This window comes from Mucilaginibacter angelicae, from assembly GCF_042434235.1.
In the GTDB taxonomy this organism is placed as follows: Bacteria; Bacteroidota; Bacteroidia; order Sphingobacteriales; family Sphingobacteriaceae; genus Mucilaginibacter; species Mucilaginibacter angelicae.
In genome coordinates this window covers 1-57,671 of sequence record NZ_JBHLTS010000069.1, presented here as the reverse complement: position 1 = coordinate 57,671, position 57,671 = coordinate 1, and the positions used below count along the sequence as shown (strand labels likewise).

At 42.4% G+C, this 57,671-nt stretch carries 47 protein-coding genes and 1 riboswitch (1 of these 48 running past the window's edge); of the genes, 30 read left to right on the top strand and 17 right to left on the bottom strand.

Annotation, left to right across the window (positions count from 1 at the left end):
- Positions 1-384, bottom strand: the beginning of a protein-coding gene (locus tag ACFFGT_RS22180) for a sigma-54-dependent transcriptional regulator (protein ID WP_377024702.1). Its footprint begins 975 nt before the window's first position; the window shows 384 of its 1,359 coding nt (coding positions 1-384); the start codon lies at positions 382-384; its stop codon lies off the left edge, out of view.
- Positions 385-864: 480 nt separating this feature from the next.
- On the opposite strand from ACFFGT_RS22180, the gene ACFFGT_RS22175 reads away from it, so the two are divergent.
- The 8 genes from ACFFGT_RS22175 to ACFFGT_RS22140 all read left to right on the top strand — a co-directional run bounded on the left by ACFFGT_RS22175 (position 865) and on the right by ACFFGT_RS22140 (position 17,832).
- Positions 865-2,121: an efflux RND transporter periplasmic adaptor subunit gene (locus ACFFGT_RS22175; RefSeq protein ID WP_377024701.1), complete on the top strand. Its 1,257-nt coding sequence runs from the start codon at positions 865-867 to the stop codon at positions 2,119-2,121.
- Between the two features lie 131 nt (positions 2,122-2,252).
- Positions 2,253-2,930, top strand: coding sequence for an ABC transporter ATP-binding protein (locus ACFFGT_RS22170; protein ID WP_377024700.1), 678 nt, complete (start codon positions 2,253-2,255; stop codon positions 2,928-2,930).
- 195 nt (positions 2,931-3,125) lie between these two features.
- Positions 3,126-5,495 (top strand): ABC transporter permease, encoded by a 2,370-nt coding sequence (locus ACFFGT_RS22165; protein ID WP_377024699.1) that lies wholly within the window; start codon positions 3,126-3,128, stop codon positions 5,493-5,495.
- Positions 5,496-5,556: 61 nt separating this feature from the next.
- Positions 5,557-7,950, top strand: coding sequence for an ABC transporter permease (locus tag ACFFGT_RS22160; protein WP_377024698.1), 2,394 nt, complete (start codon positions 5,557-5,559; stop codon positions 7,948-7,950).
- A gap of 49 nt (positions 7,951-7,999) precedes the next feature.
- Positions 8,000-10,366, top strand: coding sequence for an ABC transporter permease (locus ACFFGT_RS22155; RefSeq protein WP_377024697.1), 2,367 nt, complete (start codon positions 8,000-8,002; stop codon positions 10,364-10,366).
- An 88-nt stretch (positions 10,367-10,454) separates the two neighbouring features.
- The gene (locus tag ACFFGT_RS22150) at positions 10,455-12,839 is read left to right on the top strand and encodes an ABC transporter permease (protein WP_377024696.1); all 2,385 of its coding nucleotides are present in this window, start codon (positions 10,455-10,457) and stop codon (positions 12,837-12,839) included.
- 124 nt (positions 12,840-12,963) lie between these two features.
- Positions 12,964-15,330 (top strand): ABC transporter permease, encoded by a 2,367-nt coding sequence (locus ACFFGT_RS22145; RefSeq protein ID WP_377024695.1) that lies wholly within the window; start codon positions 12,964-12,966, stop codon positions 15,328-15,330.
- A 117-nt stretch (positions 15,331-15,447) separates the two neighbouring features.
- Positions 15,448-17,832: an ABC transporter permease gene (locus ACFFGT_RS22140; RefSeq protein WP_377024694.1), complete on the top strand. Its 2,385-nt coding sequence runs from the start codon at positions 15,448-15,450 to the stop codon at positions 17,830-17,832.
- A 294-nt stretch (positions 17,833-18,126) separates the two neighbouring features.
- Here the strand turns inward: ACFFGT_RS22140 and ACFFGT_RS22135 are convergent, their stop codons facing one another.
- A complete protein-coding gene (locus ACFFGT_RS22135) occupies positions 18,127-19,164 on the bottom strand; it encodes a LacI family DNA-binding transcriptional regulator (protein ID WP_377024693.1) in 1,038 nt (345 codons plus the stop codon).
- 130 nt (positions 19,165-19,294) lie between these two features.
- Between ACFFGT_RS22135 and ACFFGT_RS22130 the strand changes: the two genes are divergently transcribed.
- From ACFFGT_RS22130 to ACFFGT_RS22100, 7 genes are all read left to right on the top strand, one after another.
- On the top strand, positions 19,295-20,770 hold the full coding sequence (locus ACFFGT_RS22130; RefSeq protein ID WP_377024692.1) for a xylulokinase: 1,476 nt from the start codon (positions 19,295-19,297) through the stop codon (positions 20,768-20,770).
- Between the two features lie 111 nt (positions 20,771-20,881).
- Complete coding sequence (xylA, locus tag ACFFGT_RS22125; protein ID WP_377024691.1) at positions 20,882-22,210, top strand: xylose isomerase; 1,329 nt, start codon at positions 20,882-20,884, stop codon at positions 22,208-22,210.
- Between the two features lie 48 nt (positions 22,211-22,258).
- Positions 22,259-23,965, top strand: a complete 1,707-nt coding sequence (locus ACFFGT_RS22120; RefSeq protein ID WP_377024690.1) for a sodium/sugar symporter — start codon at positions 22,259-22,261, stop codon at positions 23,963-23,965.
- Between the two features lie 208 nt (positions 23,966-24,173).
- Positions 24,174-25,574, top strand: coding sequence for a glucuronate isomerase (uxaC, locus tag ACFFGT_RS22115; protein WP_377024689.1), 1,401 nt, complete (start codon positions 24,174-24,176; stop codon positions 25,572-25,574).
- Entirely contained in the window at positions 25,575-26,606 is a 1,032-nt protein-coding gene (locus ACFFGT_RS22110) for a PfkB family carbohydrate kinase (protein ID WP_377024688.1), read from the top strand.
- Positions 26,603-27,265, top strand: a complete 663-nt coding sequence (locus tag ACFFGT_RS22105) for a bifunctional 4-hydroxy-2-oxoglutarate aldolase/2-dehydro-3-deoxy-phosphogluconate aldolase (RefSeq protein WP_377024687.1) — start codon at positions 26,603-26,605, stop codon at positions 27,263-27,265. Before ACFFGT_RS22110 ends, ACFFGT_RS22105 begins: the two co-directional genes overlap by 4 nt.
- A gap of 19 nt (positions 27,266-27,284) precedes the next feature.
- Positions 27,285-28,595, top strand: a complete 1,311-nt coding sequence (locus ACFFGT_RS22100; RefSeq protein WP_377024686.1) for an MFS transporter — start codon at positions 27,285-27,287, stop codon at positions 28,593-28,595.
- A gap of 56 nt (positions 28,596-28,651) precedes the next feature.
- Here ACFFGT_RS22100 and ACFFGT_RS22095 read toward each other — a convergent pair whose 3' ends face one another.
- A complete protein-coding gene (locus ACFFGT_RS22095; RefSeq protein WP_377024685.1) occupies positions 28,652-28,891 on the bottom strand; it encodes a hypothetical protein in 240 nt (79 codons plus the stop codon).
- Positions 28,892-29,057: 166 nt separating this feature from the next.
- On the opposite strand from ACFFGT_RS22095, the gene ACFFGT_RS22090 reads away from it, so the two are divergent.
- Entirely contained in the window at positions 29,058-29,993 is a 936-nt protein-coding gene (locus tag ACFFGT_RS22090; protein WP_377024684.1) for an MBL fold metallo-hydrolase, read from the top strand.
- A gap of 21 nt (positions 29,994-30,014) precedes the next feature.
- On the opposite strand, the gene ACFFGT_RS22085 is transcribed toward ACFFGT_RS22090, so the two are convergent.
- Positions 30,015-30,692, bottom strand: a complete 678-nt coding sequence (locus tag ACFFGT_RS22085; RefSeq protein WP_377024683.1) for a peroxiredoxin family protein — start codon at positions 30,690-30,692, stop codon at positions 30,015-30,017.
- A gap of 136 nt (positions 30,693-30,828) precedes the next feature.
- On the opposite strand from ACFFGT_RS22085, the gene ACFFGT_RS22080 reads away from it, so the two are divergent.
- The 4 genes from ACFFGT_RS22080 to msrA all read left to right on the top strand — a co-directional run bounded on the left by ACFFGT_RS22080 (position 30,829) and on the right by msrA (position 33,948).
- The gene (locus ACFFGT_RS22080; protein ID WP_377024682.1) at positions 30,829-32,181 is read left to right on the top strand and encodes a sensor histidine kinase; all 1,353 of its coding nucleotides are present in this window, start codon (positions 30,829-30,831) and stop codon (positions 32,179-32,181) included.
- Positions 32,174-32,869 carry a response regulator transcription factor gene (locus ACFFGT_RS22075; protein ID WP_377024681.1) on the top strand — a complete coding sequence of 232 codons (696 nt, stop codon included), beginning with the start codon at positions 32,174-32,176 and terminating at the stop codon, positions 32,867-32,869. Before ACFFGT_RS22080 ends, ACFFGT_RS22075 begins: the two co-directional genes overlap by 8 nt.
- 93 nt (positions 32,870-32,962) lie before the next feature.
- A complete protein-coding gene (locus tag ACFFGT_RS22070; RefSeq protein ID WP_377024680.1) occupies positions 32,963-33,214 on the top strand; it encodes a DUF3820 family protein in 252 nt (83 codons plus the stop codon).
- Between the two features lie 74 nt (positions 33,215-33,288).
- Positions 33,289-33,948: a peptide-methionine (S)-S-oxide reductase MsrA gene (gene msrA / locus ACFFGT_RS22065; protein WP_377024679.1), complete on the top strand. Its 660-nt coding sequence runs from the start codon at positions 33,289-33,291 to the stop codon at positions 33,946-33,948.
- 119 nt (positions 33,949-34,067) lie between these two features.
- Here msrA and corA read toward each other — a convergent pair whose 3' ends face one another.
- Both corA and ACFFGT_RS22055 read right to left on the bottom strand, forming a co-directional pair.
- Positions 34,068-35,180: a magnesium/cobalt transporter CorA gene (corA, locus tag ACFFGT_RS22060; protein ID WP_377024678.1), complete on the bottom strand. Its 1,113-nt coding sequence runs from the start codon at positions 35,178-35,180 to the stop codon at positions 34,068-34,070.
- A 12-nt stretch (positions 35,181-35,192) separates the two neighbouring features.
- A complete protein-coding gene (locus ACFFGT_RS22055; RefSeq protein ID WP_377024677.1) occupies positions 35,193-35,804 on the bottom strand; it encodes a WbqC family protein in 612 nt (203 codons plus the stop codon).
- Positions 35,805-35,839: 35 nt separating this feature from the next.
- On the opposite strand from ACFFGT_RS22055, the gene ACFFGT_RS22050 reads away from it, so the two are divergent.
- Both ACFFGT_RS22050 and ACFFGT_RS22045 read left to right on the top strand, forming a co-directional pair.
- Positions 35,840-36,724: a lysophospholipid acyltransferase family protein gene (locus ACFFGT_RS22050; RefSeq protein ID WP_377024676.1), complete on the top strand. Its 885-nt coding sequence runs from the start codon at positions 35,840-35,842 to the stop codon at positions 36,722-36,724.
- Positions 36,721-37,758 (top strand): glycosyltransferase family 2 protein, encoded by a 1,038-nt coding sequence (locus tag ACFFGT_RS22045; RefSeq protein WP_377024675.1) that lies wholly within the window; start codon positions 36,721-36,723, stop codon positions 37,756-37,758. The genes ACFFGT_RS22050 and ACFFGT_RS22045 overlap by 4 nt, the downstream gene beginning before the upstream one ends.
- Here the strand turns inward: ACFFGT_RS22045 and ACFFGT_RS22040 are convergent.
- Together ACFFGT_RS22040 and aroQ are read right to left on the bottom strand one after the other, a co-directional pair.
- Positions 37,730-40,273, bottom strand: a complete 2,544-nt coding sequence (locus ACFFGT_RS22040; protein WP_377024674.1) for a mechanosensitive ion channel family protein — start codon at positions 40,271-40,273, stop codon at positions 37,730-37,732. The two genes, ACFFGT_RS22045 and ACFFGT_RS22040, sit on opposite strands and share 29 nt — an antisense overlap.
- A gap of 78 nt (positions 40,274-40,351) precedes the next feature.
- Positions 40,352-40,771, bottom strand: a complete 420-nt coding sequence (gene aroQ / locus ACFFGT_RS22035; RefSeq protein ID WP_377024673.1) for a type II 3-dehydroquinate dehydratase — start codon at positions 40,769-40,771, stop codon at positions 40,352-40,354.
- Between the two features lie 40 nt (positions 40,772-40,811).
- Here aroQ and xerD point away from each other — a divergent pair, with 40 nt between their 5' ends.
- Entirely contained in the window at positions 40,812-41,711 is a 900-nt protein-coding gene (xerD, locus tag ACFFGT_RS22030) for a site-specific tyrosine recombinase XerD (RefSeq protein WP_377024672.1), read from the top strand.
- Between the two features lie 4 nt (positions 41,712-41,715).
- Here xerD and ACFFGT_RS22025 read toward each other — a convergent pair whose 3' ends face one another.
- The 5 genes from ACFFGT_RS22025 to ACFFGT_RS22005 form a co-directional block, all read right to left on the bottom strand.
- Positions 41,716-42,138 (bottom strand): acyl-CoA thioesterase, encoded by a 423-nt coding sequence (locus ACFFGT_RS22025; RefSeq protein WP_377024671.1) that lies wholly within the window; start codon positions 42,136-42,138, stop codon positions 41,716-41,718.
- Between the two features lie 70 nt (positions 42,139-42,208).
- A complete protein-coding gene (locus tag ACFFGT_RS22020) occupies positions 42,209-43,888 on the bottom strand; it encodes a hypothetical protein (RefSeq protein WP_377024670.1) in 1,680 nt (559 codons plus the stop codon).
- A gap of 331 nt (positions 43,889-44,219) precedes the next feature.
- The gene (locus ACFFGT_RS22015; RefSeq protein WP_377024669.1) at positions 44,220-44,993 is read right to left on the bottom strand and encodes an HAD-IIA family hydrolase; all 774 of its coding nucleotides are present in this window, start codon (positions 44,991-44,993) and stop codon (positions 44,220-44,222) included.
- Between the two features lie 55 nt (positions 44,994-45,048).
- Complete coding sequence (locus tag ACFFGT_RS22010) at positions 45,049-45,432, bottom strand: SRPBCC domain-containing protein (RefSeq protein ID WP_377024668.1); 384 nt, start codon at positions 45,430-45,432, stop codon at positions 45,049-45,051.
- Positions 45,433-45,455: 23 nt separating this feature from the next.
- Entirely contained in the window at positions 45,456-46,046 is a 591-nt protein-coding gene (locus tag ACFFGT_RS22005; protein ID WP_377024667.1) for an acetate uptake transporter, read from the bottom strand.
- A 193-nt stretch (positions 46,047-46,239) separates the two neighbouring features.
- Between ACFFGT_RS22005 and gpmA the strand changes: the two genes are divergently transcribed.
- Positions 46,240-46,929: a 2,3-diphosphoglycerate-dependent phosphoglycerate mutase gene (gpmA, locus tag ACFFGT_RS22000; protein WP_377024666.1), complete on the top strand. Its 690-nt coding sequence runs from the start codon at positions 46,240-46,242 to the stop codon at positions 46,927-46,929.
- An 87-nt stretch (positions 46,930-47,016) separates the two neighbouring features.
- Positions 47,017-47,499, top strand: a complete 483-nt coding sequence (locus tag ACFFGT_RS21995; protein WP_377024665.1) for a hypothetical protein — start codon at positions 47,017-47,019, stop codon at positions 47,497-47,499.
- A 74-nt stretch (positions 47,500-47,573) separates the two neighbouring features.
- Here ACFFGT_RS21995 and ACFFGT_RS21990 read toward each other — a convergent pair whose 3' ends face one another.
- The 3 genes from ACFFGT_RS21990 to ACFFGT_RS21980 form a co-directional block, all read right to left on the bottom strand.
- The gene (locus ACFFGT_RS21990) at positions 47,574-48,809 is read right to left on the bottom strand and encodes a homoserine dehydrogenase (protein WP_377024664.1); all 1,236 of its coding nucleotides are present in this window, start codon (positions 48,807-48,809) and stop codon (positions 47,574-47,576) included.
- Positions 48,809-49,864, bottom strand: coding sequence for a homoserine O-acetyltransferase family protein (locus ACFFGT_RS21985; protein ID WP_377024663.1), 1,056 nt, complete (start codon positions 49,862-49,864; stop codon positions 48,809-48,811). Before ACFFGT_RS21985 ends, ACFFGT_RS21990 begins: the two co-directional genes overlap by 1 nt.
- 90 nt (positions 49,865-49,954) lie before the next feature.
- A complete protein-coding gene (locus ACFFGT_RS21980; protein ID WP_377024662.1) occupies positions 49,955-51,274 on the bottom strand; it encodes an O-acetylhomoserine aminocarboxypropyltransferase/cysteine synthase family protein in 1,320 nt (439 codons plus the stop codon).
- Between the two features lie 249 nt (positions 51,275-51,523).
- Positions 51,524-51,634, bottom strand: a riboswitch (SAM riboswitch).
- 180 nt (positions 51,635-51,814) lie between these two features.
- Between ACFFGT_RS21980 and ACFFGT_RS21975 the strand changes: the two genes are divergently transcribed.
- Complete coding sequence (locus tag ACFFGT_RS21975; protein WP_377024661.1) at positions 51,815-52,918, top strand: hypothetical protein; 1,104 nt, start codon at positions 51,815-51,817, stop codon at positions 52,916-52,918.
- Here ACFFGT_RS21975 and ACFFGT_RS21970 read toward each other — a convergent pair.
- Complete coding sequence (locus tag ACFFGT_RS21970; RefSeq protein ID WP_377024660.1) at positions 52,915-54,030, bottom strand: trans-sulfuration enzyme family protein; 1,116 nt, start codon at positions 54,028-54,030, stop codon at positions 52,915-52,917. The two genes, ACFFGT_RS21975 and ACFFGT_RS21970, sit on opposite strands and share 4 nt — an antisense overlap.
- A gap of 96 nt (positions 54,031-54,126) precedes the next feature.
- Between ACFFGT_RS21970 and ACFFGT_RS21965 the strand changes: the two genes are divergently transcribed.
- The 4 genes from ACFFGT_RS21965 to ACFFGT_RS21950 all read left to right on the top strand — a co-directional run bounded on the left by ACFFGT_RS21965 (position 54,127) and on the right by ACFFGT_RS21950 (position 57,447).
- Positions 54,127-54,648: a hypothetical protein gene (locus ACFFGT_RS21965; protein WP_377024659.1), complete on the top strand. Its 522-nt coding sequence runs from the start codon at positions 54,127-54,129 to the stop codon at positions 54,646-54,648.
- Positions 54,649-54,740: 92 nt separating this feature from the next.
- Entirely contained in the window at positions 54,741-55,934 is a 1,194-nt protein-coding gene (gene mqnE / locus ACFFGT_RS21960; protein WP_377024732.1) for an aminofutalosine synthase MqnE, read from the top strand.
- 129 nt (positions 55,935-56,063) lie between these two features.
- A complete protein-coding gene (locus ACFFGT_RS21955; RefSeq protein ID WP_377024658.1) occupies positions 56,064-56,696 on the top strand; it encodes a histidine phosphatase family protein in 633 nt (210 codons plus the stop codon).
- Between the two features lie 7 nt (positions 56,697-56,703).
- Positions 56,704-57,447, top strand: coding sequence for a menaquinone biosynthetic enzyme MqnA/MqnD family protein (locus ACFFGT_RS21950; protein WP_377024657.1), 744 nt, complete (start codon positions 56,704-56,706; stop codon positions 57,445-57,447).
- The last annotated feature ends 224 nt before the right edge of the window (positions 57,448-57,671 follow it).

Genomic DNA, 57,671 nt, shown 5'->3' with positions numbered 1-57,671 from the left:
TTTATCAAGCAGGTCTTTTATGGTGTTTATAAGTTTTTCGTTATGCCATGGTTTTACCACAAAGTCGTTAGCGCCTTCTTTAAGCGAACGTACAGCAAGGTCGATATCGCCATAGGCCGTTATCATAATTACGCAAACATCGGGCTTCCATTCTTTTACTTTACGTAACCAATATAATCCTTCATTGCCGGTGTTAATGGCGCTGTTAAAGTTCATATCAAGCAAAATCAGGTCAACCTCATTGCGTTGCAATAGCCAGTTCAGGTTTTCGGGGTTCTTTTCGGTGATGATCTCCCGGGCTTCTGGTTTCAACAAAAGTTTAACCGCGGTAAGTACGTCCGGATCGTCATCAACAATTAAAACGGTGGCTTTTTTAAGTATCATTTATTTTTAGTTAATAGTTCATAGATGATTGTTCATGGCCCTCAAAATGACAGCGCATATTAAATTGAGGATGTCAATTTAACAAAAGTTATAAATTTAAAGTAAATTGTAGTCGCTTTATCGAAGCTGCCGAAATAAACTTTAGCATCCTTGCCATGAACCATGAACTATACGCCATGAACCATCCATTATGAACAATAAATTAAAGACTCACTAATGATACCATCTGTTACAATTTTTATGCTAAATGCTCGCATTTTATATCATATATTATATAAACGCTTCACAATGAAGTGCTAACCTGTATTTGCCCGCAAAGCACTATAAATGCGTAAAAATATACTGTATCAATACCGTACACCTGATGTAACAGAAGCGTACGCTTCAATACTATAATTTGTGTTTAAACTACTGAAAAACAGTATTTTAATTTGTGGCATATCTTTTTGTTATAACATTTCAAAATATTATAAAACTACAGTGGACAGAAAAATTGAGAAAAAGACCTGGAACAGCAAGAAGATACTTACAATTGCAGGTATTACAGGCGTTATTTTACTAATTGGCGGCAGTATTTATCTTACATCGGGTAAAAGTAAGCTTGATGTTGATACTGAACGCTTAACTATAAGTACTATTACTAAAGGCCCTTTCCAGGAGTTTATACCGGTTAACGGTGTGGTTATGCCGCTGACTACTATATTTCTTGATGCATCAGAAGGCGGTGTTGTTGAAGAAAAATATGTTGAAGACGGTGCTACCCTCAAAAAAGGCGATCCCATTCTTAGAATGTCAAATACCGACCTTGAACTTAACCTGGCCAACCAGGAAACGGCTGTTTATGCCGAACAAACACAGATGCAGATCTCGCGCAATAATGCCCAGCAAAATACCATCAGCAAGCTGAACACTATGGCCGACGTGGAGAATGCCTATAAAGAAGCTGAAAGGATCTACAAGCTGGATAAGCATCTTTATGATCAAAAAGCAATCGGTTTACAGGAATATCAATCGGCAAAAAATACTTACGATTACCAGGTTAACAGATATAAATTAGCCAAACAGATCCTTACACAGGATACTTCGCTGGTTAAACAACAGGCATCGCAATCACAAGAGCAATATGCCCATATGAAAACCACGCTTGATCTGATGCGGAAAAAGGTGGCTGGTTTAGTATTAAGGGCCACTACCGCCGGCCAGTTAACCTCGATGGATGCCGAGGTGGGCCAGAGCAAAAATAAAGGTGAACACTTGGGGCAAATTGACGTGCAATCGGGTTTTAAAGTAAGGGTTGATATTGACGAGCATTACCTGTCACGCATTTACACCGGCTTAAAAGGCGATTTTCAGTTTGCCGATCAAACATATAACCTGGTTATTAAAAAGGTATATACCCAAGTTAAAACAACAGGTAGTTTCCAGGTTGATATGCAATTTGTGGGTAAAGTACCTACAGGGATCCGCAAAGGACAAACCCTGCAGGTGAGGCTGGCGCTGAGCGATCAAATGCAGGCAGTGCTTGTACCTAAGGGTGGTTTCTTTCAGCAAACAGGCGGTAACTGGATCTTTAAAGTGAGTGAGGATGGTTCAAAAGCTTACAAGGTAAACATCCAGCTTGGACGCCAGAGCCCTGATTATTACGTGGTGACAGAAGGCTTAAATCCGGGTGATAAGGTTATTACCTCAAGCTATGAAACCTATGGTGATATTCAGGAACTTGTACTGAAAAAATAACTTAACCCGGTTGCAACGCCGGGTACTGTTTAAGCGTCATATATAATATAAACCGAACTAATTAATAAATTAAAATAAACAAAAAATCAAATCAAACCGCTGTAAATGCGGGATGAATAACGGAGGCACCAATGATAAAAATTTCTAGTCTTGAGAAATTCTACCGTACCGAAGAGGTAGAAACCATCGCGTTAAACAAGCTGTCGATGGAAGTAGCAACCGGCGAGTTTGTGGCCATCATGGGCCCCTCTGGTTGTGGTAAATCAACTTTGCTTAACATCCTGGGGATGCTTGATGATCCGGATGCGGGCAGCTATGTTTTCAATGAAGTTGAAGTAGCTCATTTTAACGAGCGTAAACGCGCCGATCTGCGTAAGCACAACATCGGTTTCGTGTTCCAGAGCTTTAACCTTATTGATGAGCTTACCGTGTTTGAAAACGTTGAGCTCCCATTGATCTACACAGGTGTAGCTGCTTCAGAGCGCGTTAAAAGGGTAGAAGAGGTGTTAGACAAAATGCAGATCATGCACCGCCGTAACCACTATCCGCAGCAGTTATCAGGTGGTCAGCAACAGCGTGTGGCTATTGCCCGTGCGGTTGTTAACAAACCAAAGCTGATCCTTGCGGATGAGCCCACCGGTAACCTTGACAGCAGTAACGGTAACGATGTAATGGAACTGCTTACCGATTTGAATGAACAGGGAACTACCATTATCATGGTTACCCACTCTGAGCATGATGCCCGTTACAGTCATCGCATTATACGCCTGCTTGACGGTCAAACCGTTATGGAAAATATCATGGTGTAGTTTGTTGAGTTCATAGTTGATAGTTTATGGTTAATAGTAAGGAAAGACTTTCGACTTAAAACTTTCGACTCCGGACTTAGACCACCGCCCCCGAAATCAGTTTATAGATAAGTTAATAAAGTGCCTCTGCTGCCCTTTCCCGCAAATGTGGGGAAGGGCATGTTAGAGAGTTTTTGTTATTAAACAGCTACCCCTATGTTCAAAAATTACCTGAAAACCGCATGGCGAAACTTAATTAATACTAAGTTTTACAGCGCCTTAAACATTGTTGGCCTTACCATTGGCCTGGCCGTTGGTATGCTTATTTTAATTTGGGTGCAGGACGAATTAAGTTACGACCGCTTCAATACCAAAGCCGACCAGATTTACAAGGTTAACGCCTCCATTGGTACAGGTGCAAGTAAACAGGTTTGGGGTGGTGTATCGGCTCCGGTAGCCGTATTTGCGTTAAAAGAAGTTCCGGGAGTAATTAGTGCCGTTAGAGTGGTAACCAGCTATGATTATTCTGTTTTCAGATATAAAGACAAGTTGCTTAAAGAAGAATACGGCAAGCTATCGTTTGTTGACGATGCTTTTTTTAAGCTATTTGATTATAAATTGCTAAAGGGAAATGCCAAAACACCTTTCCCAAATGATCAATCGGTTATTATAACCGAAAGTACAGCCAAAAAGTATTTTGGCAATGAAAACCCCGTTGGTAAAACCATTATGGGTGATAGTAAAGATCCATATACCGTATCAGGTGTACTGGCCGATTTTCCGGCTAACTCAAGTATTACAGGGGATATGTTATTCTCCATGAATGTAAAACGGAAACAGTATGATGGTAAAGGTTACTGGAGATCAATGGATGAGGATTGGGGTAATTACTACACAACTACCTTTTTACAGGTAAGGCCGGATGCTTCAATAAAAGCCATTGGCGATAAACTTACCCAGATCCATATGAAAAACCAGGCAGGCATTAAACCTACCGATGGTGTTTTCCAGCTTCAGCCTTTAAGCGATATCCATTTATATAATCCTGACGGTACATCGGCCGGGATTCAGATTGTGCGCGTTTTCTCCATTGTTGCGGTACTGATCCTGCTTATTGCCTGTATCAACTACATCAACCTTTCAACCGCCCGTGCAATGCTGCGCTCAAAAGAAGTAAGCGTACGCAAAATTATCGGCGCCGAAAGGAGCCAGCTTTTTATGCAGTTTATTGTTGAAACTGTTTTATGCTTCGCGATGGCTTTAGTGCTCGCCTTCGCGCTTATTTACGCCGTGATGCCTGTGTACAACAGTGTTGCCGGCAAGCAAATGCACTTCGACCTGTTCAATGCCAATGTATGGCAGGTTATCGTTTTAACTATTATTGCAACGCTTGTTGCATCAAGTATATACCCGGCCATGCTGCTTTCATCATTTAAGCCTATCAACGCACTTAAAGGTAAAATATCAGGTGCAGGTAAGGGAACATTAAGGAAAGTGCTGGTAATATGCCAGTTTGCTTTTTCTATCGGATTGATCATCGGTACACTTATCATCAACCGTCAGTTACAATATATTCACTCCGTACAATTAGGATACGATAAAGAGCATGTTTTTGCAGTACCTATGCGCGCCATGCAGGATCATTATGAGGCCATTAAAGCCGATTTGCTAAGCCATACCGAAATAACAGGAATCAGCACCGGAAACAATAGCGTGGTAAGCAGCGGCAGCAGCACAGGTGATACCGACTGGGATGGCAAAGCACCCGATGTAAGCATGATCATCCATCCCTTTGATATCGATAAAGACTTCGTAGGCATGTTTAAGCTGAAATTTGCGGCTGGTACCGGTTTTACAGGTTCTAAATCAGATACTGCTCATTTTATATTGAATGAAACCGCGGTAAAACTGGCAGGGATCAAAGATCCTATAGGCAAGCGGTTTAAATTGCATGACCTTAATGGTACCATTATAGGTGTGATTAAAGATTTTCACTTTGCATCGCTGAAACAAACCATTGAGCCTGCCATATTTGCCTACAGGCCAAGCTCATGGCAAATGTACATTAAAACCACAGGCAAGGATGCCCCCGCTGCCATTAAGCTGGTTGAAAAATACTGGAAACAGTACAACTCAGCTTTCCCTTATGATTATAATTTTTTAGAAGATACTTATAACGACATGTATAAAACAGAACAGCATACTGCTACGCTGTTCAACATATTTGCAGGTATTGCCATATTTATTTCATGCCTGGGTTTATTTGGCCTTGCTACTTATACCGCTCAGGTTAAAAATAAAGAAATAGGGATCCGTAAAGTTTTGGGTGCCAGTGTAGCCAATATCACTGCCATGCTATCGCGCGACTTTTTGATCCTTGTGCTGATAGCTATTGTTATAGCATCGCCCATAGCCTGGTATGCCATGAATAAATGGCTGATGGACTACGCTTACCGTGCCGAACTGCATTGGTGGCTGATAGCTGTAGCCGGTGGAGCGGCTGTGTTAATCGCTTTTGTGACCATAAGCTTTCAGGCTATTAAAGCAGCGCTGGCTAACCCGGTTAAAAGTCTACGATCAGAATAAATGCAGATAGAGTTGTAGCGACAGCAGGAGAAAGTTTATACCAATTAACCAGTAAACCAGGATGTTTAAAATTTATTTTAAAACGGCTTATCGAAATTTACTCAAAAACAAAGCCTATGCTTTTGTAAACATTTTGGGCCTTGCTGTTGGCATTGCGGCCTGTGTGCTTATTGGTTTGTTTGTTAATAACGAAAGAAGCTTTGATAACTTTGTACCCAATGCGGATAAGGTTTATCGCCTTAATGAATATATGCATTACGATGGCACGGCACCATCAACGGCCGCAATTGTTGGTCCGCCGGTTGCGCCATTTCTTAAGGCTAATAATAATGAGATAGATAGCTATACCCGTGTTTTTCCTGCAGTACCACTTGTTTATCCATCGGTAACTATGGAGTACCAGGGTAAAAAGATAAAAGCCGATAAGCTGGCTTGTACCGATACCACCTTTACCAGCATGTTTAACCCGGTTATTATTGAGGGCGAGAGAAATAAGTTTACCCGCGATCAAAATACAATTGTGCTTACCGTCAGTCTCGCACGTAAGCTTTTTGGCAATGAGCCCGCATTGAATAAAACCATTCAATTACACACCGCTGATACTACAGTAACTAATTTTACAGTAAGCAATGTAATTGCCGATATGCCTAAAAACTCCCACTTACAGGTTAATGCACTGGTGCCGTTCCCAAAGGATTTTTTAAATAGCTTTTTGGGTACAAATTATAATGTTTTAATGGGGCCAACTTATTTGAGAATATCCAATAACAAAAATATAGGCTTACTTGAAAACAGGTTGACAAAAACCATTCATGCCAAGAGCAAATTTATTGATTTTACCTTACAACCCTTAAACCGTATCCATACCGGCTCTGTTAATATCAGCTATGATGAGCTTAACTATAAAAAGATAGATGGTAAATACCTGAATATATTTATAGTAATAGCTATTGCTGTTTTTCTAATTGCCTGTGTAAACTTTGTTAATCTTACTACAGCCATTGCGGGCTATCGTGGTAAAGAAGTAGCCATTAAAAAAATTGTAGGTGCAAGGCGTTTTCATGTAGTTTTCCAGGTGCTTATCGAAACCTTCTTTTCGGTACTATTATCGCTGATATCAGCGCTCTTGCTTATTACTATCTTTTTGCCATTATTAAATAAACTACTTGATAGGGAGCTTACTTCAGAAAGTATTTATCACGGCTCTATGGTTGTTGTTTTTGCAGGTATACTGATAGGAACTACATTACTGGCTGGTATTTATCCGGCCTGGTTCATATCAAGAGCTAACACCGGTGAAGCTTTAAAAACAAAGGTGTTATTGGGTGGTTCAAAATCATCGTTGCGTAATATCCTGGTTACCGGTCAGTTTGCCATTGCCGTTGTATTCATGATCAGTTTAATGGTGATACTTAAGCAGCTAAAATATATGCAGCAGCGCGATCTTGGCTATTCTTATAGTCAGGTTATAAAATTGCCAATGGATTTGCAGCTGGCAAAAAAGATGCCGGTACTTAAAGCAGAAATTGCTAAAGTAAAAGGAGTTAAAGACATCACCAATGGTTTTATGGAAATGGGTGGCAATGGCTCATTATTTGGTATCGACTTTATTGCACCAAACGGCGAAGCAAAAAAAATCACCGTAAACATGGAGAATGCTGGTATTAATTATATCAGTTTTTTCGACATGAAGATGATAGCCGGCCGGGCCTTTAGTAAGGATCAGCAAAATGAATATATTATCAATCAAACCCTGGCCAAACAAATAGGCTATGCTGATCCTGTTGGTAAGCCTATCAACATAACATCATTACCACCCGGCAGAATTATTGGCGTTGTAAAAGATTTTAATTACAGTAGTTTACACAAAACCATTGAGCCGCTTATTGTTGGCAGTATGGATTATATACCTTATTGGCAAACCAATTTATATGTTAAGGTTTCGGGTACTGATGTTAGCCAGACATTAAAGGATATACAGAAAGTATTTAATGGTATAAGTGGCGACAATAGGTTTGATTACCAGTTTATTGATGATCATTTTAATGAAGTATATCATTCCGAAAGACAGGCCGGAAGCATGATTGCCATCATTGGCGGCTTAGCTATGCTTATTTCGTGCCTTGGTTTGTTAAGCCTTGCAGCTTTTGTAGTATTGAGGCGCAAAAAGGAGATCGGGATTCGTAAAGTGCTTGGTGCTTCGGTTGCCAATATCACTGCTTTGTTATCAAAAGAGTTTTTAATACTGGTATTCATTGCCTTTGTAATAGCATCTCCGGTAGCCTATTATTTTATGGATAAATGGCTGCAGGGTTTTGCCTATCGGATAAACATACAGTGGTGGGTTATTGCCGGGGCAGGTGGAGCGGCGATAGTGGTTGCTTTTATAACAATCAGTTTCCAGTCGGTTAAAGCGGCTTTGGCTAATCCGGTGAAGAGTTTAAGATCAGAGTGATTGGAGGTTAGGCCGATTGTGTTAGTATTCAGGATTTAAATAAATCGTCATGTTAAAGAGTTATGTAGTTATTGCTTTCAGGAATATCCGCCGTAACTTGAGTTACGCCTTCCTGAATATTTTCGGGCTTACGCTGGGAGTGGCGGCTTGCCTGGTGATTTTTCTGATCGTGAGGAATGAGCTTGGCTATGACAGCTACAACAGCAAGGCCGACCGTACTTACCGGGTAACCCTGCACGCGCTTGATTTTAACTCCAATGTATCCATGGCCGTTATTCCTGCCATGCGGATTGATTTTCCTGAACTGGAACAAACCACCCAGGTTTTTTACCAGGGCGATGCCATGATCAAGATAGGAGAGAACCGCTATAACGAACACAATGTTGCCTTTGGCGATGCCCAGATAGATAAGGTTTTTGATTACCAATGGCTGGCCGGCGACCCTAATACAGCTCTTAAGGAGCCAAACAGTGTTGTACTTACCGAAAGCGTTGCCAAAAAGTACTTTGGTAAGGCTGATGCCATGGGACAGCTCATCAACTTTGAAAATCAGCTGAATGCAAAAGTAACGGGCATCATTAAAGATCAACCTGCAAATACAAGTCTGCCGTTTTCATTCCTGATCTCCTTAAACAGCATCGAAAAAAACTTAAAGGGGGTTATGGGCAACTTTTGGGCTATTATGGGCGGCAGTTATGCATACATAGTTTTGCCAAAAAACTATTCCATTCAAAAGTTAAACAGCAAAATGCCTGCTTTTATCAAAAAGAACTGGGGTGCCGATATTGCCAAAGCTGCGGTCTTACCTTTTCAGCCTTTAAAGGACATTCACTTTGATCAGCGTTATATCAATAACATCATTACGCCAACTTCAAAAGATACTTATTATGCCTTAATTGGAGTGGCTTTGCTTATCATCATTACCGCCTGCATAAATTTCATCAATCTTGCCACTGCCCAGGCCATTAAGCGTGCAAAAGAAGTAGGAATGCGTAAGGTGCTGGGCGCAAGCCGTACACAATTGATCAAACAGTTTTTGGGCGAAACCACCGTGCTGGTTCTATTTTCGGTGTTGCTGGGTGTTGGCTTGTGCGCCTTGTTCCTGTCGAAAGCAGGGGAGTGGATGTCCATCAATATCGATGCTTCGCAATTGTTACAGCCGGCAGTAATGGGCTGGATAGCTGCTATTACTTTGGCAGTGATCCTGCTTGCGGGTTTATATCCATCGTTTGTACAATCGGCATTTCAGCCTATTGATAGCTTTAAAAATAAGAATGCAGGCGGCAGCGGAAAACTTACGCTACGTAAAGGGTTGGTGATAGGACAGTTTGCTATATCACAAATCATGATTATAGGCACATTGATCGTGGCCCGGCAAATGGACTTTTTTAAAAACCAGGACCTTGGTTTTGATAAAGAAGCCGTGATATCTGTAGGCCTGCCCGATATGAAAAAGCGGGATGTGTTTAACAAGCAGGTAGCCGGTTATCCTGGTGTTAAAGAAATCAGCTACTCGTCGGGAGCCCCTGGTTTTAACAGCAACTTTACCAGTTTTTCTTCGGCCGAACTTGGGCTCACCAAAGACGATGTTACCGAATTCAAGGCTATAGATGAAAAATTTACGGATATGTTCAGGCTGCAAATGCTTGCGGGGCAGAAAATTTGGAAAAAGAATGATAAAGACACTACTCATAAGGTTGTCATCAACGAAACAATGATGCAAAAACTGGGGATCCAAAATCCTCAGCTGGCTTTAAACAAACACGTAACACTAAACGGCGACCAAAAAGCAACCATTGTTGGTGTTGTAAAAGATTTTCAAAGCGAATCAAAACATAAAAAGCGCCGCTCATGCGTGTTGGAATATAACCCGGACAGGTTTTTTATGGCGAGTATTAAAATACAGCCGGCCAATATGAGCCAAACTATTAGTTATATTAACAAACAATGGTCGGCCCTTTACCCCGAAAATGTTTTCCAGTTTCAGTTTGTTGATGAACATATCGCTAATTTTTACAAGCAGGAGCAAAAGGTATACGTAGCATTTCAGCTTTTCTCCTACATAGCCATATTTATAGGCTGTTTGGGCTTATACGGTTTGATAGCCTTTGCAGCATCACAACGAACTAAAGAAGTTGGCATTCGCAAGGTATTGGGTGCACCGGTAGCAAGTATAGTAGCCTTATTTACCAAAGAGTTTATTTACCTCATAGCAGTAGCTTTTGCAATAGCTGCTCCGCTGGGGTATTATGTAATGCATAACTGGCTGCAAAATTTTGCATACCATATTAACATCGGCCCCGGGATCTTCATTATCGCTATAACATCATCATTTATCATAGCAGCCGTAACCATATCGTACCAGGCCATAAAAGCAGCCATGATAAACCCGGTGAAGAGTTTGAGGGACGAATGATTCAGTTTGCAATAGCAGTGTAATTAGTTTGCAGCAGAATTATGCAGACCAATGAACTAATGAACAAGTGAACTAATGAACCAATATCATGATAAAGAACTACATTAAAATCGCATTCAGGAACCTTTGGCGGCACAAGGGCTTTTCGCTGATCAACATTATTGGATTGGCCGTTGGGATGACAGCTGCGTTCCTGATCTTTATGTATGTAAAGTTTGAGCTGAGTTACGACAATTTTAATGAAAAGTCCGACCAGATCTACCGGGTAGTATCTGACATCAAAACACCAACCGAAACCTTAAACTGGGGATCGTCAATAGCACCTATAGGGCCAGCTTTGCAACAGGATTACCCGGAGATCAAGGCCAATACCCGTATTTTTGGTGCGGGGTTCCTGATACAGCGCGGCGATTCAAAATTCCAGGAAAACAATGCGCTGTTTGCCGAGCCGTCGTTATTTAAGATGTTCACCTTTCCTGTAATTAAGGGGGATGTAGATAAAGCTTTTTCTTTGCCCAATACCGTTATACTAACTGAAAAGGCGGCAAAAAAATACTTCGGTAGCGAAAACCCTGTTGGTCAATCGCTTATTCTTGATGGGAAGAACCCGGCAAGTGTAGTTGCGGTAATAAAAGATGTACCATCGAACTCGCATTTTAAGTTCGATATGCTGGTATCTATTGCCACTATTGCTAAACAAAGCAAAGACAGGTTAAGCCAGTGGGGCAACTTTAGCAATTTTACTTATATCCTGTTGCCAAAAGGCTATGATGCCAACAAACTGCAATCACGTATGAAAGCTTTTGTCGACAGGCACTATACCGCTGCTGATAAAAAGCAGGGGATGGATTATTCTTTCTTTTTAGAACCCCTGAAAGATGTTTACATGGTATCAAAACGCGGAGCGCCCGAATCAGGTAACCTGTACAATGTGCGCATCTTCTCTATTATCGCGGTATTTATTTTGTTGATCGCCTGTATCAATTTCATCAACCTTACTACCGCCCGGGCTACCGAAAGGGCCAAAGAGGTTGGCATCCGTAAGGTGATCGGGGCCATGAAGCAGCAGCTTACCATCCAGTTCCTGAGCGAATCAGTAATTCTCTGTTTAATCTCCTTCCTGTTTTCGGCTTTGTTCAGCTTTTTGCTATTGTCGTTATTTAACCAGTTAGCCGGCAAAGTGATCAGTGACAGTATTTTTCATCATGGCTATCTGTTTCAGTTGTTTTTGATTGCTTGTATTATCGGTTTATGCGCGGGCTTGTACCCGGCCCTGGTGCTGTCAAACTTTAAACCTGTTACCATATTAAAAGGCAGGTTCAGTAAATCAACCAAAGGTATTTTGCTGCGTAAGGGCTTGGTAGTTACACAATTTACCATATCTATAGTGCTCATTATAGGCACCATAGTGGTTTATAACCAGTTGAGTTTTATGCGTAACCAATCGCTCGGGTTCCAGAAAAACCAGATGCTCACCATTGATTTCAGCGGTGACTCGGCCATACAAAGCAGGCAGGAGATCATCAAAAACGAACTGAAGAAAATTCCTAATGTTTTAGGGGCTACAGCATCGGGCGCTATCCCGGGCTTTGGCAATAGTGTGGCATATTCTGAAATTCAGAACCAGGCTGGTGCCATGCAGCAAATGAATATGAATATGTACGATATTGATTACGATTTCATTCCGCAATTTGAGATGAAACTGGCTGCCGGCCGGATCTTTTCAAAAGCCTTTGGCACCGATACCACCCAGGCTATCGTTATAAACGAAGCCACTGCCAAAAGCCTTGGCTACCGTAATCCAGCCGACGCTGTGGGCAGAAATTATTCGCAATGGGGACGTACAGGTAAGATCATAGGGGTATTAAAAGATTTCCATTTTCAATCATTACAGGAAACTGTTAAGCCTCTGAATATGCGTATTAACACCCGCGGTACCGGGGCTTTTACCTTAAAAATAGCAGCTAAAGAGGTGCCCGCAACTATCTCGGCCATCCAAAGCAGGTGGAAAACTTTAGCTCCTGAAAGGCCGTTCAATTATGTTTTTGTTGATGAAACCTTTAACAAGCAATATGCATCCGAAGTAACTTTCGGTAACCTTTTCGTGAATTTTGCAGTGCTGGCCATATTTATTTCATGCCTCGGTTTGCTTGGTTTGGCATCATACAGCACTATTCAGCGTACGCGCGAAATCGGGATCCGCAAGGTGCTGGGCGCATCAGTATCAGGTATTGTTAACATGTTATCAAAAGAGTTTTTGATATTGGTGCTCATCTCATCGCTGATAGCCTTCCCTATAGCCTGGTTTGCCATGCACAACTGGCTGCAGGATTTTGCTTACCGAATAACTATCAGCTGGTGGATATTTGTTTTTGCCGGTGTACTGGCGCTTGTTATAGCCTTCACAACAGTAAGTTTCCAGGCTATAAAAGCTGCGTTGATGAATCCGGTGAAGAGTTTGAGATCAGAATAATTTAAGTTCATTGGTTCACTTGTTCATCGGTTCATTAGTGAACGCGAACAAGGTCGGCGAATGATTTGCATACAAAGACAAGTACCAATGAACTAATGAACAATTGAACTAATGAACAATAGATATGTTTAAGAACTATTTAAAAATCGCATGGCGAAGTTTAGTTAAGAACAAACTTTATTCGGCCATTAACATTGGTGGTTTGGGAGTAGGCATGGCGGTGAGTTTTATGCTGCTGTTGTATGTCTATAATGAATTTACCTACGATGGTTTCCAGGAAAATAAAGACCGTCTTTATAAGGTAATGCGTACTCAGCCATCAAACGGAGAAATAAATACCGGCGATGCCACACCTGTACAGGTAGCTGGGGCGTTGCAAAAAGATTACCCGGAGGTTGAGGCTGCTACCCGGGTAGCAGGGCCTCAGGATCGATTGTTTAATTATAAAAACAAACCGCTAAAAGTTAGTACAATAGCCGCCGATGAGTCGTTTTTGAACATGTTTACGATTGATTTTGTAAAAGGGAACAAAAAAGATGCATTTAAGGATATGTCGTCTATCATCATGTCCGAATCGGCAGTTAAAGCCGTTTTTGGGGATGCTAATCCAATTGGCCAAACGATAAAGTTAGATGGTTCGCGATTGGTAAAAGTAAGCGCGGTATATAAGGATTTGCCAAGAAATTCCACCTTCAGATTTAAAGCACTAATGTCATGGAAGCTTTATGAAGCCGATAACCAATGGGTAAGAACATCAGGCTGGGGTAATTATTCATTTCTTACTTATGTAATGCTTAAACCTGGTGCCGATGTTAATAAGCTTAATCCCGAAATAAGAAAACTGATTGGACGCTATGATGATCATAATAAAGAAAATCAATTATTTCTGTTTCCATTTGCCAAGTGGCATCTTCACAGCGACTTTAAAAATGGTGTAAATACAGGTGGCGCTATTGAATATGTCCGCTTATTTATGTTCCTGGCCATCGGCATTTTGCTGATAGCCTGCATCAATTTTATGAACCTTTCAACTGCGCGCTCGGAGCGCCGCTCGCGTGAGGTTGGGATCCGCAAGGTGGTAGGGGCTCGCAGAATAGCCATTATCCAGCAGTTTTTAGGCGAATCCGTACTTACTGCCTTTTTTTCGCTTATTGTTGCGGTTTTATTAATGACAGCCACCCTCAACTATTTTAACGAGGTAATAAACAAACAGCTAACCATCCCTTATAACAATGCCTGGGCCTGGACAGCTGCTATACTGATAACCCTGCTAACAGGGGTGCTGGCCGGCAGCTATCCCGCCCTGTTTCTGTCGTCATTTAAACCGGTTAAGGTTTTGAAGGGGATCAACAAAACTGGTAAAAGAACCCTGCATTCAAGGCAGGTGCTGGTGGTTGTTCAGTTTGTATTTGCAACGTGTTTGATCCTGTCGAGCATTTTGATCTACAAGCAGATCACCTATATTAAAAACCGCCCGGTAGGTTACTCGAAAAACGGCTTAATAGAGGTTAACCTTGAGGGAAACCTGGTTAAAGATTTTGATAATTTCAGAGCTGATATTATTAACTCGGGCGCGGCTGTTGATGCTGCCGAAACCTCGATGAGTATCGTAAATAACTATAGCAGCAGCTGGGGTATAAACTGGCCGGGGCAATTGCCGGGCGAAGACAAGATCCCTATTGACCAGATCGTTACATCGTTTCATTTTATTTCTACCTATAAGCTTGAATTGGTAAAAGGACGCGATTATATACCGGGCCGCATGGCCGATTCACTGTCGCTAATCATGAACGAATCGGCTGTTAAACTGATGCGTTTAAAAGAACCGCTTGGGCAAATAGTGAAATGGCAGGGCCGCAACTGTACTGTGGTTGGCATTGTAAAAGATTTTGTTTGGGGCTCGCCTTATGAGCCTGTAAAACCTGCTATTATTGGTTTTGATAAAGGATGGGCAAGTGCAGTTGGCATACGCCTAAACCCTGATGCGCCGGTATCAAAAAGCCTGGCAACTATAGGCAATATCTATAAAAAGTACAATGCTGATTATCCTTTTGAATACAAGTTTGTTGATGAAAGCTTTGCCAATAAGTTTGATAACGAGAAATTATTAGGCACACTATCAAGCTCGTTCACCGTACTGGCCATCATCATTTCCTGCTTAGGCTTGTTTGGTTTGGCTTCGTTCTCGGCCGAGCAGCGTAAAAAAGAGATCAGTATCCGCAAGGTGCTTGGCGCAAGCATCAGTAGTTTGTGGTTCAACCTGTCGAAGGAGTTTTTGATACTCGTAGTTATTTCCTTTGTCATCGGTTCGGCACTGAGCTGGTACAATATGAGCAAATGGCTGCGGCATTATACTTACCGTACAGATATAAGCATCTGGGTATTTATAGCCACCATCGGTATCAGTATAGTAGTTTGCCTGATCACTGTAAGCTGGCAGGCTATTAAAGCAGCGCTGAGTAACCCGGTTAAAAGTTTGAAGAACGAATAAAAATTGTTCATTGGTTCATTAGCTCATTCGTTCATTAGTGAACGCGGGCAGAGCTTTATAATTGATTTGCAGCTATTCAAGTACCAATGAACTAATGAACAAGTGAACCAATGAACCATGATACGAAATTATCTGAAAACCGCCTGGCGTAATATTGTAAGCAATAAGTTTTACACCGCCATTAATGTAACAGGTTTAACCTTTGGCCTGGTAATAGGCTTGTTCATGCTGCTTTGGGTGCAGGATGAGCTAAGCTTTGACGCTTTTAACAAAAAGGGCAAGGATATTTACCGCATTGGTATTGTTGGCGGTACCGAGGCCAGCAAACAGATCTTTACTTATATCATAGCGCCGGTATCAACTTTTGCAAAAAATGAGGTGCCCGAAGTAAAGGACGGCGTTCGGATTATGGGTATTGGTAATGCCGCGTTCAGATATAAAGACAAGATCTTTAACGAAGAGCGCGTTGCTTTTACCGATGCTTCATACTTTTCGGTATTTGATTTTCCGCTAATCCAGGGCGATCGTAAAAATCCGTTTCCTGATAATAATTCGGTGGTGATAACCGGAAAAATTGCAAAGAAATATTTTGGAGATGATAATCCGATAGGTAAAACAATCATTTTAGGCAAAGCAGATAATTTTAAAGTTACCGGCGTTGTTGCCGATTATCCTTCCAATTCAAGTGTTACCTGCAACGTTTTGATGCCATTGAGCAGGTTTAACCACGAAGCTTATGTAAAAGACAGCCGGAGTTATAATGGCACAGCCCGGATCTCATCTATGGATGCAGACTGGATCAACTTCGGCTTTGAAACTTACCTGCTGCTAAAACCAGGTACGGATATCCACAAACTGGAAAAGAAGCTGCAGGCTATCCATGAACGTAATAAGCCCGACGATGCCCCGGTGCCTTACCTGGCGCAACCACTATTAAACATGCACCTGTACAAAGCTGATGGGGGAGATGGGGGCATTTCAACCGTACGCACATTTGCTATTGTAGCTATTTTGATATTGGTGATTGCCTGTATCAATTATGTAAACCTTTCAACAGCGCGGTCAATGCTGAGAGCTAAAGAGGTAAGCATGCGCAAGATCATCGGGGCGGGCAAACTGCAGTTGTTTATGCAATTCATGATTGAAACTACGGTATTGTTCCTGATAGCAACCGTGCTGGCCGTTGGCTTAATGTATGTGCTGATGCCGGTTTATAATGATTTTTCGGGCAAGCAGCTGCAACTATCCATTAGTAATTACCAGGTTTGGATATACATAGCCTTAACGTTAGCGGCTACACTGGCTGCCTCAAGCATTTACCCTGCATTACTGTTATCATCATTTGAGCCACTGAAGGCTTTAAAAGGTAAAGTTATGGCGGGAATTGGTAATACTGCATTCAGGCGGGTATTGGTGGTATTGCAGTTCACGGTATCTATAGTGCTTATCATAGGTACGCTTATCATTGGCAAGCAGTTGAGCTTTATCCGCAACCGCGATTTGGGGTACGATAAAGAAAATGTGCTTTCATTTATGATGCAGGGCATGCAGGCACATTATGATGCCGCCAAAGAAGATTTATTAAAACAACCGGGTGTAACAGATGTAACCCGCGGCAGCAGTAATATCGTTGATTACAATGGCTGGACAGGTGATAACGACTGGGAAGGCAAACCCGCCAAATCAAACCTGTTTTTCCACCCGATTGCTGTTGATAGGGATTTTACGAGCTTTTTTAAGATCAAACTGAAAGAAGGAGCCTTGTTTACCGGCGCAGTTGCCGATTCAACCCATTTTATTGTTAACGAAGCAGCTGTTGCAGCTATGGCAATGAAAGATCCCATCGGCAAAAGTCTCAGGATTCAGAAGGTTAAGGGTACCATTATTGGTGTAGTAAAAGATTTCAATTATACTACTGTTCGTAAAAAGATAGAACCTGCGGTATTGGCATACCATCCGGAAAGCTGCTATCGTATTTTCATTAAAACAACCGGTGGGGATGCCCAGAAAGCGATTATTGCGGCTCAAAACACGTGGAAACAATATAACAATGATACACCGCTGGCTTATTCATTTTTGGACGAAAACTTTAGTCAGCTTTATAAAACGGAGGAGCGCACGGGCTCATTGTTCAATGTGTTTTCGGCATTGGCCATTGTGATCTCATGTCTCGGTTTGTTCGGTCTGGCAACTTATTCGGCACAGGTAAAAACACGCGAGATCGGCATCCGCAAGGTGCTTGGTTCAAGCGTTGGCGGCATTATCCGTTTGCTGGCCAGCGAGTTTGTGCTGCTCATTATCATTTCTATCCTTATAGCGGTACCTATTGCCTGGTACTCAATGAGTAAATGGCTGCAGGATTTTGCTTATAAAATAGATATGACCGTTTGGATCTTCCTGCTGGCCGGCGGCGGCGCAACGCTGATTGCTTTGGTAACCATCAGTATCCAGTCTATAAAAGCAGCGCTGGCAAATCCTGTTAAAAGTTTGCGTTCGGAATAGTTGAAGGCTGGTTAATGTTTTTTAAGAGTCTCCCCTGAGAGCTACTGTGTGTACACATCTTTTTAATTTTATCATTAATAGAAAAAAAATGTCATTTCGACGAACCAAGGGTGGGGTTTGTGCATTGGAGGTGAGGAGAAATCTTCTACGCCCTGCTTTTACAGGTATAAATTGTAGAGCCTGATGTAGAAGATTTCTCTTTCGCTCCACCTCTCAGCCCGTCCCCAGCTCTATCGAAATGACATTTTCTTTTTTTATAAGATGTGTTCACATTGTAGCCTAAAGGGGGGAGAATTAAAGCGGGCTGTTTTTTGATGTCGACCCCCTGATAATCAACTCTGGTTTTATACTGATGATCTTTGGCTTAACCGAAACTTCGGTACTGGCAATCTCCTGGAAAAACAGGTTACCGATGGTTTTTCCCATATAAATACTGAACTGGTCTATCGTGGTTATCGACGGACTGGTGATCTCGGTAAAAGCTTCATTAGAGTAACCGCAAATACCCAGTTCAGAGGGTACTTTAATATTCATAGCATTGGCCACCTCCAAAACACCCAAAGCCGAAAAATCAGATGTGGAAGCAAATATCGCATCCGGAGGATGGGGGAGGTTAAGCAGCTTGCGGGTACCTGCTGCACCAAGTTCCTTTGTCCAGGCATTTTCAACTATCAGTTCGTCAATGACTGCTATCTTATGTTTTTCCAACGCTTTCAGGTACCCGTTCTTTCTCTGGCGAAAAATGTTCAGGTTTTGCGGTCCTTCCAGCAGGGCTATACGTTTATATCCATTTTCGATAAGATGAGACACGGCCTCAAATGAAGCCTGTTCATTATCATTGATTACTTTAAGTGTTTCCAACTCTTCGGCAACACGGTCAAACTGGATGAGCTGAATACCATGGTCAAGCACGTTTTGCAGGTGCTGATAATCGTAGCTATCGGCTGATACTGAGATTACTATGCAATCTACATGCTGGTTGATGAGCGTGTTAACGCACTGAATTTCTTTATCATGTACCTCGCCCGACTGGCAGATGATGAGGTTGTACCCTTTTTGGTAAGTTGTTTCCTCAATTCCCGCTATCACGTTACTGAAAAAGTTCTGGTTTATGCGCGGTACCACTACGCCAATGGTTTTTGAATGGCCTTTGCGCAAGTTTGAGGCAAGGGTATTGCGTTTATAATTGAGCTCGTCGGCAGTTTTAATGATCAGCTCCCTGGTTTTTTCGTTCACCTGGCTGCTGTTGTTCAGCGCCCTTGATACGGAAGACGCAGTTATGCCGAGCTTGGCGGCGATGTCATAAATGGTGGTGCGTTTAACTTTCTTCATTATAGAGTGCAAGTTGGAAAAAATATTTTACGCAATCGATTGCAATTTTTATTTATTTCTTTATTTTCGTTGCGTTAAGTTACCAATTAATAAATACAACCAAAAAATCATACAAAAATCTAAATAGGCTATGCTGTTATTAGGGATTGATATAGGTACATCGTCGGTAAAGGTAAGTGTTGTTGATGCCGCAACGCAAAATACAATTGCTTCGGCACAATACCCCGACCAGGAATCACCGATAAAAGCATTGCATCCCGGCTGGGCCGAACAATCTCCATCAATGTGGTGGGAGCAGGCACAAAAGGCGTTAGAGCGCTGCCATGCCAAGGGGGGATACAATTCAAATGATATAGCAGCTATAGGTATCGCCTATCAAATGCACGGCCTTGTACTGGTTGATAAGGATCAAAACGTACTTCGCGACAGTATTATATGGTGCGATAGCCGCGCTGTTGAAATAGGCGATAAGGCTTTTGCTGCAATAGGCGAGGAGCATTGCCTGTCGCACCTGCTTAATTCGCCTGGAAACTTTACGGCCTCAAAACTGGCCTGGGTAAAAGAAAATGAACCGGAGATCTACAGTAAAATTGATAAGATCATGCTGCCGGGTGATTATATTGCCATGAAACTCACAGGCGAGATCACCACATCAGTATCAGCCCTTTCTGAAGGTGTGTTCTTCGATTTTAAAACCAACGGCATCTCCAAAGAGATCATCAGTTACTTTGGTTTTGATGAAAGCCTTTTCCCGGTTATCAACCCCGTATTTTCCTCGCATGGAACTTTACAGGCATCTGTAGCCGAAAAACTTAATTTAAAGGTCGGCATCCCGGTTACTTATAAATCAGGCGACCAGCCCAATAATGCCTTATCATTAAATGTACTTAACCCCGGCGAAGTAGCGGCCACCGCAGGTACATCGGGTGTTATATATGGTGTGGACGATCAACTGGTTTATGATCAGCAATCGCGCATCAACACCTTTGCACACGTTAACTATGCCAGTGAACAAAAAAGGCTTGGTGTGTTGCTTTGCATTAACGGAACAGGCAGTCTTTATCGCTGGGTAAAAAATACGTTCGGTACGGGCTACAGCTATAATCAAATGAATGCTGAAGCCGAAAAAGCGCCTTTGGGCAGCGAAGGCTTACAGGTATTACCCTTTGGCAACGGCGCCGAGCGTATGTTAAATAATAAGCAGGTAGGCGCACATTTCCAAAACATCGACCTTAACCTGCATACCCCTGCCCATATTTTCAGGGCCGTACAGGAAGGGATAGCCTCATCGTTCCGTTACGGCTTTGACATTATGCGCAGCAATGGCATGAACCCAACCGTGATCCGAGCGGGTAAAAGCAACCTCTTCCTGAGCGATCTGTTCACTCAAACGTTTGTAAATGCTACAGGCGTACCCGTTGAGCTTTACAATAACGATGGCAGCGTAGGTGCAGCCCTGGGAGCCGGTATAGGCGCAGGGATTTTCAAATCACCGGCCGAAGCATTCAGCAATATCAAAGCAATTAAACTGGTTGAACCCACAACCGATCAGTTTGAAGCCGTTTACCAGGAATGGAAAGCCTTGCTTGATTTGAGGCTAAGTTGAGGTGAAAGGGAAAAGGTTAAAGGCAAAAGGTAATGCGGAAGATAATTCACTAATTCCACAGTTCACAAAATCAATAATTCAATAACTCACTAATTCAATAATTAAAACAATATGAGCATAGTAACAGGCGAAAAGGAATTTTTCAAAGAAATTGGCCAGATAAAATTTGAAGGCCTTGAATCAGATAACCCGCTGGCGTTTCGCTGGTATGATGCAGATAGGGTAGTGGCCGGCAAAACCATGAAAGATCATTTACGCTTTGCAGGCGCGTACTGGCACTCGTTCTGCGGTACCGGTGCCGATCCCTTTGGCGGCGCTACGCATGTTTTTCCATGGGATGAAAAGGCAGATGCTGTAGAGCGTGCCAAAGACAAAATGGATGCAGCGTTTGAGTTCCTTACCAAAATGAACCTGCCTTACTACTGTTTCCATGACGTTGACGTGGTTGATTATAGTAACGATGTTGCTGAAAACGACCGCCGTTTACAGGCTTTGGTTGACTATGCGAAACAAAAACAGGCTGCCAGCGGTGTAAAACTGCTTTGGGGTACTGCAAACCTGTTCAGCCATAAACGTTATATGAACGGAGCTTCAACCAACCCTGATTTTCATGTGCTGGCCCATGCAGGCGCACAGGTAAAAGCTGCTATGGATGCAACTATCGCTTTAGGCGGTGAAAATTACGTTTTCTGGGGTGGCCGTGAAGGATACATGAGCCTGCTTAACACCAATATGAAACGCGAGCAGGAGCATTTGGCTAAATTTTTACATACCGCTAAAGATTATGCCCGCAAGCAAGGCTTTAAAGGCACTTTCTTCATTGAGCCTAAACCATGCGAGCCCACCAAGCATCAGTATGATTATGACGCGGCTACCGTATTAGGATTTTTACAGAAATACGATCTGATCAACGATTTTAAACTGAACCTTGAAGTTAACCATGCTACGCTTGCCGGTCATACTTTCCAGCATGAATTACAGGTAGCTGCCGACTCAGGTTTATTAGGTTCGATAGATGCTAACCGCGGTGATACGCAGAACGGTTGGGATACCGACCAGTTCCCGAACGATATCAATGAAGTAACCGAGTGCATGCTGATCATCCTTGAAGCAGGTGGTTTCCAGGGTGGTGGTATTAACTTTGATGCCAAGATCCGTCGTAACTCAACTGATCCTGCAGACCTGTTCTATGCGCACGTTGGCGGTATGGACCTTTTTGCAAGAGCTTTGGTAACTGCTGATAACATCCTGCAAAAATCAGAATACAAAAAATTACGTACCGACAGGTATGCCTCATTTGATGCAGGTACCGGGAAAGATTTTGAAGAGGGTAAGGTTTCTTTGGAAGATTTGCGTAACTATGCGATAGCTAACGGCGAGCCTAAAGTGATAAGTGGTAAACAAGAATACATCGAAAACTTGATAAATCGATATATATAGTTTATAATTGTCAATCATACATATTAAACCAAAAGACAAACCAAAACAATGAACCTCAAAACCCTCTCGAATGGCGATTATGCTGTTTTCTTTATCTACTTTGTAATTGTTGCCAGCTACGGCTGGTGGGTGTATAAGCGCAAACACAACGCCGATGCCACCTCAAAAGACTATTTTTTGGCCGAAGGGTCGTTAACCTGGTGGGCTATCGGAGCTTCGCTCATCGCTTCAAATATCTCTGCCGAACAATTTATTGGTACAAGTGGGTCTGCGTTTAAAATGGGTTTAGCGATATCTACTTACGAGTGGATGGCGGCTATCACCCTTATCATTGTGGCGGTTTTCTTTATCCCGGTATATCTTAAAAATAAGATCTTTACCATGCCGCAATTTTTGCACCAGCGGTATAACGGAACCGTAGCCATGATCATGGCCATCTTTTGGCTGTTGCTGTACATCGTGGTTAACTTAATGTCTATCCTTTACCTTGGTGCCTTGGCTATCAGCGGTATCTCAGGCCTCGATATTCACCTGTGTATCTGGCTGCTGGCGATATTCTCGGCAGTTATTACATTAGGCGGTATGAAGGTTATCGGATATACCGACGTTATACAAGTGGCGGTATTGATACTGGGTGGTTTAATGGCATCATACCTTGCACTTACTTTGTTAAGCGAAAAGGAAGGCACCACAGGCTTATTAAACGGTTTCAAGATCCTGCATAGCGAAGCTACCGATCACTTCCATATGATCTTCAAAAAGGATAATCCAAATTACATGGACCTTCCTGGCTTGTCGGTGTTGATAGGTGGTATGTGGATCACCAACCTTAACTACTGGGGCTGTAATCAGTACATTACCCAAAGGGCTTTGGGTGCAAACCTTAAAACTGCCCGCGGCGGTATCCTGTTTGCGGCTTTCCTTAAGTTGCTGATGCCGGTTATCGTGGTATTGCCAGGTATTGCTGCTTACTTGTTATATCAAAAAGGTATGTTCCACCAGGAAATGGCGAGTTCATCAGGTGTACTGGATCCTAATAAAGCATACCCATCACTGTTAAACTTATTGCCTACCGGCTTAAAAGGTCTTTCATTTGCTGCGTTAACAGCTGCAATTGTAGCCTCATTAGCGGGTAAAGCAAACAGTATTGCTACCATCTTTACGTTAGATATTTACAAGAAAGCGATCAACCCTGAGGCTACTGATAAGAAACTGGTTAACCTGGGTAAGATCTCTGTAGTTGTAGCCTTATTCTTAGGTATCGTGTTATCAGAGCTTATCGGTAAATCACTAATGGGTGAAGGCAAACAAGGCTTCCAGTATATCCAGGAATATACAGGCTTCGTATCTCCGGGTATTTTTGCCATGTTCATCCTTGGTTTCTTCTGGAAAAAAGCTACTTCAAATGCTGCTTTATTTGCAACCATCGGCGGTTTCATCTTCTCCTGTTTCTTTAAGTTGGCACCAAGGTTTATTGATCTGAGCTTCCTGTCACCATATGGCTTTTCAAAATTAGCCTTACAGGATGATAAGGTAACCAAGTTATACGAGATCCCTTTCCTTGACCGTATGGGCTTTGTATTTATCATCTGCGTTGTCGGTATGTACATTATATCAAAAATTGACCAGGCCAGGGGCATTACAACTAACGGCCTTGAAATTGATGGCTCGATGTTTAAAACCTCAAAAGGATTTTTGGCAGGTGCATTAATTGTAACCGGTATCGTAGTTGCATTGTACTCAATTTTCTGGTAGCAGAAATTTTACCAACAGATAAAAAAGGCGATGGGTTAATACTCGTCGCCTTTTTGCTTCATAGACGATAGCTTTTCCCCGTCAACGAAAACGTTTGCGTGGATTGTTTAGGCTTATTACTTCCAACTTGCCTATATGATGTGTAATTTGCCGCTTACAAGTATAAACTACTATACCATTAACCCTGGTATACATCTGTTAATAACCAATGAAGAATTTTTTAGATCAGGACTTCTTACTTCAAACTAAAACTGCGCAGCGCTTATATCATGAGTTCGCAAGCCATCAGCCTATAATTGATTACCATTGCCACCTGCCGCCCGATCAGATTGCTGATGATATCAATTTTAAAAACATAACCCAGGTATGGCTTTATGGCGATCATTATAAATGGCGCGCCATGAGGGCAAATGGTGTTAATGAAGCCTATATCACCGGCAATAAAACCGACGAGGAAAAGTTTATGGCCTGGGCTGCTACTGTGCCGTACACCTTAAGAAACCCGCTGTACCATTGGACACACCTTGAACTGCAGCGATATTTTGGTATCGATGAATTGCTTTCGCCAACATCGGCACAAAAAATATATGCCCAGTGCAATGAAAAGCTGCAATCGTCCGCGTTTAGTGTGCGTAACATCCTTAAAAATAAAAATGTAGAGGTTGTTGGCACTACGGATGACCCATTGGATAACCTTAGCTATCATCAAAAATTGAAGCGGGATGCGTACAGTGTAAAAATATTACCTGCATACCGCCCTGATAAAGCTATGAACGCCGATGATATTGCCGGGCTTAACAAATATATTGATCAGTTACAAGCTGTGGCTAATGTAGATATTTCAAACTTTGACGATTACCTGAAAGCCCTTAAAAGCCGTCATGATTATTTTGCGGAGAATGGCTGTAAGTTGTCTGATCACGGTCTGGAGCAGATCTATGCTGAAGATTATACGGATACTGAAATAACCACCATTTTTGCCAAGATAAGGAATAGCAAAGTATTACTTCCGTTAGAGATCCTGAAATTTAAATCGGCCATGTTGTATTACTTTGCCATCTGGGATCATGAAAAAGGCTGGGTACAGCAATTTCACCTCGGTGCCTTGCGTAACAATAATGCGCGCGCCTTAACCAATTTAGGTCCTGATACCGGTTGGGATTCTATTGGAGATTTTGCACAGGGCAGGGCATTATCTAAATTCCTGAACAGGCTGGATACCACTAACCAGTTGGCTAAAACCATTATTTACAATCTTAACCCGGCCGATAACGAGCTGTTTGCAACCATGGTGGGCAATTATAACGATGGTTCGGTAGCTGGTAAAATGCAGTTTGGTTCGGCATGGTGGTTTTTGGATCAGAAGGATGGAATGATCAAGCAATTGAACGCTTTATCAAACATGGGTTTGCTGAGCCGTATGGTGGGGATGCTTACAGATTCAAGGAGTTTTATGTCGTTCCCGAGGCATGAGTATTTCCGCAGGTTGCTTTGTAACCTTTTGGGTGATGATATAGAAAACGGTGAACTACCTAACGATATTGAATGGACGGGCAAGATCGTGAGTGATATTTGCTATTTTAACGCCAAAAACTATTTCAATTTTTAAATGAGCGATATCGAAAATACAAAGGGGAGCATACTGTCGTTTGGTGAATTGCTGCTGCGCATGTGCCCCGATGGTGAAGGCCAGTGGCTTACAGAAAACAAGCTGCCATTTTTTATGGGCGGCGCCGAACTTAATGTTGCCAACGCCTTAGCCTTGTGGGAGCAGCCGATAAAATACTTTACCGCTTTACCTGATAATGCATTATCTGAACAGATCATCAGTTACCTGGAAAATAAAAACATTGATACATCGGCAATACACAAAAGCGGCAGCAGGGTAGGGCTCTATTACCTAACCCGCGGTAAAGATGTAAAGAACAATGCTATTGTGTATGACCGTGCAGGTTCGGCCTTTGCCGATCTGAAACCGGGTATGGTTGACTGGGATACCATTCTTGAAGGTGTGAGCTGGTTTCATTTTAGTGCGATATGCCCGGCTTTAAGCCAGCAGGCTGCCGATGTTTGCGAAGAAGTATTACAGGCGGCAAGCAAAAAACATATTACCATCTCCGTTGATCTTAATTATCGGCCAAAATTATGGCAGTATGGCAAAAAGCCGACAGAAATCATGCCGAACCTGGTACAATATGCAGATATAATTATGGGCAATGTTTGGGCCGAAGAAACCATGCTGGGCATTCCTGTTACACCGGATATCCATGAATCGGGGCAGCAAAGCATTTACCTCAAAGAAGGGCTTTACTCGTCTGAAAAGATTATGGACGCATATCCGCGTTGCCGGGCCGTAGCTAACACCTTCCGCTTTGATGCAGGTAAAGGCGTTGAATATTATACTTCGCTTTTTGCAGGTAACCGCTTTTACCATTCGCCAACCTACACTACCGAAACCGTGGTTGATAAAGTAGGCAGCGGCGATTGCTTTATGGCCGGGCTTATTTACGGCTTTTACAACAAACACGACCCGCAGCAACTACTGGATTTTGCCACTGCAGCCGCTTTTGAAAAGCTGTTTATTGAAGGGGATGCAACTACCAAAACTGTTGATGAAATTTATAATGCTATGAAACAATGAGTAAAAAAGATATAGTACTTGACGCCATATTAAAGCAGGGAACATTACCGCTGTTCTTTTATAAGGACCCGGAAGTGAGCCTGCAGATAACCCGTACGCTTTATAAAGCAGGGATCAGGGTATTTGAATATACTAACCGCGGTGCAGCTGCCCTTGAAAATTTCAAAGTATTAAAGCAAGCCCTTGTCAATGGCGAAATGCCCGGTTTGGAATTAGGCATAGGCACTATCAAAAGCGTTCAGGAAGGTGAGGCTTTTATTGCTGCCGGGGCCGATTTTATCGTATCGCCAATTGTTAACCCCGAAGTGGGCAAACTGGTTGCACAGCATAACCTGTTATGGATTCCGGGTTGTATGACGCCAACCGAAATTTACACAGCGCAGCAAAATGGTGCAGCGTTAATAAAAATATTCCCGGCCAATATATTAGGGCCGGAGTTTGTGTCATCAATCAAGGATTTGTTTGCCGGTCAGTTATTCATGCCAACAGGTGGGGTTGATTTGAATCATGACAGCATCAGTACCTGGTTTAAAGCCGGGGTATGCGCGGTGGGTATGGGCAGCAAGCTCATCAGCAAAAGCGTACTGGAAAACCAGGAGTACGACAAGCTTTATAACGATACACTAAAGCTGCTGGAAATAGTACAAACCATTAAATAGCCTGTTAACCTAAATTATAATGAGAGAAGAAAAAGTTGGAAACTACCGCTGGGTGATTTGCTCGCTGGTGTTTTTTGCAACAACCGTGAATTACCTTGACCGGGCAGTGATCAGTTTGCTTAAATCGGACCTTACAAAGGAATTTAAGTGGAATGACGGCGATTATGCCAACATTGAGATAGCGTTCAAAATAGCTTATTCTATCGGTCTGCTGGCTGCAGGCAGGATCATTGACAAGATTGGCACTAAGCTGGGATATTTCCTTTCAACGTTGCTATGGAGTATTTCGGCAGTATGCCACGCTTTTGTTGGCAGCACATTTGGCTTTGGCGTAGTACGTTCTGCATTAGGTATCAGTGAGGCAGGCAACTTCCCGGCAGCTATCAAGACCGTTGCGGAGTGGTTCCCTAAAAAAGAACGGGCATTTGCTACAGGCATTTTTAATTCGGGAGCAAATATAGGCGCGATAGTAGCCCCTTTAACGGTTCCGTTTATTGCGGTTGCCTGGGGCTGGCGTTGGGCCTTTATCATAACCGGTTCGATAGGCTTCATATGGCTGGTGCTTTGGCAAATTGTTTATCGCGTACCTTCAAAACACAACAAGGTATCAAAAGCCGAGCTTGACTACATTAACAGCGATCATGACAGCCAGGCCGAAAGCCTGCTAACTGTTGAGCAAAAGAAAATATCATGGGGCAAGCTGCTTTCCTTTAAGCAAACCTGGGCTTTTGTGATCGGCAAATTTTTAACCGACCCTATCTGGTGGTTCTATCTTTTTTGGTTGCCTGATTTTTTGGAGAGCCAGTATAATTTAAAAGGCACGGCTATAGCCATCCCTGTGGCGTTGGTTTATACCATGTCTACCTTTGGCAGTGTTGGCGGCGGGTGGTTACCTATGAACCTCATTAAAAATAACTGGCCGGTATTTAAAGCTCGTAAAACATCCATGTTTATTTATGCGCTGCTGGTGATACCAATTATATTTGCCCAGATCCTGGGAGGCATCAACATGTGGCTTGCCGTAATTGTAATTGGGATAGCCGCGTCAGCACATCAGGCCTGGAGCGCTAATATTTTTACCACAGTTTCGGATATGTTCCCTAAGCGGTCAATTGGTTCGGTAACAGGTATAGGGGGGATGTTCGGCTCTATCGGCGGCGTATTCTTATCGCTTGCCGTGCAAAAAAACCTGTTTGTATACTACAGATCTATCCATAAAATTGAGATAGCTTATTACATCATGTTTTTTGTTTGCGGGGGTGCCTATATCTTAGCCTGGCTTATCATGCACTTGTTAGTGCCAAAAATGAAACCAATTGAATTGGACTAAACACATAGAAATTGTTACGAAAAAAGCCGGGTCAAAAATGACCCGGCTTTTCCTTTTTATAAAGAATGGCTTACTGCCTGTTCTGCCAGCTCATCAATCCAGCTTGAAAGATAGGGTTCTGTGCCATCAAGCCTGATCCATTCACCGTCCTCATTTTTGGCTATTACCAAATGCAATGTTTCATCTATCGATTTAAATTCATAGGCATTGGGATAACCGGGAAGGTTTACCTGTTGTGCTGTTCCGTCAATTTCGCTGTCGGTACCTGTAAGTGTAGCATCAAATTGCTGTTCCATGATGTTTATAATTTATTAACCTAACATAGTTTAAGTAATTTCTGTTTGCATCTACCCTGTGCAGGCAGATATGTTATTTGTTTTTAGACAGATAAAAATTGTTTTTAAATTTAACCCAGCTAAAACTTTTAATATGTGAGTTACGTTTTGTTAACAATTACAAACCATGAACAGAAGGCTCAGCACAAAATATTTCCAGGTATCGCAAAGGGTATGGGGAACCAAACTATTATTCGTTAACATTTATATGATTGCCAACCGTCCCGGTGCTGCTAAAGGCTGGGTTTTGGTTGACACGGGGTTAAAAGGTTCGGCTGGTAAAATCATTGCCATGGCCGAGGAACTTTTCGGGCCAGGAACAAGGCCGGCAGCTATTGTGCTTACACACGGACATGCCGATCACGCGGGCGGCCTGGAAGAGCTTTTAAAGATTTGGGATGTACCGGTTTATGCCCATACTCTTGAATTACCTTATTTAACCGGCCTGTCATCATACCCACCTGCCGATCCTACTTTAGCCGATGGAGTAATGAGCCTGCTATCAACATTTTTCCCTACAGCGCCAATAAATATAGGCAGCAAAGTAAAAGCCATCAACATGGAAGAAGGGATCCCGGAACTGCCCGAATGGAAGATCATTCATACACCGGGCCACACTCCTGGTCATATTTCCTTGTTTTTGCCCATAAATTCAACCCTCGTAGTTGGTGATGCTTTTTCAACCACTAAAGCCGAATCGGCTTTGTATTCATTTAGCTCGTTAAAAAAGCTAACCGGTCCGCCGCGATATTTCACAACCGACTGGGAAGCCGCAGCGCAATCGGTACGCCGGCTTACAGCGCTTGAGCCGCGCACGGTAGCCGCAGGCCATGGCCCGGTGATGCGTGGCCGTGAGCTTCATGATGAATTACATGAACTGGCCGATAATTTTGAGCAATTGGCCATACCGGCAAAAGGCCGTTATGTAGGCCATCCGGCCGTTGCCGATGAAATGGGCGTAAAATATATCCCGCCCTATGTAAGCAGCGGGATACTGAAAGCGACTGTAGGTTTAGCGGCAGCGCTGGCAACATTTTTTATTATAAGGGGGCTGCAGGAATAGTTTGCAGCCCCATAAACATCGTTATGATTTAGCTGCCGATTCAATGGCTGCCGGTAATGCCTGATCAATATCATTCCCACCTATTTGCAGAAACCGGATTATCCCTTTTGGATCAATCACCATAGAAGTTGGATAATTAGCCACGTGATACTCGTTGCCAACGTTTTGCGTTTTTGGAAACAGCGCATATTCAAAAGCGTGGTTCTTTAAAAATGACTTTATTGCGGCGCTGTCATCCAGGCCAAGTGCAAGAAAAACCACATTTTGTGACGCATACTTGTTTTTAACCGTATTTAATTTAGGCATTTCATCAATACAGGGCATACAGGTAGTAAACCAAAAATTTAACACTACCGTTTTTCCTTTAAGTGCTGCCAGCGACCAGCTTTTGCCTTTAAGGTCGGTCAATGTAAAATCGGGTGCAGGCTGGTTGAGCATTTTTTCCAGGTTAGCTTTTTTTGCAGCCGCCTCCTTTAAAAAATCATCGGTCATGGGTGATAAGTGAATTTCATCGGGATGTTTGTCATCGTGCCCCATCAGGAAGCCCTTGTTTCCCCAGGCTTTGTTAACACTGTCAACCTTGTTGGCAGTTATCACCTTTCCATCCGGCAATATGTATTTGGCATTATCAGGCATCTTTTGTGCCATCACATTCAATATTATGCAATTGAATAGGACTAATAACAGGTACTTTTTCATATTGATTTTTGATTTTATTTGATACAAAATTATTGTCAATACCGCTGCACAATGTTAACTGCCTGTAGTTTAGTGTTAACTAATGTTAACTGCAGGTAAATGAAAAGCTATTAACCATATCTTTGTTATCATCATAGTGAAAAAGAGGCTTGTATTTATTTTTCTTGTAGCTGCCCTAACGGCAGGCGGTATCATCCTGTTCCAGTTTTACTGGGTATACACTTCCTATAAAACAGGCGAGCGTAATTTTAAGAATGCCGCAACTAACGCTTTACTGCGCAGTATTGACATGTACCAGGTGCAGCAAAATGAGTTACCTACTTCATTAAAATACAAAGCACCTACCTTATCTTTTTTCATGAGAACCCGACCCAACCGCGATTCGATTGCATTGGACACCCCAAAAGTGGTTAAAAAGTTTAATGCCGAATTTTTAACTGTAGCCGTAGATAAAAACAACCTGCAAATAGTAAGGGCGATGGTAGCCAGGCTATTATCGCAGCAATTGCACAAATCGCTTAGCCTTGATACTTTAACCAGGATCTTCAAAAGTGAACTAAAAAAGGAAAATATCGACATTCCGCTTAAGCTGGTCATTTTAAGAAACCAGTTCAAAACTCCGCCTGGTGAAATTGCCGCGGTCATTAACTTTTATAAATCGCCCATTGTGGTTAAAGCCGAAGTAAACAGCAGCAATTTGTTATTTGCGCAAAATATTTTCCCGGCTTCGGTTTCATTACTGCTGATCATGTTATCGGCAGGAAGCTTGTTTTATATGGGCATAATCATTAAGCGCCAGATGCAGCTTGACGGTATCAAAAACGATTTTATAAATAACATAACCCACGAACTACGCACCCCAATAACTATTCTGAAATCATCTAACGAGGCATTGGCCCAATTCGGCGCTGCTGCGGATCCTGAAAAGCTGGAACGATACCTGAAAATTAATGCTGCAGTACTTGACAGCTTGGATAGTAATGTTGACAGGGTACTGGAGATCACCAAATATGAACAAGGTGTTAAGCTGGCGAACCTGCAACCCCTCAATCTCATGGAGTTGGTGAAACAGATAGTTGCGCGGTTTAGCTTATATGAAAATGCTGTTATTGAACTTCAATATGATCTTACTTATACAGAGATTGTTACTGATGGGTTTATCATTGATACCATCCTGAGCAATCTCGTTGATAATGCCATAAAATACAGCGGCGAAAAAGTGAATATTCAAATCAGGATTAGCCAGGCTGTAAATGGCTGGCAATTACAGGTAGCCGATGATGGTATGGGGATGCAAGGGGTATATTTACCACTTATATTTGATAAGTTTTACCGCATTCAGGGCGGTGACCTGCACGATGTAAAAGGCTATGGTCTTGGATTAAGCTATGTGAAACAACTTGTAACAACGCTGAAAGGAAAAATTGGCGTAACAAGCAAAATAAATAAGGGAACAACATTCACTATTGAATTTCCGCTTAATGGATAAAATAAAAGTACTGTTTGTTGAAGATGAGCCTGTATTAGCTTCGATAGTAAGGGAATCGCTTGAAACCCGTGGTTTTGCCATTACTGTTGCTGCAAACGGGGTGGAGGGCTGGAGCATGTTTAATTTGAACAAGCCGGATGTGTGTGTAGTTGATGTGATGATGCCCCGAAAAGATGGTTTTTCATTGGTGCAGGACATTCGCCGGGTTGATGAACTTGTTCCGGTTATTTTTTTAACTGCGCGAACGCAAACTGAAGACGTGCTGAAAGGATTGGAAATAGGCGCCGATGATTACATGAAAAAGCCGTTCAGCATGGAAGAGCTGATATTGCGGTTAAAAGCACTTGTACGCAGAAAAAGTATCAATAGTAAAATGATCCACGATACGCCGGAAGAAATTAATATCGGCAACTGCAGTTTCAACTATCAAAAGCTTGAATTTTATTGTCATAAACAGCAATTTAACCTCTCCCAGCGTGAAGCCGAACTTCTAAAACTCTTAATACAACATAAAAACCAACTGTTGGAAAGAAAAACAGCACTCATGAAACTATGGGGTGATGATAGCCCATTCAATGCCCGTAGTATGGACGTTTATATTACCCGGCTTCGTAAATTCATCAAAGAGGATTCGAAACTCGAAATTATTAATATCCGCAGTCATGGCTATAAGCTGATGGAATACTGATTCATTAGGCGATTACTTTATGTAACCGGATTTTTAAAGTTTGTTATCGGGATGGCGGTTACTATTCAAAGCTTAAAGTATTACCTTTACCTCGTGGAAAATTTAAAGCCAGACCCTAAAATACTCATCGATATTGTACAAACCAGGATGCCTTACGGCAAATATAAAGGCACTATTATAGCTGATATCCCCGTATCATACCTGGAGTGGATGGCGGGCAAGGGTTTTACTAAAGATAAAATGGGGATGCTGCTTTCAACCACATTTGAGATCAAAACAAATGGCCTGGGCGAAATCCTTTTCATGGTAAAAAAATCGCTCATGCAGCAGGCAAACCGGCGTTAGCCTTGTTTACATGGCCGTGACCATCTGCCTGCGTAAGGGTAACGTATATAAACAAACTAATAGTTATATCAATTATGAAAAAGTTGATCTTATATACAGCAGGCATATTCCTGTTTTTAAGCAGTTGTGCCGATGGACAAGCCTCAAAAAGCAGTGATGATTTTGCAGCTTTGCCAAAACCAAAAGCAGGGGAGGCTATAGCTACCTTTGCGGGTGGCTGTTTCTGGAGCATGAGCGAAGCCATGTCTGAATTGAAAGGTGTTAACAAAGTAATATCGGGGTACGCGGGCGGTACTACCAAAAATCCAACCTACCGTGAGGTAAGCTCGCAAAACACCAATCATGCCGAAACAGTACAGATCTATTACGACCCAAAAGTGATTACGTTTGATAAGATAGCTGAGGCATTCTTTTTTGCGCATGATCCTACCACGCTTAATCGCCAGGGACCTGATGAAGGTACCGATTATCGCTCCATAGCTTTTTACCGTAACGATGCAGAAAAAAATACGATTGAGGCTACCATTAAAAAAGTAAATGAGTCAAAGCATTATGCCGATCCTATAGTTACCCAGGTTGTGCCTTTCAAGGTGTTTTATCCTGCCGAGAGCTATCACCAGGGATATTACCGTTCTCATCCCGATCAACCTTATATCATTGGCGTTTCGGAGCCCAAAGTAATGAAGTTCAGGAAAGCGATGAAAGCGGATCTGAAATCAGAATTTGTTCACTAAACTCCCTAAAGGAGGGGCTTTCTAATCAGATTTACCTTAAAATATAAAAGGAATATTACTGTGTGCAATACTCCTTTTTATTTTACGCTTTTTACTCCCCCTTTAGGGGGCTGGGGGGCTCACAACCTGTTAAACCACCCCTTTTTCCAAAATACAAATACCTGCACTACTGCTATTAAAAGCATAAACACTATGGCATAAATATAGCCATGATGCCAATACAATTCGGGCATATTATCCGGAAGGATATGACCTTTATCATCCTGGCGGGAAAAATTCATCCCGTAAATACCTGCTATAAAAGTAAGTGGGATAAATATCACAGAGATGATTGTAAGCACTTTCATGATCTCGTTCATGCGGTTGCTCACCATGGACAGGTACAGATCGATAATACTTGATGTTACCTCCTTATAGTTTTCAATAAGGTCCATAGCCTGGATACAGTGGTCATAGGCATCGCGCAAAAACAGCTTAACCTCGGGCGTTATCAGCGGGCTTTCCGACCGGATCATATCGTTGATCTTATCCCGCTCGGGCCAGCTTGCACGCCGTACAACAATAAGGGTACGTTTTAGCTGCTGGGCATCAAACATGATCGTTTTATCCGCGCTTAAGTAAAGTTTATCTTCAAGCGCATCCAAATGATCGCCAATTTCGGCCAGCAAAACAAAATAGGTATCAATTATAGTGTCGGTAAGCGCGTAACACATATAACCGGGGCCAGCGGTGCGGATAGCGCCCTTCCCGGCTTTTAAACGGGCCTTTACAGCATCAAAGCGTTCAGTATGATCTTCCTCAAAGCTAATGATGATGTTATCCTTTATTATTGCGGAAAACTGGCAGTTAATAATCTCGTTATCTTTATTAAAATGAACTATCCGGCTGGTGCAAAAAGCATAATCTTCATATTCATCAAACTTAGGGCGCTGATGGGTATTGGCAATATCCTCCAAAACCAAAGAGTTGATATTGCAATGCAAGCCAATTTGTTCAATCATGTCGGCATCGCCCAGTCCGTTTATCTTGATCCAGTGGGTATGGTTATCGCATTTGACAAGTTGCTTTAACGATGTTTTTATATCCTTCCCTTCGCAGGTTACCAGCTCGTCTTTATTGTACGAATAAACTGATATTATAGGCTTTAGTGCATCATCGGCTATCCTGATAGTACCCGGTCTTTCGCCTACGATGCCTGCCTGTTTATGCTTTTTAAGGCGTAAACGTTTCATGTTGCCATTCATTTACAAATAGTTTATTGTTTGAGGCCCCTGGTTAAACAGCAAATCAATAATACTCAGGTTTTTCTTAAAGCCCTGGCGGTCTTCAAATACCTGGAAATATGGTTTCTGCTGCATTTCCATTTCTTTTTTTGGATGGATAGAAAACCGAAAATCATGCAGGTCAGGATATTCGGCATGGTATTCATCCGTGTAGTTTAATGCTGTTTTTATTTTAGTGAGCTTAAGCAGCAGGTTCAAAAGCTCCTGGTTATAATCAAACAGGTAGGTAATTTGTTTTTCATAAAAGGGTGCAAAATCATCTTCATAAAACTCAAAATAAGCCGAACGGCGATAACAGGCCTGTAAGCTTTGCCAGTGCAGGCGCTGCCACATAAAATCGTAGCTGATTTTTACATCTTTAACTTTTGTGTGGTTTTTTGAACCTTTAATTACCGGCACTACCAATGCCAGCACACCATCGGGCGAGTAGATATTGGCCCGGTTGCGATAAGTTTGTTTAGGGAAATGTTCTTCTCTTTCTATCAGTATATCAGGCTTGTACGTGTTTAGCTGTACAAAGTATTCAACCGGCGGAAGATAAAACATAGGTAACACAGCGCCTTTTTCAATCATATATTTTATGTTTGTGCTCAAAATTGGCGAAAATAATGATAAAAAAGGGTTTTACTAAGTTGGGTATATTAATTTTATACCTTATATCGTTGCTCCCCTTTTGGTTTTTATACATTTTATCTGATATCGCGTTTGTTTTTGTTTACTATATTGTTAAATACCGCCGCGATGTAGTGCAGCAGAACCTACGCAACGCCTTCCCCGAAAAAACGGATCAGGAGCGCCGCGATATTGAACGCAAATACTACCGTTACCTGGCCGACCTGATAGTTGAAACTATAAAAATGATCACCGTATCTGAAAGGCAGATCAGGAAAAGGGTAGTGGCTACCAACTCCGATCTTGTTTTTGAATACTTTGCTAAAGGTAAAAGTATTATTGCAGTTGCCGGTCATTATTGCAACTGGGAAATGGCAGCCCTTAATTTTAATTTTGTTACCGATAAAAGGTTCATGATTATTTATAAAAACTTGTCAAATAAAACATTCGACGATTTTTTTATTAAAATACGGTCGCGGTTTGGGGGGCAGCCGGTGGCTATGAAGCAAACACTGCGCAAAATGGTTGAGTATCGTAAGGAACTTACCGTAAGCGTACTGGTGGGCGACCAAACTCCCGTAATGCATGAGGTTACTTATTTTGCTGATTTTTTAAATCAGCCGACTGCCGTGTTTCTGGGGATTGAAAAAATTGCCAAAACAATAGATGCCGCCGTTGTTTTTTACGACATGAAGCGGGTAAAGCGCGGATACTATGAGTATACCCTGATCCCGCTTACCGAAACACCAAAAGAAACTGCCGAACACGAAATAACAGATATGCACGTGAAATACCTTGAGGGGATGATCAGAAGAGAACCGCAATACTGGTTATGGTCGCACCGGAGATGGAAGTTTAAGCCGGAGGATTTACATAGATGACCCATACACCTAAAGTTGCTGTAGTTATTTTAAACTGGAACGGCATAAAGTACCTTAAACAATTTCTTCCTTCGGTATTATCATCAACATGGCCTAACCTGGAAGTTGTGATGGGCGACAATGCCTCATCCGATGATTCTGTGGCATTTATGCGCGAGAACTATCCATCGGTAAGGATTATCCAAAACGATAAAAACTACGGCTTTACAGGTGGCTACAACCGGGTGCTGGCCCAGGTTGATGCCGATTATTATATCCTGCTTAATTCGGACGTGGAAGTTACACCCGGCTGGATCGAACCTGTTATTGAATTAATGGGAAGCGATAGTTTAATTGCCGCTGCTGCTCCCAAGATCAGATCGTACGCGCAAAAGGATTATTTTGAGCATGCCGGGGCGGCCGGGGGCTTTATTGATAAGCATGGCTATCCGTTTTGCCGTGGCAGGATCTTTTACGAACTGGAAAAAGATAATGGCCAATACGAGCAATCGGGCGAGGTATTCTGGGCATCAGGCGCTTCATTATTCATCAAAAAAAGCATTTGGGACGAAGCCGGTGGCTTTGATGAAAGCTTTTTTGCTCACATGGAAGAGATCGACCTTTGCTGGCGTTTAAAAAATATGGGTTATAAAGTGATGTATTGTGCGCAATCAACCATTTTCCATGTTGGCGGTGGCACCCTTAATGCCGAAAATCCATTTAAAACTTATCTTAACTTCAGGAACAACCTGCTGCTTATAAAAAAGAACCTTCCTTTCGGACGGGCATTTTGGGTGATCTGCATCCGTTTTATGATGGACCTGCTTGCCCTGCTCCGGTTTTTAATGGAAGGCAAACGCAAAGACGCCTGGGCGGTAAGCAGGGCACACCAAAGCTTTGTGTTAAGCCTGTTTAAGAAGGCGAAAGGCGAAAGGCGAAAGGCAAAAGGTAGCGCGCGGCAAAACACTAAAGGCATATACAAGGGCAGTATTGTTTGGGATTTCTTTGTGAAAAAGAAGACTCATTTTACTGATCTTGATCCTTCGGAGTTTTAACATCATCAGTATCCTGTTTTGGTTCTTCGGCGTCACTGATGCCTGGTGCTTCTATTTTAATGGGAGGCAAGCCCTTAGGCCATATCACCCGCACATCCTGTTGACGGAACGGTATATCGATCCCTTCTTCAGCGAAAGCATCATAGATATCGGCCAGCACCCTGCTTTTTAGAGAAAGCCATGTTGAAATATCCGCAGCCCAAAAGAACAGTCTGAAATCAACCGAACTTTCGCTTAGGTTATGCAGGAATACTGATGGCGCCGGTTGAAGCATAATATCGTCATGGTTGTTCAGCATGTTTAATAACACCGCTTTAACCTGCTCAATGTTTGAGCCGTAAGCTACCCCAATAATCAGTTCAACCCGGCGGTTATTATTGCTTAATGTCCAGTTAATTACATGGTGCGATATCAGGTCGCCATTAGGGATGATCACTTCCGCACCATCTGCCGTAGCAATTTTACTTGCACGGATACCGATATCCATAATGGTACCCGAACGGCTATCTACCTCAATGATATCACCAACCTGGATCGGTTTCTCAAAAGCAAGTATCAAACCCGATACGAGGTTGTTAACTATATTCTGTAAACCAAAACCGATGCCTATACCAAAGGCACTGATAATGATGGTGATCTTGTCAATTGGTACGCCTGAAGCTGCAACTGCCAGGAAGAAACCTAAAGCAATTACACCGATGCGGATCAGCAGGGTAGAGGTACGGTTCTTTTTCTTGGCTACATCAATATCATTGGCATGTTTGGCTGCAATATCATAAAGGTAGCTGATGATTTTTGACGCGATGGACGAAAGCCAGATCACGGCCACAAATATAATCACACTTTGAAAGGTAAACTGGGTATTGGTGCCGCCTATATTTCGGTTTTTGGTCAGGAAATCCCCCAGGTAATCAAATACTGTGTCTTCAATATTCAGGTTTTGGGTAAGCATCACCAGCCACAGTAAGGCCGCCAAAATACTCAATACACTCCTGAATTTATTTTGAAGCAGTTTGTAGTCGATAAAAGAAGTAAGGTTGTTGCTCTTTTTACCTGCTTCCAGTTGCAGGAACAAGGCTTCCATAATGATATGCACAATGTAATACAAAGCGAGGGCAAGCCAAAGATTATATACCACAGTAACACCAATGATCTTAGCCAAACTCACCCTGCCGAAAATATTGCATAAAAAGGATGAGGCTTGCAGAAAGATAAAAACCTTAAGTATAAAACCGGTATAGGGTAGGTACTCATCCTTAGCCTTACGCACTTTTGATAAAAACCTGAAACTTATTACCGATGCCGCCAGGCCCAACACAAGTATCGCTACCCTGTCGATATTGGTAACCTGGATATAAAGATTGCTCAGGCTGTAAATAATAGTGATGCCAAATAACTGCAGCATGTAACGGAACATGGTTGCCGGGCACGCCTTTTTTACCAGGTAAAGCAGCGCTATCATCAGTATCAGTAAAAACATTTCCAATACTACTACCGGTGGATGATCATAAAAATTAGGCAGCAGCGTAAACGTTAAAATTAGCGATGATATGAATGGGTGGTTCACAACATAATTAGCCTGGTTAAACACACTTTCCGGGGCATCGTTATCTCGTAAGATCCTCCGGCGACTGGCGCGCACCCAGGCAAAAAACGCAAATAACACCACCAAACCTCCAAGATGGATCAGGATATCCCGGCCAATAAAAAAGCTAAAAAGCTTGGCGTTCATATCGGCAGTAGCTTTTGTGGCCGGACCAAATTCATTGCCTTCGTCGGCATTCATGTTCCAGATATTGCTATACTCCTGCGACATAGCCCGGATACTGAAATCCCTGATCTTGGTATCAATCTGATCTTTAAGGTCAAGGATCGAGATATAAACGCCTGAGGTGCGGTTTTGCAGCAAGCCTATCTTTACCATCACCTTTTTGTTAGTGGTATCCAAGCGATGATATTTGCTGTCGATGGCTATTTTCTGGATAAGGTAAGTAGTAGCCAGCGAGCTATCGGCAGGCAGGATCTTTAAAACGCTATCGCGTGATATGGCGTCAAGATCATTTTGATTTTGAACAAGTTTGCTGTTGATATCGGCAAGCTGCTCCTGCCACAGGTCAAGCTGGTCATCGCTGCGCGTAAGCACATCCCTGATGGTATACAGGTACCTTAGTGTGCTCGATTTATCATTATCAATAAGCGATTTGATCAGGGTAATCCGTTTTTCAAACGACGGCAGGCGGGTGCTGATATCGGTAGTATCTAACTTTTTGGAGAGATTGCTTTTGATCTGGTTAAAGGCTGATGTATAATACTCAACCTTTTGCAGCAGGTTATTTACCGATGTGTCCGAACGCTTAAGCGCCCGCATCATCGAATCGCGCGAAAGGATAGAGGCACGCAGTGAATCTCTTACCGAATGCGTTTTTTTCTTTTTAGTTTGGGCAAAAGTATTAACACTGGATAACAGCGTAACAAAAAGCAAACTTAGCGCGGCAACTCTGAATATTTTAAGCATCTGGAAAATAAGCTGAAAGCAATGGTTAAACACTTTTACACCAAAAGCGTTTTATCAAAATGATAAAATATTTTAATACTATTTAACAGCCAGATTTTCAATGGCCAAGCGGTAGCTATCCATCCCAAAACCTGCAATTACACCACGGCAATTGGCCGCAATCATTGATTTATGCCTGAACTCTTCGCGTTTATGTACGTTGGAGATATGAACTTCAATAACCGGCGTGTTGATAGCAGCAATAGCATCGGCAATGGCAATGGAAGTGTGTGTATAAGCCCCGGCATTAATCACAATACCATCGTAACTGAAGCCGGTTTCGTGCAGTTTATTTATAATTTCGCCCTCAATGTTGCTTTGGTAATAATCAATGGTGATGTTTGCAAAGCGTTGGCGCAAGATTTCAAGATAGGTTTCAAAGCTGGCATCGCCATAAATTGACTTTTCGCGAACGCCTAACAGGTTCAGATTGGGGCCGTTTATAATTTGTATCTTCATTAGTTCAAACTTAGCTATAAATCATCAAAACTAAAATCAATTGGATTGGCGTTCGACAATAAAAGGTTTCCAGGCATATTTAAAATTAGAGAAGTCGCTGTCCGACAACTCCATCGAGGCTTATAGCAGGGATATAGAAAAATTATATCAATATTCAGATTTACAGTTAGTTAAATTAAAACCCGAATTGATTACTTTAACCAATTTACGGGAGTTCATTAACTGGATAAATGAGCTGGGAATGATCCCATCATCACAAGCCAGGATCCTTTCGGGTATCAAAGCTTTTTACAAATACCTGTTGATGGAGGATATCATCAAAACCGATCCCTCTGAGCTGCTCGAATCGCCAAAGATCAGGCGAAAGCTGCCGGATACGCTTAGCTATGAGGAGATCAATAAAATTATAGCCGCCTTAGATCTTTCAAAGCCGGAAGGCATGCGCAACAAAGCCATACTGGAAACACTGTACGGATCAGGTTTACGCGTATCCGAACTCACCGAACTGAAGCTGTCCAACCTGTACCTTGATATCGAGTTTATAAAAGTAACCGGTAAAGGCAACAAGGAACGACTGGTACCCATTGGCAGCGAAGCTATAAAAGCACTGAAGCTCTGGATAGAAAACGTACGGGTTCACAATCCAATAAAAAGAGGCGAGGAGGACTATGTTTTCCTGAACCGCCGTGGTACAAGGTTAAGCCGGCAAATCATTTTTTTAACTATCAAAGGCCTCGCCGAAACCATCGGGTTAAAGAAAAAGATAAGTCCGCACACTTTTCGTCATTCCTTTGCCACGCATTTGGTTGAGGGGGGTGCTGATTTGCGGGCGGTACAGGAAATGCTGGGTCACGAAAGCATTACAACAACCGAGATCTACACCCATTTAGACAGGGAATATTTAAAAAGCACGATAAGCCAGTTTCATCCAAGGAGTTAATATATCAGATCAAATATTGATCAATTACATCCTGCGGGATCTTTGCACCACGACCCGTAGCCATATCAATCATTACATAATCAAACCAGCCATCGCAACAGATCTTTTTGGTGGCTTTATTGGTGATGCTGAACTTTACGCGGCAGCCTTTGTCGTCAATGCTATCAATACCTGTCTTTACAATGAAGTAATCGCCCATCGTTAGGGCACGCTTATAGTCAACATGGGCAGTACGAACCACCCAGCCAAAACCGCGTTCCATGAATTTCTCCATGGCCATGCCATAGCAGCGTTCCATTTGATCATAGCGGGCAGCCAGTACATAATCAAAATATTTACTGTTATGTACGTGCTGAAACATATCTATATCATCGGGGCGTACGCGAAATTCAGATTCAAAAGTGGAGAGTTGGAGAGGTGTATCCATGCGGCAAATATAAATAAAAACAAAGCCGCCCTCTGCAAAAGGGCGGCTCCAAACTATTGGTAAAATAAAATTACTGATTAACCCTGAAAGATTCCCAGCCGCCAATAGTAGTCCGGTTACAGGTCATGGCTTGGGTGCCATTTTCACCTGAGATGTATTTACTGTTATTTCCCCGGAAAGAAACGGTGCCATCGGCGTTGCTCACCCAGTCAAACTGTTCCCAGGGGCCAATAGATGTGCGGTTACAGTTAATGGCCTGGGTACCGTTTTCTGATGAAACATATTTCCCCTGGCTTTGCAGGGCCACTTTACCTCCACCTGCATCAACAATTGTAAATTGTTCCCAGCCTCCGGCGGTAACCCGGTTGCAATTCATAGCTTGTGTGCCGTTTTCACTGCTTACGTAGTCATTATTTGAACCTTTAAGGGTTATTGTTTGCCCAATGGGAGGTGTGGTTGGATTGCTGCCACCTGCTACAGGCGCTGTCGGGCGCACAGCAGTAAGCGCAATCTGTCCTTTCAGCATCCTGCCGCCGTCACCGGTTAACCGCAGATAATAATCAGCAGAGCAAACGGTTCCGTCCTCGTCCAGTGATAAAAAGTTAGATCCAGCCGGAACAAATGATGAATTTTCTGTTGTTTTGGCAATCTGGTTGCCTTCATTGTATTCGTCAAACATCGATATATACAGCCCCTGTGCACCACCATGGATCAGGTTATAAAACTGGGTCCACATCAGGTCGCCATGAACGCGCTGACGCAATTGCAAATCACCAGGCAGCACACAAGGCTGGTAATCAATGCCGTTGGTATTACAATAAGCCTGGTCGCCAACCTGCGTATTATTATAAAAATTATTAGCCTCAGTTATGGTGCCGATTTTACCGATCATCCAGGGCGAAATCATGTTGAGGGCATTAAAGGTTGGCAAAAAGTTAGGCCGTACCTCAGTGGCGTTAGGATCGCGCCAATACGCAGGTACGCCTCCTATAACATAGCAACCCTGGCTTTTAAACCAATTGATCACATCCAGGCAAACCGCTGCCGAAAATGGATGATCATTGTCATTAAAGCCAAAACCCCAGATACACACTACCGGTTTGCCATTCTGTTTGGCATAAGCCGATGATGAGGTATAGGCCGACATTTTGTTTGTCCAGTCGGTTTTAATTTCTGATTGCATGTTTGTCCAGCCGCCTACATCGTACATAATATAAAATTTACGTCCTGTAGCCTCGGCAGCGGTTTTAACTTTGGCAGTTATGGCGTCCCGCACCGGGCCTTCGCCACCGGTTGGGTTAAAACGCTGCAGCGCTGCGCAATCAATATTATTTTGCTGCATCCATTGAAACTGAACATTTACTGTTTGATCATTAAAGGAAGAAAACAGTTTTGCCGGGCTTCCATTGTTCAGGTTGGCAAAACCTGTTTGATAAGTGCTGGTGTACTCCCGTACATCGGGCCACGATTTAACGCCGATGTTATTGGCATTAGGCGCCTGGTTATTTGGGTTACACCAATGCCACCATAGGTTAATGGGCGAACCATCGCCAATAGCGGCAAACCAGCCCTGGTAGCCTACGGTAATTTTACCTACAACGTCACCAACCGCCGAGGCTGCTGTTTTGAGTTTTGGCTGATTATTATTCAATGAATTGGCCGGATTACCTGCCAGTTCTTTTTTTGAGCAGGCACTTACAATGCCTATGATAAGCGCGCAGCTTAAGACAGATAGTTTTTTTAAGTTCATAATTTCAGATGTAATTTTTTGATAGATTGGTTTAATAAGAGTAGATACAGGAATAACCTGCAAAAACCTAAGGAGGTTTAAATACGGTAACGAACATAAATAGCAATATTGGTTTAATGGTTTAACCGCAGCCATTTAGGGAAAGGGCCTTGGTTTTAATTGGTTTAAAGCAAATAAAACCAGTGATATTAAAAAATACTTAATAAAAGCTTAATGATATTATGCTATAGTTAAATACATCCCAATCTCAATTAAAAAATATCGCTAAAAAATAAAAGCGGACGACCCATAAGATCGTCCGCTTTTAAATGAGGATACGGAATTTAATTTATTACCACCATTTAAGCGGAAATACTATTTTATCAACCGAACTCGCCACCATATCCGGCTTAAATGCGTAGTGGCTTAACTGATCTTTACTGGCAATGCCCGATAATACGAGGATAGTTTTATAACCCATTTGCACACCGCCCTGGATATCAGTTTCCATGGTATCACCAATAACGGTTGTTTCGGCGGTTTCAAGGCCCAGGAACTTCCTTGCCGAACGCATCATTACCGGGCTTGGTTTACCGGTTACAAATGCTTTTCGGCCTGTAGCTTCCTCAATCATGGCTGTTGTAGCTGCAATGCCTAAATTGTTCCAGCCCGGTTTTTTAGGTGATGGGTCCCTGTTGGTGGTTATGAACTTGGCACCGGCCAAAATCATATCAACTGCGCGCTGCACCATCTCTAAGGTGAAGTTGCGGCCTTCGCCCAAAACAACAAATTCAGGATCGGAGTCAACAAGTGTAATACCGTTTTCATGAAGGCTGCTTAACAAGCCGCCTTCGCCCAGTACAAATGCAGTACCGTTAGGGCTTTGATCGCCCAAAAATTTCCCGGTAGCCATGGCGCTTGTATAAACATGTTTTGTTTCTACAGTAATTCCCAGCCGTTTAAGCTTGCGTACAACCTCCAGGCTGGTACGCTGGCTGTTGTTGGTCATAAAGGTAAACGGGATATCGTTATCAATAAGGTGTTTGATGAATTTATCAGCGCCTTCTATCAGTTGTTCGCCGCTGTAAATTACCCCATCCATATCAATTAAAAGACCTTGTTTCATAGGTATAAAGCTTTGTATTTGTTTAAAATAGGTGATGTTTGATTATTAACGCCCCTTAAGCGCCCTCAAAAAAATCTATCAGACCGCCAAAGTAGCTGTCATTCCATCCGTCAACAATATCATTGTAATCATCATCCGGAATATTGGTATGCCTTAACTCGGCAGATGTAAACTGTTTATCAGCATGCAGTTTGATGGTAACGATAGAATTATCGCTTTGCCCTTCAAAATACCATTGCTGCACCACTTTTTTATTGGGTTCAAACTCAATGTTTTTACCTACAATGCTGCCATCCCACATAGAAAATTCTGTACCGGGCTCTGTCGACATTTCGGCTGTTTCGCCTGTCCAAAGCTCAATGGTAACCGGGTTGGTTATGGCCACGTAAATCTCTTCGGGAGTGGCCGGTATGCTGTAATATTTTTTAAAATCTTTCACCCTCGCAATTTAGCTGAAATAATTTAAACCTTCACCGGGCCAACAGGCAAAACAGTTTTTCCGTACATCTCATTCAGCAAATTGGCAACACCTGTATATATAGCCGAAGCCCCGCAAACAATACCCTCATAACCTGCCAGGTGTTTAATGCCGGCATTACCGGTAGCATCGCCCGCCACCAACAGGAAAAACAATATGGTTAACGATGCGAAAACAAACTGTAAAGCGCGGTTAAGCCTTAATGTACCAAAAAACAACAGGAAGGTGAATACCCCCCAGATACTCAGGTAAGCAATCATCGCGCCTTCGGATGGTGCAGCCCCCCAGCCAAGCTTTGGCATGATCAATAAGCCAGCTAATGAAAGCCAGAAAAATCCGTATGAGGTAAATGCTGTTAGCCCGAAAGTGTTATTCTTTTTTGCTTCGATAACACCGGCAATAACCTGTGCCAGTCCTCCGTAAAATATGCCCATGGCTAATATCATGGTGTTCATTTCAAAAAAGCCGGCATTGTGGATGTTTAATAAAACGGTTGTCATACCGAAAGCGCAAAGGCCAAGTGGCGCCGGATTGGCAATGCCATCCTTCACCGGTACTGGAGTAGTAGGGATCATAATAGGTTTTAGTTTATTTGGTTTGTACCGCAAGCTAACTGATTTATAAATATTAATCAAGTTTTTCACAACCCTTAACCTACTTTTGCGTTAAGTAATCGGCCCCACCCAAACCCTCCCCGGTAGGGAGGGCCTTTAAATAACAAAAAAGAAAAGTCTCCCCCGCCGGGGGAGATTTAGAGGGGGCTTACCTATGCAAAAATTAGTATTAATACGCCATGGCGAGAGCATCTGGAACCAGGAAAACAGGTTTACCGGCTGGGAAGATGTCGATCTGTCGGAAAAAGGGTACGAACAGGCCCATCATGCCGGGAAGATCCTGAATAAAAATGGGTACAACTTCGATATCGGCTTCACATCCTACCTAAAACGTTCAATCAAAACATTGCATTATATACTGGAAGAGCTTGATCACCTTTGGATCCCCGTTGAAAAATCATGGCGGCTGAACGAACGTTTTTACGGGGCATTGCAGGGCTTAAATAAAGATGAAACCGTTGCCCAATACGGCGAAGAGCAGGTATTAAAATGGAGGCGTGATCCTAATGAGCATCCGCCTGCTGTAACTAAAGAAGACCCCCGGTATCCGGGGCACGATCTTAGGTATCAGGATTTGACGGAGCGCGAACTCCCATTAACCGAAAACCTGAGCGAAACCATGGACAGGGTATTGCCATTTTGGAATGAAAGAATTGTGAGGGCTATGCGCCGCAACCAAAAGGTTATTGTGGTAGCGCATGGTAACAGCCTTCGTTCGCTTATAAAATATATTGATCATTTAAATGACGAGGAAGTAACTGCGCTGGAGATCCCTACTGCCACTCCCTGGGTTTATGAGTTGGACGAGAACTTAAACAGGATCAGGCATTACTACCTGGAATAATTCAGACACGGATCTTCATTTCTCTTTTAATGCGGTGCAATTGTTTATCTTGTAAGCCATAAACCAATTAATCCCTAATTAAGACGAATGAAAAAATCCGACATCTATGAGGTCGCCATTAAAGTATTGGGTATATACCTGCTGGTGGCCGATATCTCCAAACTCCCAAACCTGCTCACTTTTATAGGCAACCATGTGAGTTCATCTGCTGAACAACCTGCCGAACAGGGAAACCTGTTGCTTGTAAACGGATTAAACTTCATTTTCCTGATTGTACTGGCGATATTGTTAATTGCGGGAACAAAAAGGATAACCCGCTGGATTACCAGCGAAAGTGATTACCAGGAAAACGCGAAGCTTTTTGCCGAACGGAAAGTTATCTACGAAATATCCCTGGTAATAATAGGAGGACTGTTATTGGTTGGTACTATTCCCGATTTTTTATATCACCTGTATACCCTTGCTAACGCTAATGAACAAAGCAACATCGTATCGGCCGGGGCAAAAATATTCATCGGTATAATGACTGTAGCTTTTGCCAAAAGGATAGGGGCCTATTTTGCTAAATAATGTTGAACGGCCTATAAGTAAAAAGGCTTCCCAACCTGAGAAGCCTTTTTATATTATAACAACCGAAGAATCTACTAAAAAACTTCGGCTGTTTCTTTAACTGCCGATGCTAAGCTGACCCCCGTAAGCTGATCGGCAAAGGCCACAAAAGCCTTACTTTCCGATATACGGTGTTGATTAGCAATCAGATTTTGTAAATTGATTTTTCCTATAACAAATTTATAACTACCTGAATAGTAGCGCTCATTTATATGTTTAAAGTTAAGTGCCTCAACCAGTTCCTCATCATCATAACGCAGGTAAACAGTTAATTCAATATTATTGGTGAACTTAAGATCTGTTTTTTCCTTAGCTTTTTTGTATTCGTACTGATAGTTATAACGTAAAGCTGCAATGTCCGAGAGTACAGCCGAGCCGGTAGGGTGACCGCCTGCACCTTTTCCGAAAAAGAATTGCTGATCGGCAAAGGCTGCTTGTACGGTAACGCCATTGTATTCGTACTCAACGTTATATAAAAACTCCTTATCGTTCACAAATTTCGGCAATACAAACAGGGCCACATTGCGGTCGTCAAGTTCTTTGGCTACGGGTACCAGTTTAATTTTAAGGTTCTTTTCACGGGCATACTGCAAATCTGCAGCTGCAAGGTTCTGGATGCCGAGGTTAAATACCTCATCGGGCTGTACAACCACACCATAAGCATGGGCAGCAGCAATCACCAGCTTGTACTTGGCATCAAAGCCGCCAACATCACTTGTCGGGTCAGTTTCGGCAAAGCCGAGGTCCTGGGCTTGCTTCAATGCGCTGTCATAATCAAGCCCTTCAATAAAACCTTTTGAAAGTATGTAGTTTGATGAGCCGTTAAAAATGCCACTGATAGAATGCAGCAGTTCATTATCATAATACTCCTCCAGGTTACGGATAATAGGAATACTGCCGCAAACCGCACCTTCATACAATAATGAGGTGCCATACTGATGCTGGATTTCGATCAACTCATCCAAATGCAGGGCGATCATTTTTTTACTGGCCGATACTACGTTCTTGCCTGATTTCAGCGCTCTCGAAACAATCTCGAAAGCAGCTTCAGTATCATTGATGAGCTCAACAATGGTATTGATCTCGGGGTTATTGAGCAGTTCTTCTTTATCGGTAGTAAATAAGTGGGCCGGTAAGGAACGTTTTTTATTAGGGTCCTTAATAGCAAACTTTACGATCTCGATATTTAGTTTTTTTGTTTTTACGATGTCATATAAACCCTGGCCTACAACTCCAAATCCGAAGAGGCCGATATTTAACTTTTTACTCATTACGCTGTACGTTGCAGTTCTATAATTTTTCCTTTCACATCGGTTTTAAAAAACGATGTAAATATGTTTGTTAATGCTTCTGTTTCAATTAAAAATCCATCGTGCCCATAAAACGAATCCAGTTCGGCAAAGGCAGCTTTGGGAATATGCCTGAACAGGTATTGCTGTTCTTCAATAGGGAACAAAACATCTGATGAGATCCCGATAACCAGAGTTTTAGCTTTGATTAAGCTTAAGGCTTTATCTACACCATGACGGCCGCGGCCCACATTGTGCGAGTCCATCACTTTGGTTAGGTACCAATAGCTATAGGCATTAAAGCGGTTTACCAGCTTCTGGCCCTGGTAGCTTTGATAAGTTGAGGCCCGGTAATCATCCTGTACATCGTCACTTTCTTCCTGCTGGGTTATGCCATAGGTTTTGTAAGTACGATAGCTGAGCAGTGCAATGGTACGCGCTGCTTTCAAACCTTTCTGGCCGCCATCAGGCGTGTTGGCATAAAAGGTACGGTCGGCAGTGATGGCTAAACGCTGCGACTCATTAAAGGCAATGCCCCATGGCGAGTGTTTGGCATTGGTAGCTATCAGGATTAGGTTTTTGATGCGCTCCGGCTCAATAATAGCCCATTCCATAGCCTGCTGGCCACCAAGGGAGCCGCCGATTAATATATTAATATTACTTATCTGTAAATGATCGGCAAGTAATTGATGCGCTTTAACCATATCCCTTGTTGTAAACTGGGGATAGGCAAGATAGTACGGCTGACCGGTAACCGGGTTAATACTCAGCGGACTCGTAGTGCCGTAAGGCGAACCCAAAATATTGGCGCAAACTATAAAATGCTCTTCGGGGTTAAAGAAAAAGCCGGTGCCCACGAGGCCTTTCCACCAGTCAAGCACATCGCTGTTGGCGGTAAGCGCATGGCAAACCCAAACAACATTATTTTTTTCCTTATTTAACCTGCCGTATGTATGAAAGCCTATCTCTAAACCCTCAAGCTGCCGGCCCGATTCAAATTCAAAAGTATCAGTGTATTTAAATATCTCTGCGTTCATTCTTTTATTTGTTATTCCGGGGGCAACCGGGGTGTCCGGCTGCTGCCCGTAATAACGTTTACTATATCACTTAAAAAAAACTATACATTGTTAAACTAACTCACCCTCACTTTGCTTAATTTTTGCAAAAGCCTGTTCAAAATCGGCTTTGATATCATCAATATGCTCAATACCCACAGCTACGCGCAATGATGCAGGCTTAACACCGGCTGATAATTGTTCCTCATCAGATAATTGCTGGTGCGTTGTTGCCGATGGTTGAATGATCAGTGTTTTTGCATCGCCCACATTGGCTAAATGGCTCACCAGTTTCAGGTTGTTGATCACCTGGCTGGCCTGCTCTTTATCACCTTTGATCTCGAATGACAGTACACCGCCAAATCCATTCTTTAAATATTTTTTAGCAAGATCATGATATGGCGATGATTCCAGTCCGGGATAATTTACGCTTGCCACTTGCGGATGCTGCTCAAGCCATTTGGCTAATTGCAAAGCATTATCAACATGGCGCTGCACACGCAATGAAAGCGTTTCCAATCCTTGGATATTCAACCATGAATTAAACGGTGATTGCGACGGGCCAAAATCCCTTAAACCCTCAACACGGGCACGAATAATGAACTGGATATTCCCAAACGGGCCGCCAATGCCAAACACATCATTAAATACCAGTCCGTGATAACCCTCAGATGGTTCGGTAAACTGCGGGAATTTACCATTGCCCCAGTTATAGTTACCGGCATCAATAATAGCACCGCCAATACTGGTACCATGCCCGCCAATCCATTTGGTAGTTGATTCCACAACCACGTTGGCGCCATGCTCAATAGGGCGGAAGAGGTAGCCACCTGCACCGAAGGTATTATCAACAATTAATGGCAGATCGTGCCTTTTAGCAACTTCGCTTATCTTTTCAAAATCGGCAATGGTAAAACCTGGATTACCGATGGTTTCCAGGAAGATAGCTTTTGTTTTATCATCAATAAGCGCTTCAATGCTTGCTGCTGTATCATCTTTAGCAAAACGCACATCGATGCCCAAACGTTTAAAGGCTACTTTAAACTGGTTATAAGTGCCGCCGTACAGGAAAGGGGAGGTAACAAAGTTATCGCCCACCTGTAGTATATTATTTAGTGCTATAAATTGTGATGCCTGGCCCGATGCTGTTGCCAGTGCTGCCACGCCACCCTCTAAAGCTGCGATGCGTTTTTCAAACACATCGGTAGTAGGGTTCATGATACGGGTATAAATATTGCCAAATTCCTTCAGCGCAAACAGGTTGGCGCCATGCTCGGCACTGTTAAATACGTATGAAGTAGTTTGATAAATGGGCACTGCGCGTGAACCTGTTGTTGGATCAACTTCCTGGCCGGCATGTAGTTGTAGGGTTTCAAATTTTAAGGCAGACATAGTTGTAATTTTTTAATGTGTTTAATTTAGATTTTGAATGTTAAGATGGATTTTGGCAAACCGGTTTGAAATAACCGGCTTAACATCACACGCGCTTTTTCAGAGAAATGAAAACAGGGGTGTGCTAAGCATCAACAGCAGCAACACATACAAATACAGCCAATAGGGGAGCCAATATATTGTACGTTACCGTTTGAGGTGTAAAAAGTGTTGCGTTGCGTAAATTTAATTAAACTTTTCATGGTTATAAATTTATATTCCCCGGTGTTATTTGCCGGGACAGGAATTGGCACCTTCTTCAACATTGAAGGGTTGCCAGCGGGTCATTGAGCCTGATCTCTCGCCGCTTCTTTATAAATCAAAACCCGAACTATGTGCGGAGGATTGATCGATCTTGGTATTGCTACCAAATAATGTTCCAAATATAAGGCGTTATATGGTAATGTACCAAATTTTATTTCAAAAGGTGTTTTTTTAATGCAAGTGAAAACTTTTATACCTTTAACCAATGCTTTATAATATCCTTGATACCCCTTCCTTATGCAAGAAAATACACTTCAGAAATCAGTTGTAATTATTTTACTCCTGTTCATTTTTTTTACAAATGGTTTTGCTCAAACAAATGATCCAACTTCTTTCAAAAAAATCATTGTAAATAATATTTGCCTCTGTCAAACCAAAATTCCTGATTTAAAGAAATCTGATGCAAATTTGGTGGATACCATAGTCGAAGAGATGGATCTGGCTGTCAATTGCTTTGGACAGGATTCAAGGTTTATTGCCGGCAAAGGCTATTCAACCCCCAAGCATCCGGGAATGATCTTTCAACAAGATCAGAAATCAGATCTTGTTAGCAAAATCAGATTAACCAGACAGTTTGCCGGGAAATTACCTGATGGGAAATTTATCGATCTTAGCAATCTGTCACTTAATGAGCTATTCAAATTGTATCCTGAATTTAAAGATAAATGGAATTCAAGAGGCTGTTCAAATTACTGGAGCTTTTCAAACGATACAATAGCTTTTTACGTCAGGATAGATTCGACTAAAAAACCACAGTTCCCGATAGATAAAGCTTATTACATGGATAAACCCATTGAAGCGGCAGACCTTACACTCTCCTGTTATGGAGTACAAAAGGAAGATGCTAATCAACAAATAGTTGAGGAACCGGAAAACAATGAACCAGTATATTTTATTGACAGCGTACGGGTTACAGGAGACGATTTAAAAAAGTTTAACCCTAATGATGTTGCCACAGTGTCTGTTTACAAGGACGCAAGTGCTATAATAAAGTATGGCCGTGAAGCAAAATATGGATTGATTTATGTGGAAACCAAAAAATTTGATATCCATCGCTATCAAACGTATTTTAAATCAAAATCACCGGGTTATACTAAGCTTATTTCTAATCCGGCCAACATTTCTAAAATTCAATATATCCTCAATAAAAAAATACTTAAAACTGATTACGAAGGAAATTTAGCTGCAATAGATGACAAAATATTTGAGGGATTAATAATCATCGACAAACGTCAACTTATAAAAGAATACGGAATTACAAATAAAAATTACGGTGTAATAATTACCGCTAATATCCCGGTAAACTCATACAATAAAGACAAAGAAAAAAACACGCATTAAGCCAACGCCTGCTCCATATCCGCAATCAAATCATCAATATGTTCCAGCCCAACCGATACCCTAAGCAGGTTTCTTGGTGTTTTGGTATCGGGACCTTCAACTGTAGCCCTGTGCTCAATCAGGCTTTCAACGCCACCAAGGCTGGTAGCTTTGATAAATAATTTCAGCTTGTTGATGATGTTATGCGTATCGTTTTCATTGCCTTTAATTATAAAGGATAGCATGCCGCCAAAAGCCAGCATCTGATCTTTAGCTATATCATGCTGCGGGTGTGAAGATAAACCTGGATACATCACCTGTTCAACATTGGGGTGCTGTTCAAGGTATTCGGCAAGCAGTTGGGCGTTTTGTACATGGCCTTTTACGCGGTACGGCAGGGTTTTAATACTGCGTACCAAATAATAACAATCCATAGGCGAGGGGATAGCACCGCCCATTTCCTGCACCTGGCGAATCTTTGCCCACCAGTCACTTTTTTCAGCAGTAATTAAAGCACCGCCCATTAAGTCGCTATGCCCGCCAAAGTATTTGGTGGCCGAATGCATAACTATATCTACCCCTAACTCAAGCGGTCGCTGGCAAATAGGCGTGGCAAAGGTATTATCACATAAAACTTTAATGCCTTTCGCTTTGGCAATTGCAACAACTTTTTTTATATCTGTGATCTTTAATAATGGATTTGAAGGTGTTTCTATCCATATCAAACCTGTTTCGGGTTTAATGCGCTGCTGCAAAACTTCGGCATCGTTTACATCGATAAAATCGAAAGTAAGGATCCCGACAAAAAGATTTTTAAGCTGATTGCGTAAACCATGGTACATATCATCTGGGGCAATAATGTGAGTGCCGGGTTCAAGCGATTGAAAAACCGACATACCTGCAGCGTTGCCCGATGAAAAGGAAGCCGCTTCAACGCCACCTTCCAGTTTGGCCAACACATTCTCCAGTGCATGACGATTAGGATTTGCCGAGCGACTGTAAATATAACCTGCCGGGAAACCACCATCACTGCCGCGCTCAAACGTGGTGGACATAATGATGGGTTGTATTACGGCCCTTGTTGCTTCATCAACATGGTTACCGGCATGTATGGCTATAGTTTCAGTTTTCATGGTATTTGTGCTTATCGCTCAAAATAAACAAGAATATTTGTTATTAGCTGTAGCGTTTTTACATTTTTTGCCGAATAGACATAAAAACCTGCAAACATGAAAAAAGCCTTCATCCTCATCCTGTTAATTGTAAGCGGGCTCTCCGCCTGTAAAAAAGATGCTAACGAAACCGCTTATGATAAAAGCTTTAAAGTATGGCAAAACTTTAAGGCCGAAAGTAAAAACTCCTATACTTATACAGTTAATTCTGCTTCTGTTTTTGGTGCCGGTTCCGAAACAAAGATCACTGTTCAAAATGGCGTAGTGGTGGCAAGAGATTATTCAGCATACATTTTGGAGTACAGAACAGCAAATACTCCTCCCGCTAAAGTAATAAAGGATCAATGGCACGAAGATAAAAGTTCATTGAGCCAGCATAACTCAGGCGCTTCAGCAATAACCCTTGATCAGGTTTACCAAAAAGCAAAAAACGAATGGCTTGCGGCAGATAAGAAAAAGAATACTATTTACTTTGAAACCAACAATAACGGCATGATCTCAAACGCAAGCTATGTGCCCAATGGCTGCCAGGATGATTGCTCAACAGGGATCTCCATCAGCGAGATCAAGGCTCTGTAACCTTATTGTAATTTACCATCAAATTTGGCCAATATGTGTCATAACGCATATTACTTTTGTGCTTTTTTGTACATTTGGCCAAATTTATAATGATGCATAATTCAGATAATTTACAGGTATTGCTCCAGGATCCGAATTTATCTGCTGACTTAAAGCACATTGCCCAAAAGGTATTAAATAAACAACGCATCACTTTTGATGAAGGCGTTTTGCTTTATGAGCAGGGCGAGCTTGGATATCTTGGTGTTTTAGCCAATCATATCCGCGAGGAGCGCCACGGCGATAAAACTTATTTCAACCGTAATTTTCATATTGAACCAACCAATCTTTGCGTTTACGACTGCAAATTTTGTTCATACTCGCGCCTGCTGAAACAAAAATCAGAAGGATGGGAGTATACCATGGATGAAATGTTCAATATGGTTGCCAAATATGACGGCGAACCTGTTACCGAGGTTCACATTGTTGGTGGTGTTTTACCACAGTATGATGTGCCTTTTTACCAGGAACTTTTTGCCCGCATCCGCGCGCACCGCCCGGAACTGCATATTAAAGCACTTACCCCGGTTGAATACCATTACATTTTCAAAAAAGCCAAAATTGATTATGCCACAGGGATGCACCTGATGAAAGAAGCAGGCCTGGATTCTATCCCCGGTGGCGGCGCTGAAATTTTCGATCCGGAAATAAGGGATCAGATCTCGAAAGATAAATGTACTGCCGATCAATGGTTGGCTATTCACGAAGAATGGCATAAGCTTGGCGCCCGTTCAAATGCAACCATGCTTTACGGACATATTGAAGAGTATAAACACCGCGTAGACCATATGGAACGCCTTCGCCAGTTGCAGGATAAAACAGGTGGTTTCCAAACATTCATTCCGCTTAAGTTCCGTAATAAGGATAACCAGATGTCGCACGTACCGGAGGTTTCTGTGATTGAAGATTTACGCAACTATGCTGTTGCCCGTATTTATCTCGATAACTTCGATCATATCAAAGCTTACTGGGCTATGATCAGCCGTACAACCGCGCAGCTTTCGCTTAACTTTGGTGTTGATGACATTGATGGTACATTGGATGATACCACTAAAATCTACTCAATGGCCGGTGCCGAAGAGCAGCATCCGGGTATGAGCACCAAACAACTGGTTGAGTTAATTAAGCACGTAGGCCGCCAGCCCATCGAGCGTGATACATTATATAATGTAGTAACAGATTATACCAACGTTGAATTTGGCGACGAGCCCAAGCCCCAGTATTATAAGTTACCGGTAATTAACTAAATTTTTTAAGCTGAAAGCCAAAGGCCGGAAAGTAAGCCGAAAGCTTAAGGCTGAAAGCTAAAAGCAAAGAAAACACAACAAGCAAAAAAGCTTTAAGCCTTACGCTTTCTGCTTTAAGCTTAAAGAAAAATGATACAAAAAACCTTATATATAGTACGCCACGGCCAAACTGAGTATAACAAACTTGGTATTATACAAGGCCGTGGGGTTAATACCGATTTAAATGAGGAAGGCCGCAAGCAGGCCTGCCAGTTTTTTGAGGCTTATAAAACCGTACAGTTTGATAAAATTTATATATCGGCATTAAAGCGTACCCAGCAAAGTATCCAGCCTTTTATTGACCTTGGTATCCCTTATGAAAAGCTTTCGGGTTTGGATGAGCTGGCCTGGGGCATTCATGAAGGCCAGGCGCCAACTACCGATAATAAAGCCGCTTTCCTGCAGATCATGCGTGATTGGCTGGACGGTAAACTCGACAGTAAATTTGAAGGAGGCGAAAGTCCGCTTGAGGTTGAGGTACGCCAGCGCGAGGCCATGGAGGTGATCATGAGCCATCCCGAAGAAAAAACAGTGCTCATTTGTATGCATGGCCGTGCTTTACGCCTGTTGCTTTGTATCCTTACCAACAAACCCTTATCCGAAATGGATACCTTTCCGCATCAAAACCTGGTACTATATAAGGTAACCTACAATGGCGAAAAGTTTGAGATCATCGACTTTAACAACGCCGAACATCTAAAAAATTCCGAAGAACAGAAATAGCGCATTTGTGAACAAGATCAGAATATCAGCAGTAAGCTACACTAACACCAAACCCTTTCTATACGGCATTCAGCATACCGACATTATTAATAAAATTGACCTGAGCCTTGACATTCCTTCGGATTGTGCTCAAAAGCTCATTGATGATGTAGTTGATATCGGCCTCATCCCGGTTGCAGCAGCACTAAGCCTGCCGCAATGGGAAATTGTTTCTGATTATTGCATTGGCGCGGTCGGCGCAGTTAATTCTGTCTTTATTTTTAGCAATTGCGATATTAAGGATGTAACTGCAATACAGCTTGATCCGCAATCACGCTCATCAAATAACCTGGCCCGTGTACTTCTTAAAAACCACTGGCAGGTAAACCCCGAACAGGTTACCAATGCGGCGGACTACGCTCAATCTGCAGATGAGCAAACCGCTTTTGTGCAAATAGGCGATCGCACCTTCGGCAAAAAGCAACAATACAAATACGTTTATGACCTTGCCGAAGAATGGCAAAAAATGACCGGCCTGCCATTTACCTTTGCAGCCTGGATAGCCAACAAGCCCATCCCGCAGAAATTTATGGACGAGTTTAACGAATCGTTAAAATACGGCCTTGACCACCGCGAAGAGCTGTTTAAAGAATTAACCATGCGCGATGATTTTGATTTGGTTGATTACCTGATGGTGAAGATTGATTATGATTTAACAGCGGATAAGAAGAAAGCCCTGTACCTGTTTCATGATTATATAAAGGCGTTGTAATTTAACACCCGTTTCTTCACTATCATCATTGCGGGTAACCATCAGGGAAACCCTGGAAAAAATCGCAATTACTTGTAAAATATATTTTAGTGATGTGGTGCGGGGGCCGCGTTAGATTCTGTGTTGATATGCAAAAGTTATTTTTTTATTTTTGTGTCTTAGGCGGCTTTATGTTAGCCTGTTTAGGGCAGTCCTTCTATTGAGGTGACTGCTCTAACTATTTT

Coding starts and splice junctions, on each gene's coding strand:
- ACFFGT_RS22110 (WP_377024688.1), top strand. CDS start 25,575: ATGAGCGATATCGAAAATACAAAGGGGAGCATACTGTCGTTTGGTGAA.
- ACFFGT_RS22140 (WP_377024694.1), top strand. CDS start 15,448: ATGATACGAAATTATCTGAAAACCGCCTGGCGTAATATTGTAAGCAAT.
- ACFFGT_RS22015 (WP_377024669.1), bottom strand. CDS start 44,993: ATGAAACAAGGTCTTTTAATTGATATGGATGGGGTAATTTACAGCGGC.
- ACFFGT_RS21990 (WP_377024664.1), bottom strand. CDS start 48,809: ATGAGTAAAAAGTTAAATATCGGCCTCTTCGGATTTGGAGTTGTAGGC.
- ACFFGT_RS22135 (WP_377024693.1), bottom strand. CDS start 19,164: ATGAAGAAAGTTAAACGCACCACCATTTATGACATCGCCGCCAAGCTC.
- ACFFGT_RS21985 (WP_377024663.1), bottom strand. CDS start 49,864: ATGAACGCAGAGATATTTAAATACACTGATACTTTTGAATTTGAATCG.
- gpmA (WP_377024666.1), top strand. CDS start 46,240: ATGCAAAAATTAGTATTAATACGCCATGGCGAGAGCATCTGGAACCAG.
- ACFFGT_RS21975 (WP_377024661.1), top strand. CDS start 51,815: ATGCAAGAAAATACACTTCAGAAATCAGTTGTAATTATTTTACTCCTG.
- ACFFGT_RS22020 (WP_377024670.1), bottom strand. CDS start 43,888: ATGAACTTAAAAAAACTATCTGTCTTAAGCTGCGCGCTTATCATAGGC.
- ACFFGT_RS21980 (WP_377024662.1), bottom strand. CDS start 51,274: ATGTCTGCCTTAAAATTTGAAACCCTACAACTACATGCCGGCCAGGAA.
- ACFFGT_RS22095 (WP_377024685.1), bottom strand. CDS start 28,891: ATGGAACAGCAATTTGATGCTACACTTACAGGTACCGACAGCGAAATT.
- ACFFGT_RS22160 (WP_377024698.1), top strand. CDS start 5,557: ATGTTTAAAATTTATTTTAAAACGGCTTATCGAAATTTACTCAAAAAC.
- ACFFGT_RS22155 (WP_377024697.1), top strand. CDS start 8,000: ATGTTAAAGAGTTATGTAGTTATTGCTTTCAGGAATATCCGCCGTAAC.
- ACFFGT_RS22040 (WP_377024674.1), bottom strand. CDS start 40,273: ATGCTTAAAATATTCAGAGTTGCCGCGCTAAGTTTGCTTTTTGTTACG.
- ACFFGT_RS22165 (WP_377024699.1), top strand. CDS start 3,126: ATGTTCAAAAATTACCTGAAAACCGCATGGCGAAACTTAATTAATACT.
- corA (WP_377024678.1), bottom strand. CDS start 35,180: ATGAAACGTTTACGCCTTAAAAAGCATAAACAGGCAGGCATCGTAGGC.
- ACFFGT_RS22075 (WP_377024681.1), top strand. CDS start 32,174: ATGGATAAAATAAAAGTACTGTTTGTTGAAGATGAGCCTGTATTAGCT.
- ACFFGT_RS22085 (WP_377024683.1), bottom strand. CDS start 30,692: ATGAAAAAGTACCTGTTATTAGTCCTATTCAATTGCATAATATTGAAT.
- ACFFGT_RS22005 (WP_377024667.1), bottom strand. CDS start 46,046: ATGATCCCTACTACTCCAGTACCGGTGAAGGATGGCATTGCCAATCCG.
- ACFFGT_RS21970 (WP_377024660.1), bottom strand. CDS start 54,030: ATGAAAACTGAAACTATAGCCATACATGCCGGTAACCATGTTGATGAA.
- ACFFGT_RS22090 (WP_377024684.1), top strand. CDS start 29,058: ATGAACAGAAGGCTCAGCACAAAATATTTCCAGGTATCGCAAAGGGTA.
- mqnE (WP_377024732.1), top strand. CDS start 54,741: ATGCATAATTCAGATAATTTACAGGTATTGCTCCAGGATCCGAATTTA.
- ACFFGT_RS22145 (WP_377024695.1), top strand. CDS start 12,964: ATGTTTAAGAACTATTTAAAAATCGCATGGCGAAGTTTAGTTAAGAAC.
- ACFFGT_RS21995 (WP_377024665.1), top strand. CDS start 47,017: ATGAAAAAATCCGACATCTATGAGGTCGCCATTAAAGTATTGGGTATA.
- ACFFGT_RS22170 (WP_377024700.1), top strand. CDS start 2,253: ATGATAAAAATTTCTAGTCTTGAGAAATTCTACCGTACCGAAGAGGTA.
- ACFFGT_RS21965 (WP_377024659.1), top strand. CDS start 54,127: ATGAAAAAAGCCTTCATCCTCATCCTGTTAATTGTAAGCGGGCTCTCC.
- ACFFGT_RS22150 (WP_377024696.1), top strand. CDS start 10,455: ATGATAAAGAACTACATTAAAATCGCATTCAGGAACCTTTGGCGGCAC.
- ACFFGT_RS22130 (WP_377024692.1), top strand. CDS start 19,295: ATGCTGTTATTAGGGATTGATATAGGTACATCGTCGGTAAAGGTAAGT.
- ACFFGT_RS22025 (WP_377024671.1), bottom strand. CDS start 42,138: ATGGATACACCTCTCCAACTCTCCACTTTTGAATCTGAATTTCGCGTA.
- ACFFGT_RS22045 (WP_377024675.1), top strand. CDS start 36,721: ATGACCCATACACCTAAAGTTGCTGTAGTTATTTTAAACTGGAACGGC.
- ACFFGT_RS21955 (WP_377024658.1), top strand. CDS start 56,064: ATGATACAAAAAACCTTATATATAGTACGCCACGGCCAAACTGAGTAT.
- ACFFGT_RS22100 (WP_377024686.1), top strand. CDS start 27,285: ATGAGAGAAGAAAAAGTTGGAAACTACCGCTGGGTGATTTGCTCGCTG.
- uxaC (WP_377024689.1), top strand. CDS start 24,174: ATGAAGAATTTTTTAGATCAGGACTTCTTACTTCAAACTAAAACTGCG.
- ACFFGT_RS22120 (WP_377024690.1), top strand. CDS start 22,259: ATGAACCTCAAAACCCTCTCGAATGGCGATTATGCTGTTTTCTTTATC.
- xylA (WP_377024691.1), top strand. CDS start 20,882: ATGAGCATAGTAACAGGCGAAAAGGAATTTTTCAAAGAAATTGGCCAG.
- ACFFGT_RS22050 (WP_377024676.1), top strand. CDS start 35,840: ATGATAAAAAAGGGTTTTACTAAGTTGGGTATATTAATTTTATACCTT.
- msrA (WP_377024679.1), top strand. CDS start 33,289: ATGAAAAAGTTGATCTTATATACAGCAGGCATATTCCTGTTTTTAAGC.
- ACFFGT_RS22105 (WP_377024687.1), top strand. CDS start 26,603: ATGAGTAAAAAAGATATAGTACTTGACGCCATATTAAAGCAGGGAACA.
- aroQ (WP_377024673.1), bottom strand. CDS start 40,771: ATGAAGATACAAATTATAAACGGCCCCAATCTGAACCTGTTAGGCGTT.
- ACFFGT_RS22055 (WP_377024677.1), bottom strand. CDS start 35,804: ATGATTGAAAAAGGCGCTGTGTTACCTATGTTTTATCTTCCGCCGGTT.